At 69.1% G+C, this 57332-nt stretch carries 51 protein-coding genes and 1 pseudogene (1 of these 52 only partly in view); 19 read left to right on the top strand and 33 right to left on the bottom strand.

Annotated features, from left to right (window positions below):
- Positions 1-88 precede the first annotated feature (88 nt).
- From AB0M47_RS05145 to AB0M47_RS05095, 11 genes are all read right to left on the bottom strand, one after another.
- A complete protein-coding gene (locus tag AB0M47_RS05145; RefSeq protein ID WP_363408622.1) occupies positions 89-1393 on the bottom strand; it encodes a hypothetical protein in 1305 nt (434 codons plus the stop codon).
- Positions 1390-2328, bottom strand: coding sequence for a hypothetical protein (locus tag AB0M47_RS05140; protein ID WP_363408619.1), 939 nt, complete (start codon positions 2326-2328; stop codon positions 1390-1392). The genes AB0M47_RS05145 and AB0M47_RS05140 overlap by 4 nt, the downstream gene beginning before the upstream one ends.
- A 283-nt stretch (positions 2329-2611) precedes the next feature.
- On the bottom strand, positions 2612-4219 hold the full coding sequence (locus AB0M47_RS05135) for a hypothetical protein (RefSeq protein WP_363408616.1): 1608 nt from the start codon (positions 4217-4219) through the stop codon (positions 2612-2614).
- Positions 4220-4375: 156 nt separating this feature from the next.
- Positions 4376-4870 (bottom strand): hypothetical protein, encoded by a 495-nt coding sequence (locus AB0M47_RS05130; RefSeq protein WP_363408614.1) that lies wholly within the window; start codon positions 4868-4870, stop codon positions 4376-4378.
- Complete coding sequence (locus AB0M47_RS05125; protein ID WP_363408611.1) at positions 4867-6081, bottom strand: FAD-dependent monooxygenase; 1215 nt, start codon at positions 6079-6081, stop codon at positions 4867-4869. Before AB0M47_RS05125 ends, AB0M47_RS05130 begins: the two co-directional genes overlap by 4 nt.
- 117 nt (positions 6082-6198) lie before the next feature.
- On the bottom strand, positions 6199-6909 hold the full coding sequence (locus tag AB0M47_RS05120; RefSeq protein WP_363408608.1) for a hypothetical protein: 711 nt from the start codon (positions 6907-6909) through the stop codon (positions 6199-6201).
- 142 nt (positions 6910-7051) lie between these two features.
- Complete coding sequence (locus AB0M47_RS05115; protein WP_363408606.1) at positions 7052-7717, bottom strand: GGDEF domain-containing protein; 666 nt, start codon at positions 7715-7717, stop codon at positions 7052-7054.
- Positions 7714-8169, bottom strand: a complete 456-nt coding sequence (locus AB0M47_RS05110; RefSeq protein WP_363408603.1) for a hypothetical protein — start codon at positions 8167-8169, stop codon at positions 7714-7716. Before AB0M47_RS05110 ends, AB0M47_RS05115 begins: the two co-directional genes overlap by 4 nt.
- 5 nt (positions 8170-8174) lie before the next feature.
- Positions 8175-9386 (bottom strand): DUF932 domain-containing protein, encoded by a 1212-nt coding sequence (locus AB0M47_RS05105; RefSeq protein ID WP_363408600.1) that lies wholly within the window; start codon positions 9384-9386, stop codon positions 8175-8177.
- 201 nt (positions 9387-9587) lie between these two features.
- Positions 9588-10085: a hypothetical protein gene (locus AB0M47_RS05100; RefSeq protein ID WP_363408597.1), complete on the bottom strand. Its 498-nt coding sequence runs from the start codon at positions 10083-10085 to the stop codon at positions 9588-9590.
- 357 nt (positions 10086-10442) lie between these two features.
- Positions 10443-10994, bottom strand: coding sequence for a hypothetical protein (locus AB0M47_RS05095; protein WP_363408594.1), 552 nt, complete (start codon positions 10992-10994; stop codon positions 10443-10445).
- Between the two features lie 406 nt (positions 10995-11400).
- Here AB0M47_RS05095 and AB0M47_RS05090 point away from each other — a divergent pair, with 406 nt between their 5' ends.
- The gene (locus AB0M47_RS05090) at positions 11401-12258 is read left to right on the top strand and encodes a DinB family protein (RefSeq protein WP_363408591.1); all 858 of its coding nucleotides are present in this window, start codon (positions 11401-11403) and stop codon (positions 12256-12258) included.
- Positions 12259-12399: 141 nt separating this feature from the next.
- Here the strand turns inward: AB0M47_RS05090 and AB0M47_RS05085 are convergent, their stop codons facing one another.
- The 6 genes from AB0M47_RS05085 to AB0M47_RS05060 all read right to left on the bottom strand — a co-directional run bounded on the left by AB0M47_RS05085 (position 12400) and on the right by AB0M47_RS05060 (position 18881).
- Positions 12400-13059, bottom strand: a complete 660-nt coding sequence (locus AB0M47_RS05085; RefSeq protein WP_363408588.1) for a M23 family metallopeptidase — start codon at positions 13057-13059, stop codon at positions 12400-12402.
- Complete coding sequence (locus AB0M47_RS05080) at positions 13056-13829, bottom strand: replication-relaxation family protein (protein ID WP_363408585.1); 774 nt, start codon at positions 13827-13829, stop codon at positions 13056-13058. The genes AB0M47_RS05085 and AB0M47_RS05080 overlap by 4 nt, the downstream gene beginning before the upstream one ends.
- Positions 13830-14083: 254 nt before the next feature.
- Positions 14084-16480 carry a TraM recognition domain-containing protein gene (locus tag AB0M47_RS05075; RefSeq protein ID WP_363408582.1) on the bottom strand — a complete coding sequence of 799 codons (2397 nt, stop codon included), beginning with the start codon at positions 16478-16480 and terminating at the stop codon, positions 14084-14086.
- Positions 16480-17157, bottom strand: a complete 678-nt coding sequence (locus AB0M47_RS05070; RefSeq protein WP_363408579.1) for a hypothetical protein — start codon at positions 17155-17157, stop codon at positions 16480-16482. Before AB0M47_RS05070 ends, AB0M47_RS05075 begins: the two co-directional genes overlap by 1 nt.
- Before the next feature lie 267 nt (positions 17158-17424).
- Positions 17425-18147, bottom strand: coding sequence for a hypothetical protein (locus tag AB0M47_RS05065; RefSeq protein ID WP_363408576.1), 723 nt, complete (start codon positions 18145-18147; stop codon positions 17425-17427).
- Between the two features lie 2 nt (positions 18148-18149).
- Positions 18150-18881, bottom strand: a complete 732-nt coding sequence (locus AB0M47_RS05060; RefSeq protein ID WP_363408573.1) for an ATP-binding cassette domain-containing protein — start codon at positions 18879-18881, stop codon at positions 18150-18152.
- Positions 18882-19082: 201 nt separating this feature from the next.
- Here AB0M47_RS05060 and AB0M47_RS05055 point away from each other — a divergent pair, with 201 nt between their 5' ends.
- Positions 19083-20210, top strand: coding sequence for a histidine kinase (locus AB0M47_RS05055; RefSeq protein ID WP_363408570.1), 1128 nt, complete (start codon positions 19083-19085; stop codon positions 20208-20210).
- Positions 20211-20218: 8 nt separating this feature from the next.
- Positions 20219-20851 (top strand): response regulator transcription factor, encoded by a 633-nt coding sequence (locus AB0M47_RS05050; protein ID WP_363408567.1) that lies wholly within the window; start codon positions 20219-20221, stop codon positions 20849-20851.
- 666 nt (positions 20852-21517) lie between these two features.
- On the opposite strand, the gene AB0M47_RS05045 is transcribed toward AB0M47_RS05050, so the two are convergent.
- From AB0M47_RS05045 to AB0M47_RS05030, 4 genes are read right to left on the bottom strand one after another with little or no spacing between them, the layout of a single operon-like run.
- Positions 21518-22315 (bottom strand): ABC transporter permease, encoded by a 798-nt coding sequence (locus AB0M47_RS05045; protein ID WP_363408565.1) that lies wholly within the window; start codon positions 22313-22315, stop codon positions 21518-21520.
- Complete coding sequence (locus tag AB0M47_RS05040; RefSeq protein ID WP_363408562.1) at positions 22312-23271, bottom strand: ATP-binding cassette domain-containing protein; 960 nt, start codon at positions 23269-23271, stop codon at positions 22312-22314. The genes AB0M47_RS05045 and AB0M47_RS05040 overlap by 4 nt, the downstream gene beginning before the upstream one ends.
- Positions 23268-23639 carry a hypothetical protein gene (locus tag AB0M47_RS05035; RefSeq protein ID WP_363408559.1) on the bottom strand — a complete coding sequence of 124 codons (372 nt, stop codon included), beginning with the start codon at positions 23637-23639 and terminating at the stop codon, positions 23268-23270. The genes AB0M47_RS05040 and AB0M47_RS05035 overlap by 4 nt, the downstream gene beginning before the upstream one ends.
- Complete coding sequence (locus tag AB0M47_RS05030; RefSeq protein WP_363408556.1) at positions 23640-24233, bottom strand: helix-turn-helix domain-containing protein; 594 nt, start codon at positions 24231-24233, stop codon at positions 23640-23642.
- Positions 24234-24725: 492 nt separating this feature from the next.
- On the opposite strand from AB0M47_RS05030, the gene AB0M47_RS05025 reads away from it, so the two are divergent.
- On the top strand, positions 24726-25874 hold the full coding sequence (locus AB0M47_RS05025) for an HEXXH motif-containing putative peptide modification protein (RefSeq protein WP_363408553.1): 1149 nt from the start codon (positions 24726-24728) through the stop codon (positions 25872-25874).
- A 62-nt stretch (positions 25875-25936) separates the two neighbouring features.
- Here the strand turns inward: AB0M47_RS05025 and fxsT are convergent, their stop codons facing one another.
- Together fxsT and AB0M47_RS05015 are read right to left on the bottom strand one after the other, a co-directional pair.
- Positions 25937-29116: an FxSxx-COOH system tetratricopeptide repeat protein gene (gene fxsT, locus AB0M47_RS05020; protein ID WP_363408550.1), complete on the bottom strand. Its 3180-nt coding sequence runs from the start codon at positions 29114-29116 to the stop codon at positions 25937-25939.
- On the bottom strand, positions 29113-29244 hold the full coding sequence (locus tag AB0M47_RS05015) for a hypothetical protein (protein ID WP_363408547.1): 132 nt from the start codon (positions 29242-29244) through the stop codon (positions 29113-29115). Before AB0M47_RS05015 ends, fxsT begins: the two co-directional genes overlap by 4 nt.
- Positions 29245-29682: 438 nt before the next feature.
- On the opposite strand from AB0M47_RS05015, the gene AB0M47_RS05010 reads away from it, so the two are divergent.
- Positions 29683-30939: an ATP-grasp domain-containing protein gene (locus AB0M47_RS05010; RefSeq protein WP_363408544.1), complete on the top strand. Its 1257-nt coding sequence runs from the start codon at positions 29683-29685 to the stop codon at positions 30937-30939.
- A 27-nt stretch (positions 30940-30966) separates the two neighbouring features.
- On the opposite strand, the gene AB0M47_RS05005 is transcribed toward AB0M47_RS05010, so the two are convergent.
- Positions 30967-32460 carry a hypothetical protein gene (locus AB0M47_RS05005; RefSeq protein ID WP_363408541.1) on the bottom strand — a complete coding sequence of 498 codons (1494 nt, stop codon included), beginning with the start codon at positions 32458-32460 and terminating at the stop codon, positions 30967-30969.
- A 516-nt stretch (positions 32461-32976) separates the two neighbouring features.
- Here AB0M47_RS05005 and AB0M47_RS05000 point away from each other — a divergent pair.
- The gene (locus AB0M47_RS05000) at positions 32977-33963 is read left to right on the top strand and encodes a carbon-nitrogen hydrolase family protein (protein WP_363408538.1); all 987 of its coding nucleotides are present in this window, start codon (positions 32977-32979) and stop codon (positions 33961-33963) included.
- Between the two features lie 106 nt (positions 33964-34069).
- On the opposite strand, the gene AB0M47_RS04995 is transcribed toward AB0M47_RS05000, so the two are convergent.
- On the bottom strand, positions 34070-35176 hold the full coding sequence (locus AB0M47_RS04995; protein ID WP_363408535.1) for a hypothetical protein: 1107 nt from the start codon (positions 35174-35176) through the stop codon (positions 34070-34072).
- Positions 35173-36336 carry a hypothetical protein gene (locus tag AB0M47_RS04990; protein ID WP_363408532.1) on the bottom strand — a complete coding sequence of 388 codons (1164 nt, stop codon included), beginning with the start codon at positions 36334-36336 and terminating at the stop codon, positions 35173-35175. The genes AB0M47_RS04995 and AB0M47_RS04990 overlap by 4 nt, the downstream gene beginning before the upstream one ends.
- 563 nt (positions 36337-36899) lie before the next feature.
- Here AB0M47_RS04990 and AB0M47_RS04985 point away from each other — a divergent pair.
- Complete coding sequence (locus AB0M47_RS04985) at positions 36900-37682, top strand: hypothetical protein (protein ID WP_363408530.1); 783 nt, start codon at positions 36900-36902, stop codon at positions 37680-37682.
- Between the two features lie 135 nt (positions 37683-37817).
- On the opposite strand, the gene AB0M47_RS04980 is transcribed toward AB0M47_RS04985, so the two are convergent.
- The 3 genes from AB0M47_RS04980 to AB0M47_RS04970 all read right to left on the bottom strand — a co-directional run bounded on the left by AB0M47_RS04980 (position 37818) and on the right by AB0M47_RS04970 (position 39800).
- On the bottom strand, positions 37818-38420 hold the full coding sequence (locus AB0M47_RS04980) for a tetratricopeptide repeat protein (protein ID WP_363408527.1): 603 nt from the start codon (positions 38418-38420) through the stop codon (positions 37818-37820).
- Positions 38421-38471: 51 nt separating this feature from the next.
- Entirely contained in the window at positions 38472-38822 is a 351-nt protein-coding gene (locus tag AB0M47_RS04975) for a transposase (protein ID WP_363408657.1), read from the bottom strand.
- A 297-nt stretch (positions 38823-39119) separates the two neighbouring features.
- Positions 39120-39800: a hypothetical protein gene (locus tag AB0M47_RS04970; protein ID WP_363408524.1), complete on the bottom strand. Its 681-nt coding sequence runs from the start codon at positions 39798-39800 to the stop codon at positions 39120-39122.
- Between the two features lie 354 nt (positions 39801-40154).
- On the opposite strand from AB0M47_RS04970, the gene AB0M47_RS04965 reads away from it, so the two are divergent.
- Positions 40155-41381 (top strand): histidine kinase, encoded by a 1227-nt coding sequence (locus tag AB0M47_RS04965; RefSeq protein ID WP_363408521.1) that lies wholly within the window; start codon positions 40155-40157, stop codon positions 41379-41381.
- Positions 41338-42096 carry a response regulator transcription factor gene (locus tag AB0M47_RS04960; RefSeq protein WP_363408518.1) on the top strand — a complete coding sequence of 253 codons (759 nt, stop codon included), beginning with the start codon at positions 41338-41340 and terminating at the stop codon, positions 42094-42096. Before AB0M47_RS04965 ends, AB0M47_RS04960 begins: the two co-directional genes overlap by 44 nt.
- 354 nt (positions 42097-42450) lie before the next feature.
- On the opposite strand, the pseudogene AB0M47_RS04955 reads toward AB0M47_RS04960, so the two are convergent.
- Positions 42451-42762 (bottom strand): annotated as a pseudogene (locus tag AB0M47_RS04955) (transposase); the annotation flags it as partial.
- Positions 42763-43099: 337 nt separating this feature from the next.
- Between AB0M47_RS04955 and AB0M47_RS04950 the strand changes: the two are divergent.
- The 4 genes from AB0M47_RS04950 (at position 43100) to AB0M47_RS04935 (ending at position 48630) form a co-directional block, all read left to right on the top strand.
- The gene (locus tag AB0M47_RS04950; protein ID WP_363408515.1) at positions 43100-44065 is read left to right on the top strand and encodes an IS110 family transposase; all 966 of its coding nucleotides are present in this window, start codon (positions 43100-43102) and stop codon (positions 44063-44065) included.
- A 132-nt stretch (positions 44066-44197) separates the two neighbouring features.
- Entirely contained in the window at positions 44198-46009 is a 1812-nt protein-coding gene (locus tag AB0M47_RS04945) for an IS481 family transposase (protein ID WP_363408512.1), read from the top strand.
- 278 nt (positions 46010-46287) lie between these two features.
- A complete protein-coding gene (locus AB0M47_RS04940; RefSeq protein WP_363408509.1) occupies positions 46288-46620 on the top strand; it encodes a hypothetical protein in 333 nt (110 codons plus the stop codon).
- Positions 46621-47463: 843 nt separating this feature from the next.
- Entirely contained in the window at positions 47464-48630 is a 1167-nt protein-coding gene (locus AB0M47_RS04935) for a hypothetical protein (protein ID WP_363408506.1), read from the top strand.
- 163 nt (positions 48631-48793) lie between these two features.
- Here AB0M47_RS04935 and AB0M47_RS04930 read toward each other — a convergent pair whose 3' ends face one another.
- From AB0M47_RS04930 to AB0M47_RS04920, 3 genes are all read right to left on the bottom strand, one after another.
- Entirely contained in the window at positions 48794-49693 is a 900-nt protein-coding gene (locus AB0M47_RS04930) for an inositol monophosphatase family protein (protein ID WP_363408503.1), read from the bottom strand.
- Between the two features lie 267 nt (positions 49694-49960).
- Positions 49961-50551, bottom strand: a complete 591-nt coding sequence (locus AB0M47_RS04925) for an HD domain-containing protein (RefSeq protein ID WP_363408500.1) — start codon at positions 50549-50551, stop codon at positions 49961-49963.
- Positions 50552-50567: 16 nt separating this feature from the next.
- Entirely contained in the window at positions 50568-51821 is a 1254-nt protein-coding gene (locus AB0M47_RS04920; protein WP_363408497.1) for a hypothetical protein, read from the bottom strand.
- A 215-nt stretch (positions 51822-52036) separates the two neighbouring features.
- Here AB0M47_RS04920 and AB0M47_RS04915 point away from each other — a divergent pair, with 215 nt between their 5' ends.
- From AB0M47_RS04915 to fxlM, 6 genes are all read left to right on the top strand, one after another.
- Positions 52037-52705, top strand: a complete 669-nt coding sequence (locus AB0M47_RS04915; RefSeq protein WP_363408494.1) for a GPP34 family phosphoprotein — start codon at positions 52037-52039, stop codon at positions 52703-52705.
- A 93-nt stretch (positions 52706-52798) separates the two neighbouring features.
- The gene (locus tag AB0M47_RS04910) at positions 52799-54229 is read left to right on the top strand and encodes an APC family permease (protein ID WP_363408491.1); all 1431 of its coding nucleotides are present in this window, start codon (positions 52799-52801) and stop codon (positions 54227-54229) included.
- Positions 54226-54855, top strand: coding sequence for a GNAT family N-acetyltransferase (locus AB0M47_RS04905; RefSeq protein WP_363408488.1), 630 nt, complete (start codon positions 54226-54228; stop codon positions 54853-54855). The genes AB0M47_RS04910 and AB0M47_RS04905 overlap by 4 nt, the downstream gene beginning before the upstream one ends.
- A gap of 68 nt (positions 54856-54923) precedes the next feature.
- The gene (locus AB0M47_RS04900; RefSeq protein WP_363408485.1) at positions 54924-55403 is read left to right on the top strand and encodes a hypothetical protein; all 480 of its coding nucleotides are present in this window, start codon (positions 54924-54926) and stop codon (positions 55401-55403) included.
- On the top strand, positions 55403-56428 hold the full coding sequence (locus AB0M47_RS04895) for a hypothetical protein (RefSeq protein ID WP_363408482.1): 1026 nt from the start codon (positions 55403-55405) through the stop codon (positions 56426-56428). The genes AB0M47_RS04900 and AB0M47_RS04895 overlap by 1 nt, the downstream gene beginning before the upstream one ends.
- Before the next feature lie 129 nt (positions 56429-56557).
- A protein-coding gene (fxlM, locus tag AB0M47_RS04890; protein WP_363408479.1) for a methyltransferase, FxLD system crosses the window boundary here: on the top strand, positions 56558-57332 show its 5' portion. Its footprint extends 455 nt past the window's final position; only the first 775 of its 1230 coding nucleotides appear in the window; it begins with the start codon at positions 56558-56560; its stop codon lies off the right edge, out of view.

The raw sequence follows: 57332 nt of genomic DNA, 5'->3' as shown, positions 1-57332 counted from the left end.
GAGCTGCTCACAGGTCAACTGACTTATGAAGCAGGCTGCGGTTCGAGATCTCGGTGCTGTGTGTAGGTCATGCGTATCCCAGTGGTCGTCACGACTCGGGGTAGCGGTGCGGCAGATCTGGGTCGTCGTTTCGCAGAATCCGTACAGTGCTGGTTAGTTTGATCGGGGTGTCTGCGGGGCCGCGTAGGAACGGATGAATATAGACCAGTCGTCGCTGTGTGCGGCCGGGTCCGTAGGCCTGGTTGCGCCAGTGGCCGGTGACCCAGACCCGGCTCGTGTAGGCGCGGCGGCCGGTGTCGGCCGATGGCGCGTTCGGGTTACCGTTTTGGCGGGTGGCTGCGCGGACGCGCACGATGAGGACGTCGGGCAAGCGTCGCCCGGTGCGGGCGTACCGGTGGCGCACCGCGGTGTCCAGGTCAACCGGGGCGGTCTCGGCGGCCTTCTGCGCGATGAGCAGCCACGTCGCCAGCAGCATCCGACCGCCGGGATGAGGTGGGCGGTTGAGCTCGCTGATCGGCTGCTGGCTCGTTCGTAGGGGGACGAGCCAGCCGATCTCTTCCCGTAGGCGCTGCAGCGGCTGGTCGTCGAGTCCGCCGCCGATGGCTCGGTACAGGACGATGTCGAGGTGCCCACCATGGGTGGACCACGATGCGGCCACCACTGCTGACGATGCGGTCGGCCGTGCCCATAGGATCAGCCCGCCGTCCGCGGGTGGCAGTCCCGGCTGCGCAGCGACGGCGGGCAGGTGAGCGGCGGCGTGCTCGGCCAGGTCGGTGAACGACTCGTCGACGAAGTAAAGCCGAGCGCGGTCCAGGCTGTCGGCCGTCTGACGTCGTTGCGGGCGGGCAAGTATGCCGGTGGGGAGTTCGTCAGGTCCGCGGTAGAGGGCCGCGAGCCTGTCGCGGACACGTGGAAGATCTCGCGCGGTCACTGCGAGCGCGGGCCAGGCGGTCGTGGTGATCAGCGTGCGGCCGGGCCGGCGATGCTGGAGGAAGATGCGGTGCAGCGCGCCGACGCTGTAGCGCACGGACGCGATGTCCGCCGCGCCGATGCGCAGCACCGCACGGTCGACGATGTTCTCCGGTCGGCCGGTGTCGATGTCGGCCATGCATGGCACGCATGCCGCCCAGGTCTGCCCGAAGTTCTGCAGCAGTTGGGAGCGGTTGCCGGCGGCCAGCGCGGATATGTTCTTGCCCTGCAGCGCCCACATCGGATGCGGGTCGCTGCAGAAGTCGCACGCCCGGTCGACGGTGTCGAGGGAGCTTGTAGCGACGGGCAGGGGTCGGTGATCGACGACGTCGCGGCCCAGCGGGTGCACGTATTGGCTGTCAAGGAGGTTGAGCGGGGACAGGCAGAGCGCGCAGGCCATCTCTTCCCGTGGGCTGATCGTCACGCCACTGCCCTCCGGTGTCCGTCGGCGTTACCGGATGAGGCGGCCACGCGCGCCGGCCGGTGGGCGGATGCAGATCCGCCTACGCGCGCGGTACCTGTGCTCGGAGGCGAGGCGTCTCCGGCCGGTGCCGCTGTTCCGGTGGGTTCTGCGGTTCCTGCGTGCGGCATTGCGGGTGTGGCGAAGGCTGGCCGACCGGTTCCGGTGGCTGCCAGGTCGACATCGGGTGCCTGCATCGCAACGGAGGAGCGTCCCGGATGCGACATGTCACCGCGTGCGCATGCGTTCGTGGCCGCCGATGCGGCGGCAACCGGTCGCACGCGCAGGACCAGCTCTGCTGGCACGATCACGGCGAGGGTTTGCGTCCGCGGTTGGGTGAAGACGTAGTAGCCGGTGGTCCACAGCAGATGCCAGGGTTCGGCGGGCGTGCCTGCACGTGCCCCGGCGGGGTCGCCGTGGACGGTGATGCCCAGGTCGGCGAGAGCCGCGGCCAGGGACGGGAGTGCCCCGTAGTGGTGCATCCGCCCGGCGACCATCGGGCAGGCTGCCGCGGTGTACGCGGCGCACACCGGGTGCATGCCGGGTTCGTGGCTGGTCAGCGTCTGCAGATCACTGTGCCGCAGAGCGAAGACGGTCCGGTCGCCGAGCGGTCGGCCGCAGATCTGGCACAGCCGGTCGGTCAGCGCTTGACGGTGCCGATTGAAGTCGATGGAGCCGAACCGGTATCGGCCGTCCGGGGTTCGGGCGGTGGTCCACGGGACGGCGAGCCCGCCGAGCGTCGGCCGTACGGCGAGTTGCACGGGGATGGCGGGAACCCTCGACAGGGATGCCTGGTCTGGGTCGGGCGGTCCGGTGAGGCCTGGGTCGTGCGCGGGATGTGCGCCGGCTGTCTGCGGGTGCGATGGCTGCTCGGCGGGTAGGGTGCCGTGCTCGGGCATGGGATTCCTCCATGAGCGATGGTGGTCGTCCGGGCACGGCCAACGGCCGTGCCCGGGTGCGCGGGAAAGCGCGTCGGCCGGGCAGCGGCCGGTGTGCAGGATGGTGGCGGCGAGGGAGTGCCGGCGGGTCAGGTCGCGGCGGTCAGCGCGCCGGCGCGGGCCGGTGTGCCGCGGTGGTCGTGCCGATCAGCCCCGGATCGTCGGCAGTCGCAGGGCGCAGGCATCGTTGTGGTGTTCACGCCGTGCGGCCCCCTTGCCGGGAGGTTCGGCAACGATCGGCGGGTCATACGTGAGGACCGGGCGTCCAGACTGGCGGGCCGGCGACGTCGGCCGCGCTGGTGAACGCGGTCAGTGTCTGGTCGGCGTGCTCCTGGGCGGCGTCGGACAGGCCTCGCTGCTGGCGTCGGTTCCAGTCGGCCCGGGCGAGTGCGGTGTCGCTGACCTGGCGGCGCAGGTCAGCGTCGAGATGGAACATCGCGGTGCTCACGGTGATCCGGTCGTCGGCGGTGCGTGGATGCCCGTTGACGAACACCACCGCCTGGCTCTGCCGGTGTGCTGGCCGGGAGTAGACAAGCACCTCGACATGCCGGTCGAGGACGAGCCCAGCCCATTCGATCATCGACCGTTGCGCCTGCGCCCAGGTCAGGTCGAGGCGTTGTCCGAGCATGGACGTGCGGTGCGGGCGCAACCGCAGGTGGACGGTGGCGTATCGGGCCGGTGCGTGCTCGTCGCCCCGGTCGGCGACGACGATGTAGTCGTCGCTTGTGGCGGGGCCGACGCGAGCGGCCGAGCAGACCGGCCACTGCTGCTTGGTGACGGCGGCTGGCAGCGCCGGGCGCGTCGGCTGCGATGCGGTCGCAGGGACGGCGCCCAGGTACTGCCAGGTGTGACCGGTCCAGTACTGCCAGCGCAACGTCGTCAGCTCCGGGTATCGCGCAGTTTCCTGTTCGGATAGCTGCCGTGCCAGGTCGATCTGCGCCTCGCGGTCGGGCGGCAGCGGCATGTCGGCGTAGACGGCCAGCGGACGGTGCTGATCGTCCAGCAGTCGGTACATCGTCGGCCGGCGTCCGAGCAGCCCCTGCCGCCACAGTGCGTCGGCCTGGGCGATGACATGGTCGGTGTCGGACTCGGTGAGCAGCGCGTCGACGACGTCGCTTTCCCCGACCGGCTGACCGCGGTAGCGGCAGCCGGCGACGAAGTCGAGCCAGTCGGCGTCGAACCGGGCGGTGAGCGGCAGCAGGCGCAAGTCGCCCTCGTCGTGCTCGGCCGTGGCCACCAGTTCGCCGTCGACGGTCAGCTCCGCGACGATCTGCGGATCGCGCCGCTGATGCGGTAGCCGTGTGACCCGGATCCGGTCGTGCGGCACGCGCAAACCGGTGTGCGGCAGGACCTCGTAGGCCTGCTGGGTTCCGTACGTCGGGATCGGGCCGACGATCGTGTCGCACACGGCCGGGTCGACCACCTGCCACATCCACGCCCAGCCGTTGATGATGTACTGCCCGTCCCGGTCGGGGCAGATCCGGCTGCGCTCGTGGTGTCCCCGCTCGTCGACGACGATGTCGTCGCCGTCGAAGTACAGGTAGGCGAGCAGTTCGTCGACCTGCCGCCGCGACGTGTGGCGGCTGTGCCCGGCGCGCCGGGCCGCGAGGCGTTCCTGCCGCTGCATGCGCTGCTGGTCGGCGACGACCGCTTCGGCCACCTCGCGCGAGCAGGACCAGACGGCTGCGCCGTTCCACCAGTCGACCAGGATGCCGATGAAGGCTTGCGGGACGCGGCCGCCGGTGAACGCCCAGTCGCCGGCGAACAGGCCGATGCTGCCGGGCCGCAGGTGTTGCCGCCGCAGATAGCCGAGGTCGCCGTGAGCGTTCTGCGTCGATGGGTTGTCTTGCATGATGCTCCTTCATAAGAACGGATACCGCCCCAGCTGGGACGGCGTGACATGGTGGGAAGGTGGACGGGTCCACGGACCGGCTGCGCGCGGCGGACGCCGGTGAGGGACTGAGGCGCACGCAGGCGTAGCCCGGTCCACTGGCCGCCCGGGGTGTGGTCAGCGGCCGTCGGGGTCGCCGTTGTGTTCGGGTGCGAGCAGCGTGCGGATGCGCTCGGCGATCTGCGCGCAGCGTTGCGCCGACTGTTGGTGTGCTGCGGCCAGCTGGGTGGCGCGGGCTGCGGTGGTGAGCCCGTCGGGTTGTCGGCTGAGGATGTGGGCGGCCTGGTCGTGGTAGCGGCGGGCGGCCACGTCCAGATCGGCTGCCAGCAGATCCGCGTCGGGCCCGAGCAGCTGCCGCAGCTGCCCACCCGGCCCGGCGACCGTCGTAGTCGGCTGCGCGTCAGGGTGGCCGTCGGTGGTGTCGCGCGTCTCGAGCAGGCCGCGCGCCTCGTGGATGAGCCCGTAGAGGGTCTGCCAGGCGTGGTCGTTCTCCATCTCGTACTCGGTGAGCCGCCCCGGGTGGTCGTCGTCGGCGACGAGATCGCCGTCGGCGGTCAGCGCCGCCACGTCGGCGACGAACCGGTACGCCCAGCCAGGCTCGCCGCCGTTCACCTGCGGCTCCCGGCGCCGACGGCCGCGTGCGCCCGCGTGGCGGGAGCGCCAGGCGCCGGGTCGGTGACCGGCTGGGCGAGGCCGAGTTTGTCGGCGATCTGCGTCCCGAGCCGCAGGTGCTGGGCGACTGTGGGCAGGTGGCGGCGTTGCCAGCCGTTCAGCGCCCCGGCCAGGTCGGCGCCGCGATACGCGTGCTGGGTCAGGGCGGTCGCCAGGCCGGCGGCCTGCTCGATGCCGTTGTTGGCGCCCCGGGCGGTGTGCGGGCGCACCGGCGCGAGGGCGTCGCCGAGCAGGATCGCGTGCCCGCCACCGACCGGCCACACCATGCGGGTGGGCGGGTCGATGTCCATCATCGGCACGGCGGTGCGGTGCGCGGTGACGTCCACCAGCCCAGCCTGAGCCGCTGGCAGCAGCCGGGTGGCGTGCTCGTCGACGTGCACCCGGGCGGCCGCGCTGACCTGGTGGGGCAGCACGAACGCCCGCCGGTCAGGCCGGTCGCCGAACAGGGTCGCGAAGGCGTCGGCGGTGGCGGGCAGGTAGAACGTCCAGTCCGCGCCGCCGGGCACCGGGGCGATGTTGAACTGCGCGCCGGGACCGGGTTCGAATCGCTGAAAGTCGCCCGGCGGCAGGATCCTGGGCGTTGTGCCGCGATGCGCGACGTAGCCGGCGTAGCGCAGCCGCCGGCCGGGATCGAGCAGTTGCCGGCCGGTGGAGGTGCGCCCGTCGGCGAACAGGATCAGGTCGGCCGGCGGGGTCGGCCCGCCTGCGGTGGCCAGGACCGGCTGGTCGCCGTGCCGGGCCAGGCCGGTGATCCGCACACCACGATGGACGATCGGGTCAGGCAGCCGCCGCGACAACGCGGCGTGCAGCAGCGTCCAGGTGGTGAACCGGCCCGGGTAGGCGCGCCGGACGGTGGCCGTCGGCCGGCGGTCGATGACGGTGATCTGCTCGATGTGCTGCGCCGGTCCGGTGAGGTACTCGCTTTGGTCGACGCCGAGCCGGTCGAGCAGCTCCAGGGCGGGATGTTCCAGGGAGAGGAGCCCACCGGCGGGGGATGCGGCGGCGGGTGCGGCTTCGTACACGGTCACCGGGAATCCGGCGGACGTCAGCATCAGCGCAGCGACGGTTCCGGTCAGCGATCCGCCGACGATCGCGACGCTCGGCAGGCGGTCGTCGGGTGTGGATCCGGGGCGGGGGTCAAGGTCAGGCATGTGCGGCGTTCCCTTTCGCAGGTTGCGGGCACGGCCTGGTGGCCGTGCCCGGGTGGTGTGTCGGCCGGGCACGGCCGTGAACGTGAGGTCGAGCAGGCTGTCCGACGCCGGAGGGCGTCAGGCGGCGATGACGGTGCGGATCAGCCGGTCGGAGATCCGGGCGAGCAGCAGCGCCGACCAGACCCGGCCGAGCACGGTCGTCTCGGATGCGGCCGGGGCGCCGGGTGTGGCGTCGGCCAGCTCCGTTGCCGCTGCCGCGAGCGTGCCGGCGAGGTCGGCCGGGTCGGCCAGGTCCGCGTCGGCCAGCACTGCGGCGGCCAGCTCGGCCAGCGCGCCGGTGGCGTCCAGCAGGACGGCCGACATCTGGTCGGCGGTGACGGGCTGGTCGGACGGGCCGGTGCGCAAGCCGTGCAGGCGGGCCATGACCCGGCACAGGCGGGCCAGCGGCGGTGGGAAGGTGTCGGGTTCGAAGCCGAGCCAGCCGGGTAGCCGCCACCAGCCGTCGCGCCGTAGCAGGTCCTCCGGGCCGGTCTCGGTGGACACGATCTGCCACCGGTGGCCGGGGCGCAGCCGGCCGGAGTCCGGGTCGATGAGCTGCCATCGGCGGGTCAGCGTCCAGCCGGCCGAAGCTAGCTGCTGTTCCCGGTCGCCGAGGCTGTGCAGGCTGCGGCGGATCGCCCGCAGGGTGCGGGTGTCGACGTCGACTCGCCACGGCTCGTCGAAGGTGCTGGCGGGGCCGAGCCAGATCCGGCCGGGGAATCGGCCGGGCAGGGTGGTGGTGGTCAGGTCTGCGGTCAGCCACAGCGGCGACCGGTGGGGACATGGCATGAGGGTTTCCTTTCGTGTGGGATGCCGGTCCCGGGCAGGGCCTGCTGGCCATGCCCGGGACAGACGGTGGTGAGGCCGGGCATGGCCAGGGGAGTGCGCCCGCCGTCTCAGCCCGAGTCGGGCGTCGCGGCGGGCCTGGGGGTCAGGTGCGGTCGCGCAGCCGCCGGATCGGGCGGGCGGTGTGACCGTCGCCGGTGGACAGTCCGGGATGCCACAGCACCCGCTGGTTGCGGCCGGCCTGTTTGCCGTAGGCGACGGCCTGGTCGGCGTGCGCGAGCAGCGTCGACGGGCTGCTGTGGCCGTGGCTGGTCACGGTGGCCACGCCGATGCAGGCCCGGATCGGCATGGTGCGCCGGCCCAGGTCGATCGGCTCGCCGGTGAGGTGCTCGAACAGGGTCATGCTGTGCGCGTCGACCTGTGTCGGGTCGAGGTCGGGCCAGGCGAGCACGAACTCGTCCCCGCCGAGCCGTACCGCGATCGCGCCGGTGTGCTCGGCGACCTGCTGCATCCTGCGGGCGGCGAACCACAGCAGCAGATCACCGGCGGCGTGGGTGAGCCGACGGTTGATCCCGTGCAGGTCGTCCAGGTCGATCATGGCGACGGTGACCCGCTGGTGGCCGGCAAGCCATCGGGTCAGGGCGCGGTCCAGCACGTACCGGTTGGCCAGCCGGGTCAGCTGGTCGTGGTCGGCCCGCCAGGTCGCCTCGGCTAGCTGCCGGGTCAACCGGATTCGGAGCTGGTGGCCGCGGACTGCCACCGCCGCCGTCGTTGCCGCCGCAACTGCTAGCAGCCATGCGACGGCGTTCACGGCGCACCTGCCAGGTCGGCCGCCAGCGATGCCAGCTCGCCGTCGTTGAGGTACGCCCACGCGGCGACCTGCTCGGTGAAACACCAGCCGTCGTCTGGTGTGCCGCCGCCCATGGTGCGCCGGTAGGCGTCGGCGTCGGCGAGCAGGAACGCGCACGCCGACGCGAGGACCTCGCGGGCCTGCCGGCCCCAGCCGGTCCGTTCCACCGGCCGGCGGATGGCCTGCGGCTGGTCGTAGAGGACGACGACGCCATGGTCGCTGTAGCCGGTAACGACGATGCGCCAGGTGCTGTGCGTCGGGCCCGGCCAGGTCAGCCCGCAGCACAGCCAGCCGCCGGACTCGGCGGGCGAGATCTGCACGGCGGGCAGGTTCCACGGCGCATACCGCAGCGGTGCGGTGAGCCGGTAGCGGCGGATGCCCGGCGCCGGTCCGGCCGTCATCGGTTCGGTCATGATCGTCACCTCCGGACCAGGGTGAGCAGCCGCTGATGGGCGCGGGTCTTCGTCGCGTCATGGGTGCCTTCCAGGGCCGCGGTGGCGCGGGCGGCCAGGCTCCGGCCGCGCAGGCTGCCGGTGGGCCGGATGCCGGTGCGCCAGTCGCAGTACTCGGTGACCGCCCGTTCGGCGGCGTAGGCGGTGGAACCGAGCCGTTCGGCGTTGCCGTGCCACAGCGCGCGCAGCACGCCCTGCCGGTCGGCGTGCCGGTTGCGGACCCGGGCCGGGGCGTCGGAGTCCGGCGACGGCCACAGCTGCTCGACCAGCGCGTCGAAGTCGGCCACGGCGATGTCGGTCTGTGCCAGGATCTGCTCCTCGCGGGCGAACCGGGCGAAGTAGTCCACCGACAGACCCAAGGTGCGGCGGGCCTCGTCGACCCGCTCGCGGGCGTTGCGGGTGTGCCGCACCCCCCACCGGGTGTGCGCGTCGCGCAGCGCCATACGTTCGGTGTTGCCGCACGCGGGCCGCCACGGGGTGACGACGACCTGGGTGAGGCTGGATCCGTCGTGGCTGTTGACGCCGACGATGAACGGCACGATCGCGTCGTCGATCCCGGCCCGGTCGATGCGGACGGTGTCGGGTAGCCGCATGCTGACGAACACCCGCCGCCCGTCGCGCAGCGCCCCGGCGGACTCCCAGACCACGTCGAACCGGTCGACGAGGTCCTGCAGGAACTCGAACACCTCGACGTTCTGCAACACCTCGTAGCGGCTGCCGACGACGCCGAGCGCCGCCCCGGTGTCGTCGCGGAACGTGACGTAGTGGTCGGCGGCCAGCCGGTCGGCCGCGTCGGCCTGCGTCCGGTACAGCACCGGCGCTTTGTGGACGGTGAAGTCGATGCCGCCCAGCCGCAGCACCTCGTCGATGCTGCTGATCCCACCCGGCACGACGTTGCCCAGCTGATGCCAGGCCGGCGTGGTGGTGTACAGGGCGACCGTCCCGCGGCTGACGTCCAGGCCGTGCTCGGGCAGCACCAGGCCGCCGCGCTGCACCCAGATCTCGCCGTGGTCGAAGCTGCCCGGGTCGTTGATCCGGTACCGGCCGTCGCCGAGCGGCACTAGCGTCCCGGCGTCGATCCGCGCCTGCAGGTCGTCCTGGGCGGTGCGGACCCCCGCCAGCTGCCGGGCGCGTTCGGCAGCGAACTGCGCGTTGACGTCGTTTACAGTGTTGTTCATCGGGTCGGACTCCTTTCGATGGGTGACCCGTCGAAGCCCTGGGCGCGCGTACGCCTGGGGCTTCACTCATGGGAAAGCGCCGCGAAGGTGCGGCAGAACTGGCGACCGGTGCCCGGGCGCGCTCGTGCGCGCCACGTGACTCGGGTCGCCCGGGGCGGCGTGGCCGCGATCGGCCCGGCCGCAGGTACATGCGCGGTGTGATCAGTCGGGGATGCGCAGGATCCGCAGCCCGGACCCCGCGGTGACCAGGCTGGTGATGTCGCCGTGAAAAGCGAGCATCGGTGTGACACCCAACACGCCGGCGTCGGTCAGCAGTGCGTCGACGGTGTGGTACGGGTTCTTCCCACCGGGCACGGTCAGCACGACCAGCAGCTCCGGCGGGTCCCCGTCGACGTCGCACACGACAGTGATCGGGTCACCGGTCACCGGCGGCACCGTCTGACCGGCGCGATGAGCGCCCTCGACCACCTCGCAGAACAGGTTGTCGGCGACCTCGAGCATGCCGCGCAGCAGGAACGTGGCGTCCTGCGTTTCGCGCGGCCCGGCCGCGCCGATGTCGGCCAGCATCACGTCCAGGGTGCCGATCAGTTCACGGGCGGCCCTGCTGACCGCGCGTACGGTCGCCCAGTCCGCCGGCGGGTGCGACGAGTCCTGCGACCAGGCGCGCCACGGATCGATGCCAGATGCCAGGCGTTCCATCACCGCACCGCCATCCGCGCGGTCCGACACGCCGGGACCGTGGCGACCCGCAGCCGCACCGGCAGCGACGCTACCGGCGCGATCCGCGCCGCGAACCGGTCCCTGCCGTGCCAGGGCGCGGCATCGGGTCGGGTCGCAGTGCCGCGGGCGAGCCCTCGCACCGGCGAGCAGACGGCCGGCAGCCGCGTTGCGTCAGACCAGACGATCGTGGGCAGCTGCCGCGCAGATGCGGTGTCAGTGGCGACAGCCAGGCGACGACCAGGTGTGACACCGGTCAGAACGACACTCATGTGAGACCTCCAAACAGGACAAAGCCCGCAGCCAGGGTGGCTACGGGCACGAAACGGGGGAGTGTGGTCAGCGGGTGCGCGGCACGATGACCGACAGTTCGTCGGCCTGCATCGCCAGACGAGGCTCGGCCCGGCGCACATGCCTCCAGATCTGGGCGAGCATGCCGGTCACCCGCACCTGCGCCGGCACAGGCCGATACTGCCGCGGCGTGGATTCGACCAGCATCGGCTCGGCGGTGATCGACTGGACGTGCTCCAGCCACGGATACGGCGCCAGCGGCCCTGACGGCAGCTTGCGCACCCGGGGATGCCGGCAAGCCGGCTGCGGGCATTCCACCGGAATCTCAGGTGCTGCGGCGGGCAGCAGACGGGTGAACCACTGCACGACCAGTGGCTCGCTGCGCCGCAACGGCAGCATCGCCAGGCCGGCTTCGATCCGGCCGTCGTCGGTGAACAGGCCCGGCGCCACCTGGCACCAGCGGCATCGGTGCGACCACACGAACCGCACACCGGTGATCACACCGATCGGGCTGTCCAGGTGCAGCACCGGGACGGGCAGAAGTTCGCCGTCATCGGGACGGTCAGGCGCGGACAGGTCGCCGCGCGGATGGTTGGCCATGGTCGCCTCCTGGGCAGGACGGCATGACGCACGGCATGACCGCATCGCGCGGACAGACGGCCGCGCGGCACGCGTGAGGAAGACCCGAGCGGGTCGAGTGAAAATCAGCCTTGGCGGCGAATACCTGAAGGACTGACCGCTGCAGGTCCTGCCGACCGTGGTGGGTCAGGAAGCAGTCGGTGTCCGGCATCGGCCGGGCTGGGCAGGGCTAAAGAATGGATGAATGTTTCTTCGACGATACGCATGGCCCGCTGGCGAAGTCCACTGTGCGATGATCGATGATCATGCTGTTGAGCTGGGCTGTGAGTACGTGTGAGCGTCGCTGTCCCTGTGACTGGTTCGCTGCAGGGTTGAAGGACTGCCGAGGCCGAGCCCGACCGCATCTGGTGCGGTCGAAGTGGGCGGGTTGAAGCAGCGTCTGTCCGGTGCGGCCAGCGCCTGGACGGTCCAGGCGGCCGAGGGGAGCCTCGTCGTGTCAGCGGGTCTTGTCATAGAGGGCTCCTACGATGTGCCGGTGACGCGATTCGTGCAGCAGCCCGACTACGAGGGTGCGGAGTTCATCGACCTGTCAATGGCCAGCGCGACCTTCCGCGAGGTGGATCTCAGCGGCGCCCGGATGCGTGGCGTGCTGCTGTTGGACGCCGACATCGATGGGGCGATCGACGGGCTGCGCGTTAACGGCGTGGAGGTCATGCCGTTGATCGAGGCCGAGCTGGATCGCCTTCATCCCGAACGGCTGCGACTGCGGCCGACCACACCCGAGGCAATGCGCGTCGCGGTGGATGTCATCGAGGAGCTGTGGCAAGCGGCGCTGCGACGCGCAAGCGCGCTGCCGGAGGAGGCCGCCTACAGGTCAGTGAACGACGAATGGTCGCTGGCCGAAACCCTGCGGCACACGATCTTCGTCGTGGACGCGTGGTATGGCCACGCGGCGGCCCTTCGCCCGAACCCGTTCCATCCGATCGGCGTGCCCGCATCGTTCACGACCAACGGAGCGGAGTTCGGCATCGATGAATCGGCCGCGCCCACCCTCGGCGAAATCCTCGCCGTGCGCGCCGAGCGGATTGCCGATCTGCGCGCGTATCTGGCGCAGGTCACGCAGGAGGAGTTGGATCGGGTGCGGGGGCCGAACACCGCAATCGGCTGCCCGCCGCCTGCCGAACGTACGGCAGCCAAGTGCCTGCAAGTCATCTTCAGCGACCAGTGGGCGCACATGCAGTTCGCCAACCGCGACCTGGCCATCCTGGAACAGGAGTATGCGTGACGCTCCGCAAGGTCAACTGCTACGCCGTCCGTGCAGGTAGCAATTGCTACTCGGTTGATAGGCCGAATGTCGGAACCGACATCTACACCGACCTAATCTTGAGAGACCGAAAGGGTCTATTGAGAACCTACAAGGACCGCGCTATTCCAGCGGCGCCTCCACGGCCTGCATGAATGCGACGGGGTTGATCGCGCCAGAGCTGGATCGGTCCCTGTTCAGGTGGACTTCGTAGTGCAGGTGCGGCCCGGAGGAGTGGCCGCTGCTGCCGACGATGCCGATGATCTGCCCCGTGGTGACGACATCGCCGACGCCGATGGCGGGTCGGCTGGCCATGTGGCAATAGCGGGTGATGACGCCACCGGAGTGCTGGATGTCGACGAACCATCCGCAGCCGGGAACAGTGGGGGAGCCGTCGTGGTCGCAGTCGCCGGTGGACGCGTCGCAGCGGGCGACGATGACGACGCCAGCAGAAGCGGCGCGGATGGGAGTAAAGCGGGTCGCGCCGAGGTCAACACCGTTGTGAGTGGGCCGTGATCGGGTACGGAAGCCGGACACGACACTCGCGTGCACCGGCTGTGTCCACGCCCCGACCGGGCAGGCCGGGCTGCTCGCCGGCGGCGCAGGCGCGGACGAGGTGGTCGGCGGCCCGGCGCTCGCCGTCGCCGGGCTGCTTGCAGCGCTGGGCGACACGTCGCACAGGCCGGGCAGTGTTACCGAGCCGCCGAGGACGGTGCTTGCCAGCCCGCACACCAGAAGCAGCCCGGTCGACACGGTCGTGACGAGTGCAAGAGAGATCTTCACAGCTGCCCGCCGTAGAGGTTGTTGGTCGCGGGTTGGCACGGCAACTGGGTGAGATATAGCCCGGTGTCGTGCCCGGCCAGCCGCCACACCGGGCCGGTCGGCGGGTCGCCGTGCACGGCGGTGGCCACCGGCACGGTGAACCGGACCTTGTCCAGGGCCCGGTGCAGGTTGTCCTCCCGGCTGCGGCTGGGCAGGTGGAACAGGATCGGCCAGCCGGGGCCGCCGTCGGCGCGCAACGCCTCGTAGGCGCGCAGTTTCAGGGCCACATCGCGCAGGGATTCGCTGCCGGTGTCGTGCTCGAGGAAGAACCGGACCGCGCCGTAGCGGCCGGTGCCGTCGGGGTGCACTCGGCGCAGGAACGTCTCGGCGCTCTCGTTGGCCGACAGCCACCAGGCCAGGAGCCCGGTCGGGGCGGGGATCGCGGTGGTCGCGTCGAGCGGCGCGTGCAGGTCGAGGAAGAACTGGTGGCTGCCCAGCCGGTGGTTGAGGACGGGGCTGGCGGCCAGTTGCGCCCACCGTCGGCGCAGCGCGGCGGGGGTGGGCGGGTGCTGGCCGACGGCGGCGGCGTGCCAGTGGGCGCCGAGCGTGCCGATGACCCAGTGCCAGGCGGTGAATCCGCCGCCGGGTTTGGGCCGGTGAAACCGGTTGATCCAGTGCAGTTGCTGCAGTTCGCCGAGCCGGTGTGCGGCGGTGGACGGGCTGCGGAAGAAGGCCTGTGCGAGCTGCGCGGTGGTGAGCACGTCGTGCCGCGCGAGCCAGGAGGCGATCATCAGGTCCCGGTCGGTGAGGTGGGGTGCGATCGCCAGGAGGTCGGCGGGTGCGTGGATACGTCGCTGGTGGTGTCTTGGGGGTTCCCCAGTAGGGGAAGTCTGGGCGGTGACCGGTTCTGTGAGGTCGCCGCTGAGCTGCCAGAACGGCGGCCATGGGCCGGCAGCAGGGGGAGCAGCGCGCCAGAGCCCCCTGCTGCTGCCCCTGCTGCGGGCCCGGTTGCCGAACCATCGGTCGAGGAGTCCTTCGAAGCTGGTCACTGGTCACCGCCGTTGGTGGCGCCGGCTGGGTGTTCGTGGTGGTCGTCGCCTGTTGGATCGGTGCGGGCTGCGCCGTTGTCGGCAAGTAGCGCGGGCAGGGGTTGATCGTCGGGCAGGTCGGCGAGGCGGGCGATGGCCGGCGCCGGGCCGGTGCGAGCCGCTGCGGCTGCGGCGGCTGCCGTGCGGCGCAGGGAATCGGCGGCGCCGACCGGGTCGGGCAGCGGCAGGGTGGTGAGGGTGAAAGCGGGTGTGGCCTGCCGGTCGACGAGCAGCCGGGCGGCGGCGTGGTAGGCGTCGAGGTGTGTGAGGTCGTGTTCGTCGAGTTCGGGCCGTACGTGCTTGACAAGGACGCGGGCGTCTTCCGGCGACACCGCGAAGTAGATCTTGTTGCGGCAGTTGGCGGAGATCGCTTCGGCGGTCTCGCGGGGGAATTGGGTCAGGTTCTGGTGGGCCAGGGTGAGGGAGAGGCGGTAGCCGCGGGCTTCGGCGCAGATCTCGTCGATGCCGTGTGGCAGGTGCAGGAAGTTCTGGGCTTCGTCGAGGATCAGCGTGGCGTCGCGCCGTAGATGTTCGGGCTGGTCGGCGCGGGCGGTGGCGGCCTGCCACACGCTGGCGACGATGAAGCTGCCCAGCAGGTTGCGGGTTTCGGTGCCCAGGGTTCCCTTGGGTAGCCGGCACAGCAGGATCCCGCCGTCGAGGACGGCGCGCATGTCGAAGCTCGACCGGGGCTGGCCGACGACGGTGCGTACGAACGAGCGCATCAGCAGCGCCCGTAGCCGGGAGATGACCGGGGCGATGGCCTGGACTCGCAGCGGTGCCGGCAGCTGCTCGTAGGCGGTCCAGAACCCGCCGAGCCCGGCCGGGTCGTGCAGACCGGCGGTGAGCTTGGCGCGGACCTGCTGGTTGAGCAGCAGCGGTGGGACCAGGGTCAGCATCGGGTTGGCGTGCTGGAACAGGGTGAGCAGCGCTGCGCGCAGGATGTCGTCCATGCGTGGGCCCCAATGTCGGGCGTAGATCCGGGAGAAGATCGACACGAGGTTGTCGACGGCCAGGTCCGGGTCGTCGGCGTCGAGCGGGTTGAACACCGGCGGCGGGTCCTGGCGCGGGTCGAGCAGGACGAGCCGGTCGGCGGCGGTGGCCGGGATCCGGTCGAGGATGTCGTCGACGAGATCGCCGCGTGGGTCGACGACGACCAGGCCTCGTCCGGCGTGCACGTCGGCCAGGGCCAGGTTGGCCAGGAGGGTGGATTTGCCGACGCCGGTCGGGCCGACGATGTGCGTGTGGTGACGGCCGTCGGGCACCGACAGGGCGACCTTGTGCCCGCCGACCTGCGCGACCCCGAGCACCCGGGTGTTGCGGCCGCCGCTGGGCACGGTGACCGGCGGCGCGACGGCTTTCGCGCCGGCGCGTGCCAGGCCCGGCACGGCGACGTCGGTGGGCAGCCCGGCCAGGACAGCTAGTTCCGGTGTGGACAGGACGAACCCGCGTCCCAGCTGCCGCCGGTGGGGATCGGGGTGGGGCAGCCGGACGGGCCGTAGCCGGTTCGCGCCGGTGTAGACGCCGAACGCGGACCCGAACCCGGCCGCCAATGCGGCCGCCCGGTGCCCGGCCGCGGCCGGGTCCTGCCCGGTCGGGCAGATCACCGTGTAGGTGACCGACGTCTGCCAGTGCGGGCCGGCGGCCAGCTTGCCGGCCACCAGCCGGGCCCGGCCGTCATCCGGCCGGGCGGCCACGGTCCGGGGGCGGGGCGTGGCCCAGAGCAGATCGGCCAGCCACCGCCAGCCCGCCATCCGGCCGGGCTGGCCGTGGCCGGCCGTGGCCAGGCGGCCGACCCGCCACCCGGCCGCCGGCCGTGCCAGGATCTGCACGACCGCGGTGTCCCCACCGGACAGCCGAGTACCGGCCGCGACCAGCTGCCGAAGCGGGTCCGTCTCGTGCTTGGTTTGCAGCGGCAGACCGTGCGCCAGCGCCAGCACCAGGCCGCCACCGGCGGCCACACCTTGCTGGTGAGCAGGTGCCGCAGGTTCGACGGTGACCGTCGACGACGGCCACGCCCCGCCGGCGACCGTGGCCACCGCGTGTGCGTCGGCCGCCCGCGGCACCCACACGGCCACCGTCAGCTGCCGCCGCGACCACCGCAACTCGAAACTCACATACGGCCGGCCGAGCCACCGCCGCCAGCCGTGGCCGCGCACCACCGCGGCCATCGTGGTCCAGAACTGGACCGCCCCGGCCACGTCGACCGTCGGCGGCGGCACGATGCGCACCTGCACCGCGTCCACGGCCAACCGGCGCGACGACCGCCACGCCCACAGCCGGCCACCGGTCATCACACCGGCCAGCACCAGCGCGGCGACCGCCATGACGATGTCGCTGATCGCGATGCCGGCCATCACAGCACCCCCGATGTCAGCGCTGTGACGAGCTTGCGCGCGGCTCGATGCCGGCGTACGCGCATCGTGTCCAACCGCAAGCCCATCGCTGCGGCCACGGCATCGTCCGAAGCCTGCTCCAGCCGCGTCGCGGCGAGCAGCCGGGCGTCCCTGTCGCTGATCACGCCCAACGCGACCGCGTCGACCAGGACGAAGTCCGGATGGCCGCACCGCCGGTGGTCGACGTGCCGATCGAAGTCGGGCAGCAGGAGCTCGGCCAGACGGGGCTGGGAGCGGGCTGCGTAGCGCCGCGCGGCCCACACCAGCCGGGCAGCGATCGCCGGGCGGTCCAGGTCGAGCCGGGCCACCGCGTCCAGGAAACCGGCGACCAAGCCGGCCTCGATCTCGTCGCGGTCGCTGCCGCGCACCCGCTGCAGCATCCGGGCATGCCGTGCCAGCCCCGGCAAGGCCATGCCCGCCGTCGCGACGACCCATGCCGGTTCACCGTCACGCGCCAGGCCCACCAGGCGCTGCCATGCCCAATCCTTGTCTGCCAGCGGCGTGTGGGCGTGCAGAAGCTGATCGCGCAGCCGCGCCAGCGGCACACCGTTCAACGCCAGCGGGTCCGGTTCCGCCGTCAACGCCACGAACGACGCCTCCACGATCCGCAACGCCGACATCCCATGGCTGAGAGCCATCGCTAACCTCCTCGAGCTCGGGAACACCACGAACCCGTCCAGAAGGCCAGCTCACACGCTCACACAACCCCCTCAGGCGACTCACACGCGCTCACACCGCCCGGCTCGCAGCGCCTGTGTGAGCGCCTGCTTACCGGCGACTCATTCACACGCGCTCACACGTGCGCGATGCGCGACATCCGTCGATGCGCACGTGAACGGCCTACGGCTGTTGGCGCGCCTCAGCCCGGGTGGGCGGTGGCCCCACCCGGGCGGCCGGTGCCCAGGTCAGCGCACGTCGGCTTGGATCACCCGTCGAAAGCCGATCAACGAGGGGAGCGCTATCCAGACGACGAAGGAGGCCAGGGCGCGGGGAACGTCTTCGCCCACCACTGCCATGTCGAGCCACCGGAGCACCTCGCCGGCAGTGGGGCTGGCCGTTCGAAGCAGGCCCACCAGCATCGGCCACGTCAGCACGACGACGATCGCCGTCGGCGCGTTGCCGATCGCCAGGGCGAGGGCGTAGCCCGTCAAGGCCAGCGCGATGTTGACCAGCGTGAATCTGAAGAGGTCGCTGGCGTCGACGGTCCAGACCAGTGCCGAGCGGGTGGCGAGCGCGCCGACGGGGCCGATGACGACGGCAGCCGCCAGCGCCAGGGGAGTGATGGCGGCAGAGACGGCGACGGCCGCGCTGGCCTTGGCGAGCAGGACTCGATGCCGGCGGGGCGTCAAGGCGTACGTGGTCAACGCGGTGCGGTGCGTCCGCTCGGCCGTCACCAGCAAAATCGCGATGACCGGGCCGAGTGTCCCCGCTGGTACTCCGGCCAGCAGCGCGATGTCGCCTACGGTGGCAGGCTGCCGATAGAGCACCGCGCCGGCGCCGAAGACCCCGCTCAGGACCACGGCGACCGCTGCGAGGACCATGCCGGACCGGGTGTCGACGAGTTTGCGCAGTTCCACGAGGACCAGGACGCCGAACGGGCGTGGTCGGTCGATGGGCGGCGTGTGCATGGTCACCACCTGCTTTCAGCGTCGGCGGGGCGATCGTTGCCGCCGGTCAGCGTGAAGTAGACGTCGGCGATGCTGCCGTGCTGAGCACGCAGCCGGTCCGGGGTGTCGTCCGCCAGGACCTTGCCTGCCCCGATGATGACCAGCCGGTCGGCCAGCCGCTCGACGTCGGCCAGCTGGTGACTGGAGAGCAGCACGGCGCATCCCTGGTCGGCGCGGCTTCGCAAGAGGCCGGCGAGCCACCGTTGGCCCTGCGGGTCCAGCCCGTTGGACGGCTCGTCGAGGATCAGCGCGCTGGGTCGGCCCAGCAGCGCCGACGCCAGCCCGAGCCGCTGCCGCATACCGAGCGAGAAGGCCCGGACCGCTTTGCCGGCTGCCGTGCCAGGCAGTCCGACCTCGTCGAGGACCTCGTCGACCCGGCCGGGTGGCAGCCCGATGGTGCGTGCGGCCAGCCGAAGCGACTCACGTGCGGTACGCCCCGGATGAAAGCAGTCGGCGTCCAGCAGCGACCCGGCCACCAGCGTCGGGTTCGGCCAGTCGGCGTAGGGCCGGCCGGCGATGGTGGCCTGGCCCGTGTCCGCTCGAGCCAGGCCGAGCAGGATCCGCAGGGCGGTCGATTTGCCGGCGCCGTTGGGACCCAGCAGGCCGACGATGGTGCCCGCGTGCACCTCGAAGGAGACCCCGTCCAGCGCCGCGGTGTCCCGATAGCGCTTGCTCAGATCGGTAAGGGTGATCATGCGTTCAGCAAACTGCGGGAGGCGGCGCCGCCGCTGCGGGCGAAGGGCTCAACCGGGCGGGCATGACGCTCGCGGTCGGGCATCGGAACAGGCCAGTCGGCTACGGGATGAAGCCGATGGTCTCCACGACCCGCCAGCGGAGCTCGCTAGTCTGGCCGAGTGACACCTTCCGCCCGTGTACATCAGCCCAGCCCAGGGCGCGTGTTCGTGGCTCTCGGCGGGGCGGTCGCGGCGCTGTTCTGGCTCTATCACCTCGCGGCCTTCCTCTCGCCGGCCGAACGGCCCTGGCACATGATCTTGGTGCAGAGCGTCGCCGGGCTCACGGCGATCGTCGCGTTGACCCTGTGGCGTCGATCCGCGGCGTGGTGTCTCCTCATCGTCGCTGGTTGCCTGTTCCTCAGCCCGGCGAGCGTCGGCGCGGCGTTCGCCGTGCAGGCGGCCTATGCGCTGCGGCGCGGCCGGTCGCTGGTCGTGCTCGTCACCGGAGTCGGGCTCGTGGCGACGAAGATCGCCCAGTTGCTCATCGGCCCGTATCACCGTGGCTGGATGGTCGCATCGACGGTGGAGCTGACCGTGGCTGTGGCGGGGCTGGCCGGGGCCACGCTGACGGGCTGGTTGCTGCGCAGCGTCTCCGCTGAGCGGACGCTGCGCGAGGACGCGCGGGTCGCCCGCCGCGACGCCGAGCACGCCCGGATGGAGCAAGTACGTCTGCAGGAGCGGGAGCGGATTTCTCGCGAGATGCACGACGTGCTCGCCCATCGGATCTCCCTGGTCGCCATGCACGCCGGTGCCCTGGTCTATCGGGACGATCTGGACCCGGAGACCACCCGGGAGACGGCCCGAGTCATCCACGGCAACGCCAAGCAGGCCCTCGACGAGCTGCGGGCAATCCTGTCCGGCCTCAGGGACGGCACCGGCGACCGTCCGGAACCACCTCAGCCGACGCTGCGGGAGCTGCCGGTCCTGGTCGCGGAGGCCCGCTCGACCGATACGCCGGTGGGACTCGCCTTGACCGCGACCGGGCTGGACGACCTGCCCACACAGGTGAGCCGCTCGGCGTACCGGATCCTCCAGGAAGGGCTGACGAACGCCCGCAAGCACGCGCCCCAGGCGCCAGTGGAGGTACGCGTCGACGACGGCCCGGACAACTCGATCGTCCTGAAGGTCGGTAATCCGTTGAGCCGCGAGGAGGACCAAAGGCCGGCGGGTGCTGGTCTGGGCCTGGTGGGAGTCGCCGAGCGGGCGCAATTGCTGGGCGGCACTGTCACCGTCGGGCCGGTCGACGGCCGCTTCGAGCTGACCGTGACCCTCCCGCGGCCGAGCGCATGATCAGGATAGTGATCGTCGACGACGATGCTCTGGTACGCCGCGGACTGCACCTGATCCTGCGGGCCGACGCCGAGTTGGAGATCGTCGGGGAGGCCGACGACGGCGACCGGGCGCTCCAGGTCATCCACGAGACGGCACCCGATGTCGTGTTGCTCGACATCCGGATGCCGCGGCTGGACGGGCTCGCCGTCATGGAGCGCCTCGCCCGGCTGGCGTCGCCGCCCCACGTCATCATGCTCACGACGTTCCAGGCCGACGACTATGTCCTGCGGGCACTGCGTATCGGCGCACGGGGCTTCCTGCTGAAGGACACCGACCCGCCGGACATGATCAACGCCATCAGGGCGGCGCACCGTGGAGAGCCGGTGCTGTCGCCGTCGGTGACCGCGACCGTCATCGCCGCTGCCACCGGACATCCAGCGGCGGACCCCCGGATCGCGGCGGCTGCCGCATCGCTTTCGCCACGTGAGCGCGAGGTCGCGGTGGCCCTCGCCCAGGGGATGTCCAACGTAGAGATCGGCCGGACGCTCTACCTCAGCCTCGCCACGGCCAAGACGACGGTGACGCGTATCTTCACGAAGCTGGGCGTGGACAACCGCGTCTCGGCGGCGATGATGATCCGGGATGCCGGGCTGCTCTGATACCTGTCGTCACGCCGGCTGTGGGCCAGCGCGCCGGACGGTGCAGCTGCCGGCAGCGGCGAGCGCTGGCATTGCTCCCGACGGCCTGTTGAACCCGGCGATCACCGCGGTGGACTCGCTCGCCGAGGTGCCCGATCAGTTGCTTGCCGGAGCAACGGTGACGGCACGTTCGTTGGCCGCGTGGAACGCCACCCGGGACCCAGGAAGACGCCAGTCGCGAAGCCACCGGTCGAGAAGTCACCGGTGGGGCAAACCCGTGAGCTGCGCAAGGACCTGGCCGCCGGGTTCCGGTGGACGCTGTCCCACGCCGCTGTGCGTACCCTTGACTTGACGATTTTGATCTTCAACGTGACTCGGTGCGGCCTGGAGCGTGCTGGTCCTCTACGTCCAGGATCGTCTCGGCCTGGGTCGGTCGGTTTCGCCCTGATGACCACGGTGGGTGCGCTCGGCGGTCGTAGGCTCGCGAGGTTGAGATCCGGGCGAACCTGGGTTAATGATCCCAATAGTCGCAAGACGCGTCACGGTCGCTCTTGGGGCCAGGGATGGCCTCGTTCGGCGCGGGCATGAGGGCCGACGGATGCCAGGCCAAGGTCCGCAGTTCGCGATCGTGTCATGACGTCGCCTTCATGGCGCTCTTCCTCACGGCCGTCGACGTTGGGCCGGTGGTCAGGTGACGTCGCGGCGCATCGGAACCATGACAGCGGCGACGGCCGCGCTCATCGCGTAGGCCAGGAGCAGGAGCGCGCCGGCGACCGGCGGCAGCAAACCCACCGACGTCGTGGATGTCTGCTGTGAGATTGCTTCGGCGAGGTAGGTGAAGTCGGTCAGGGCGGCGGTGGCTCCGCCGGGCAGGAACGGGTAGAGCTGGTTCACCCCAGGGATCAGCATCAGCAGGGTCTCGCCCAGATACAGGTAGCCGATCACGATGGACAGCGCCATGACTTGATGGCGCACGAGGGCACCGACGCCGACGCCGATCAGCAGGTACGCCGCCATCGCCACGCCGATCCGGGCGAGCAGGCCGATCACGGTCAGGCCGGGCAAGCCCAGCGGGATGCCCCGAGCCGCGGCGACACCGAACAGCGCGATCGCTGCGGTGCCGGACAGGATCAGCCCGAAGGCCAGCCCGGCCATTCCGTACGTGATGAGCTTCGCCCACAGGACCAGGGAACGACGTGGGGCGAACAGGAATGTGACGGCCGCCGTACGGTGCCGATATTCGGAGGTGACCGCGATCGTCCCGACGGCGGCGGGGATGAACGCGGTGTAGCCGACGATGCCGAGAATCGACCGGACACCGGATTCGGTGTCCAGGCCCGGCATGCGTGGCTGGAAGTTCTCCGACCCGACCAGAGCCATCGCGCCGACCATGCCGCCGCCCAGGAGCGCCGCCGCGAACAGAAGTCCCCACCACATCCGGGTTGCCAGCAGACGACGGATCTCCGCTGTGATCAACGATGTCACCTTGCACCTGCCTGTGTCAGAGGGGTCGGCCCAGCCAAGACCGGCTTGTCGGCGGCCAGCTTGTCGGCAGTCAACTGGAGGAACAGCTCCTCCAGATTGGAGCCTTGGGTAGTGAGTTCGTGCACTCGCAACCCCTGCGCGGCGGCAGCATCGGCGACGCCCGCAGCGTCCAGCCCGAACACCCGCAGGCGGCCAGGGCCGATCGGTTCGACGCGCGACGTCGACGGCTGCGCCGCAAGGACGTCGGCCAGAATGTCGGCGTCGGGGCTGCCGACCAGGATCGAGGGCGGCCCGGCCAGCTGGGACCAGGGTCCGGCGGCGATCAGCTCGCCGTGCCGGAGCACCACCACATCGTCGGCGAACTGCTCGATCTCGCTGAGCACGTGGCTGGAGATGAGGACCGTGCGACCTTCGGCGGCCAGCCCGCGCAGGAAGCCACGCAGCCAGGAGATGCCCTCAGGGTCGAGGCCGTTGCTGGGCTCGTCCAGCAGCAGCACCCGCGGATCGCCGAGTAATGCTGTCGCCAGGTTGAGGCGCTGCCGCATTCCGGTGGAGAACGTGCCGGTGCGCCGGTTCGCAGCGGAGGCGAGGCCGAAGCGGTCCAGTAGTTCGGCCACCCGGCTGTCGGGATGTCCGCCCATCGCGGCGTACACCCTCAGGTGGTCGCGGGCTGTGTGTCCGGGGTGGAAGGCGTTGGCGTCGAACACCGCGCCGACGACGCTGGAGGGGCGGCTGAGCTGGGCGTATCGCTGTCCGCCGATGGTCGCCGTGCCGGAGGTCGGCGTCACCAGGCCGGTCAGCATGCGCATGGTGGTCGTCTTGCCGGCGCCGTTCGGGCCGAGGAAACCGGTGACGACACCGGGCTGGACGGTGAAACTGACATCGTTGACTGCGGTGAGCGTGCCGAATCGTTTGGTCAGGTGTGAGACTTCGATAGCCAGGCGCGTGTCGGTCATCGGCGCGCCCCTGCCTTGTGCTGGATCGCCTGGACGAGGCTCGCGGCCGCCGGATCAGAGACGATCACCTCATCGAATTCGCCTCCGGATACCGGACGGTCCAGGACCAGATGAACCCCGGGCGCGCCGTGGCGGGCCGCTACCAGCTGCCGTGGACCGGCGAACATCCCCCACACACCCACCTTGGTGTAGCCCGACACGACCAGGCCTCGGCGAGCGCCACGGGCCAGGCTCAACGGACGCTCCACATAGGCGGCACCACGGATCGCAGCGAGCGGAATGACCTGACGCTCACGGCCGACCCACAGCCGCTCCCACCCACTGAACCGGATGGTGACCGCTTCCTCGGCGAACGTTATCGATGCCATTTATGGGTTTCCTTTCGCTTCATCGTCACCGCTGGGCGCCTCGACGCTGGTGTCCACCTGTGGCCTTGCCGGCATCAAGATGGTCGCCAGCAGGCGGGGTTGGCGTCCGTCGCCCGGCTGGTTGTTCAGGAGCGGGCCGAGGATCGCGCTGAAATCGGCCGCGAACTTGGCGAGCTCCGCATCGGACAGCTGCATGACGATCTGGTGATAGCCGACGCCGTCGGCGACGAAGTCGATCTGCTCCCGCTGGAGATAGCGGCTGAACTCCGCCAGCAGGCTCGTCATGAACGCTGTGAAGTAGCGGTCGTGGTCCTGCGGCGTGGCCGTAGCCAGAGCTGCCGTGTCGGGCGTTGCGCTCGCGGCGAGTGCGTACACGCGCTCCACTGCCCCACGGATCTTGTGTTCCTCCACCACCTCCAGCAGGCCGCTGTTCACCAGCACCGTCAGCTGCCGATAGAGCGTGGCCTGCGGGACATCGGGGAGTAATCCGACGAGCTCGCGTGTGGTCACCCGGGCACCGGCAACCGATCGCAGGATCCGGATCCGGACCGGGTGCAACGCCAGCTCGGCCCAGCTCTCCTTGGGGTTCCGCATGACGGCAACATTATCATTCTCGATAACGAGAACAATGGGCGAGCGACATGATCCACGTCACCGTCGGTTCGACAGCGACAGCGACAGCGACAGCGACAGCGACAGCGACAGCGGCCATGGTCCAGCCGGCCCCGGGCGGGGTTCGACGCCGTCGCGCGGGTTCCGGCACGACCCGCCGCCCGGTCGAGCCCGGCGAGGCAGGGAAGTAGCAACCTGAGGCTGAACGCCGACATAACTGTGTATTCGCATGCATGGTGCTGTCAGTATCATGGCAGCAGTCGGCAGCGGGGAGAACCTGATGGATCTTGGTGGTTCGTCTTTAAGACCGCCTCAGCAGTCACCCTCAACGCGTGCCGATGACCTGCCACGCGTCTCGCCAGATGTCTCATCGATGCGGTTGCAGGAGCTCCTCGCAGGTTCCAACCCTGAGCTGGACGAGGCGATAGATCAGCTGGTGACGCAGCTGAGCGGGTCGCTGGAGGTGACTTTGGCGTGGCAGAACTTCATGCCCGCACCCATATCCTCGGACGATCTGAGTTCGACCAGCTAGCTTCTGGGCTGGCAGCACCCCGCGTGGTGGAGGCCCTGTGCCGGTCGCGGGTCAGCCGGTCGCTGTTGCTGCTGCGGCGCGTCGCTGCTGGAGCCGGCCGGCCCGACGCGCTGCACCTGCTGTCACAGGCGCACGATCGGGACCGCGAATCGGTCAACGACCTCATGGTGCAACCATCGGTGGCCGGCTGGCTGGCTGCGTGCGTGCGCGGACCGTCGTTGGCCGGCCAGCACAGACTTGCGCCGTTGGCCCTGGCTGCCGCGGTGCGGGCCGGACTCGCGCAGGCGCGGGTCGAGGTTTCACCCGTTCACAGCGCTGTCATGGTGCCTACCTTCGGGTTGTTGGCAGCCGATGAGCCGCGGACGATCGCGCCGCAGGATCTCGCCGGGCCGTCCTGGTACCCGATACGCGTCGTGCGGGCCGGCAGCGGCTCTCGGCGCATCGCCGTGCCGGTGGACGATCTGGATCCGTTCCGCGGCTACCCCGGCGCCGCGCTGTCCCCGCGGCTGTCCGACGACGAGTACGAGCGGCTGCAGAGCCACTTCGTTCAGGCCTGGTCGATGCTGTGCCGGCACAGCCCTGGCCGCGCCGACGAGCTCGCGTGCGGATTGCTGACACTGGTGCCGCTCACCACCGAGGGCATGCTGCAGAGCGCGACCTACGCCGACGCGTTCGGTGCGGTGATGACGACCTTGCCGCGCAGCGGCCTCGAGCTGGTCGAGGTGCTGGTCCACGAGGTCGCCCACAGCAAGCTGGCCGCGGCTCACGCCTTGACGCCGCTGGTGGTGGCAGGGTACGACGGCGCCTATACAGCGCCGTGGATTGCCGGCCCGCGGCCCCTCGATCGGTTGTTGCAGGGCATCTTTGCCTTCGCCTCGGTCAGTCTGGCGTGGCGTGATCTGCGCGCCGACGCGGCGGTCCGCCGGCACGCCACCGAGCAGATGACGATGCGGGCCGAGCAGGTGTCGCAGGCGTTGCGGCAGGTGATCGACGATCCGTCCGGGCTGACCGTGCACGGCTGGCGTTTGGTCCAGCGGCTCGAGTCGACGATGGCGGGCGTGCTCGGGTCTCGGCAGTCCAATGCTGCCTAGCCCGTACGCAACGAGTGGTTCGCCGACCCGCCCGTCTTCCGTAGACGGGCTGCGCCTGGCGGTCAAATCAGCGGCGGTTCCAGCTCGCATTCCAGTCGCCGGTACCGGCGCGCGGCGGACGGCTCGGGATGCCCGACCCCGTAGACCTGCTCCAGCTGTGCGACCGTGCTGCGGTGCAACTGCTCGCCTTCGCTGCGCTGCCCGCAGGCGATCATGTCCAGGGCCAGGTTGTTGGCCGCGTGCAACGTGTACGGGTGATGCTCGCCGCGCAGCCGGGCCGAATGCTGCCAGACGGCCTCGGTGGTGTCCCGGGCCTCGTCGAGCCGGTGGGCGCGCGACAGGTCGCTGCCGTAGTTGACGAAGGCGGACAGCGCGAACGGGTGCTGGGGACCGAGCACCCGGCTCATGTCGGCGATGATCGCCTCGTCGAGGGCCAGCGCGTCCCGGTCGTTGCCCAGGGCGCGGTGGATGACGGCCTCGTTGACGGCGGTGCACAGGGTCAGCCCGTGGTCGGCGCCGTAGATGCTGGTGTAGCCGTCGCGGGCATCGGTGATGAGGGTGAGGGCTTGGGCGGCGTCGCCGGCCGCGCGCAGCGTGTTGGCGAGGGTGACGGTCGCGGCGAGCGTGTGCCCGTGCATCGGGCCGAACCGGGTCGATGCGCTGCGGTAGGTGTCCCGGGCCGCGGTGACGGCGTCGGCGACCCGGCCGGTTTTGCGCAGCATGCTGGCAACCAGGATCTTGGCGCGCAGGACGGCGACGTGCCGGTCGCCGAGCAGGGCGGTCTCTTCCGGCAACGACGACTGTTGTAGTTCGAGGGCGTCCTGGTAGCGGCCGAGCAGCAGCAGATCGCGGGCTTGACCTTCGATCGCGAAGAAGGTCCAGGCGGCGAGTTCACTCAGCGCGGTCCGCGATTGGCGTTCGGCTTCGACGTCCATCTCGTAGGCGGCCTGGAACTCCCCGGCCCAGCGCAGGTTGATGGCGACCGAGTTCATCGCACGCAGCGTCGCCGGGTCGCCGGGCAGGAACGTGTCCAGATGCAGTTGCAGGGTGCGGTCGTCGAGCTCGCGGGCTTCGGCGAACTTGTTGGCGATGCGCAGGTCCGCTGCCACGCCCATGACGGCGCCCATCGTGTATTCGTGGGTTTCGCCGAGGGCGGCCATGCTGCCGTCGAGCGCGCGCCGCGCCCAGAGCGCCGCGTCGCGGTCGCCGAGCGAGCGCAGCGCGTCGGCGTATCGGCGCATCGCCAGCAGGGTCAGCGGGTCCTGCGGGCCGAATCCGCCATCGTCGACGGGCTTGTTCCAGGCGTCGAGGATCTCCGTCGCCAGTTCCGCGCAGCCTTCGAAGTCGCCGGTGTTGAACACGTATCGCAGCTGGTCCATGATGGCCTGGCGGGCGCGCAGGTCACCGTGGATGAGGTCGGCGGCGCGGGCATGGGGCCGCATCTCGGCGTGCCGAGGCCAGGTCGCCCGGTCGTCGGGGTAGCCGGGGTTGGCAGCGGCCAGCAGCCGGCGGGCGTTGTCGAGCGCGTCGTCGTTGCCGGCCGCGCTGAGTTCTTCGCGCAGGACGTATTGGACCAGCCGGTGCACGGTGATCTGGCGGGCGGAGTTGGTCTTGGCCACCCCGAAGCGGACCAGGTCGCGCATGGCGCGGGCGATGTCGTTGCGTTCCTGCAGTGCCGCCCGCAGCGGTTCGGTCGTCTCCGCGCCGCGGCCTTCCCACAGCAGTGCGCTGGAGACCGGGTCGGGGGCCAGGAAGGCGATCATCTCCAGCAGTTGCGCGGCGGCGGGGGATTCCTGCCGCATCCGCGCCACGGCGAGGGTGACGAAGGTGGCCACGGTGTGCGGGTAGTTGCGGGGCCGGCCTTCGGACAGCAGGGTGCGCTTGTGCCGGGCAAACTCGTCGAGGTAGTCGTCGACGGAGCTGAGTGTGGTGACCAGCAGCGCCGCCGCCTGCTCGAGGGCCAGTGGCAGATCGCCGAGCTGTTCGGCGAGCCGTTCTGCTTCGCTGTCGGTCATCTTCGGCCGGTGCCGTTGCAGCAGCTGGGTGCTTTCCAGGCGGGAGAACACGTCGACTTCGACGGTCGGCCCGGACGCGGACCACAGCGGGTTGCGGCTGGTGAACAGCACATGGCCGTGGGCGGTGGGAGTCAGGCCGTCGAGGCTGGCCGGGTCGTCGGCGTTGTCGTAGACCAGCAGCCAGCTCATCGGCGTCGTGCTGGACAGGGCGTCGAGGACTGCGCGGACGGTCTGGTCCATCGCCCCGGAGGTCGGCAAGCCGAGACGCTCGGCCAGCTCGGCCAGGCTCGCCCGGACTGCTGCCGGGTCCTCGGCCTGAATCCACCAAATCAGCTGATATCGATCGACATTGCGATAGGCGTATTCGACGGCGATCTGCGTCTTGCCCACGCCGCCGGCGCCTTGCAGCGCTGCCTCGGGCAGCACCGCGGCGGTGGATCGGTCGGCCAGCGTCTGCTGCAGCTCGCGCAGGATCTCGTCGCGCCCGGTGAAGTAGGTGTTGCGCGGGGGGATGCCGCCGCGGATGGGGGTGAGGGCCGCCGGTGTCTCTTCGATGACAATTCGCTTCACGTTCGACTCCGGTGGATCACGGGGCACATCGCCTTCTTTAACGGGATGGCGGGTATGGGGTGACTGCAGGTGCTCGGTCGTTCTGCGGCGCAGCCCGGTCAGGTTCGTCCCGGCGAATGCCGCCGCGTCGCGCAGCCATTCGTCCAGGCCCGGCTGTTCGTGTGTGGTCGCCGCGAGGATATCGACAATGGCGAGCAAAGGTGGCCCGCTCCATCGCCCGGACGGTTGCCATCCGACACTTTGTACTGCCAGCCCTATCGGCGCAACTTTGGGCGGGTTTCCGAGCACCTGGGTGATGGCCCATTGCAGATCCGCCGACAGTTCGGCCGGCAGCAATTCGATGAGCCGGCGTTCGAACGACCATTCGGTGGCGATCCGTCGCACGTCGCGGGCGGCCTTGGTGCCGTCGTTGAGCGCTTCGATGACGGTGGCCAGCGCCAGAAGGCCGTCGGCCTCGCGTTCGCAGGCGCGCACCAGATCGTGCAGGTCGGTACGCGGGTGGGCGGTCTCGCCGCGGATGCCCAGGGTGCGGCCGAGGATCGATTCGATTTCCTGCCGGTACAGGCTGCGGGCGTTGGAGTCGCCGAGTTGCGGGATCGTCAGCAGAACGTCGACGATGCCCTTCACCCGTGTGGGCGACATGTTGGGCGAGGTCATGCCGTCACCCGGTCGGTGTCGCGGCCGGCGGTCGCGCAGGGCCGGCCGGTGTCGTAGGTCGGTGGCGTGGCGGCAGGTGCCCGCGTCGAGATGGTGCTGCGTGCCTGCCCGTCGTTCACAACGTCCACCCGTGTTCATCCCGGCCCGCGTGCGCGGGGTCGATACCGGCCTACCGGGCTGGGTGCTTCCACGCCATCGGCATACGCCACCTCCATGCGGTGATCGTCGATGGTCTGGATGCCGACGGGCGGGCGCACGCCCGTCTCAGAAGATTAGCATCGTCGATGCGTTACGGCGGCTGTCCGATCGACGGATGTGATCACCGAAAGGGCTATGTCGACTGTCGCCTGTCCTCGCGTGTCGATGGTCGAAATGGTCGCGAGCACCTCGGTTGATCGTATGTGGATGCCGGGAATGCGATCTATCCTCAGGTTCATCTCGCGGTAGGCGTACACATTGTGTGTCAATCCCCGGGTGACTGTCTGGTGCCTGATCCGGCACCGGCTTTATCGTGGTGGTAAGGCCGGTCCGCCGCGGCCGCGGTCGTCCGAACGAAAGGAACGATCATGCTGATCGGGTCGACATTCGTTCAGGTCGGCGCCACGCGTGACGGGCTGGACGCCTACCTCGATGCCGCGCACCGGCGCGGCATGACCGCCGTCCTGGTCGAGACGCCCGACTATCTGCGATGGCGTTCCGCGCTGGGCCGCCGACCTTATGACATAGGCATTGCCGTCGACCAGCCGGCCAACACCGACGCATTGGTCGCCGCATTACGCGACCTACCCGCGCCCGCACTTATCCTCGCCGGATTCGAACGCTATGTCGCGTCGGCCTACGGCGCCGCCGACATCCTCGGCAGCCGGCCCTCGGGGCAGTCGCCGCAGTTTCAGGCACCCTACAAACTGGGACAGCGCAGCGCCGTTAGCCAGACGTGCGCGCAGATCCGCCAGCCGCGCCACGCCACCGTCACCGCATTGGGCGACCTGCAAGCCGCGACGGCGGGCCTGGCCTTCCCGGTCGTGGTCAAGCCCGACAACGGCGGCGGAGGCCTCGGCGTCTACGTGGCATACGAGGCCGCCAATCTGGCCGCCATCCGCACCGTGCTCGAAAGCGTCCGCAACTATGACGGCGGGCCGTTCTCCGGCTGGATCGCCGAGGAATACGTCCCCGGCGTCGAGCTGAGCGTCCAGGCGGTCGCCCGTGACGGCAAAGCCATCATCCTGACGACCTGCGAGAAGCTGACCGCCGTCGAAGCCGAACCCAACGGTGTGGGCAGCTTCCGCGAATCCGGCCACGTCGCCCGGCCCGGCGCGGAAGCCGACCCGTCGCTGTTGTCCTTCGTCGAGGCGTGCCTGGGCGCTGTCGGCTACCGCACCGGCCCGTTCCACATCGACCTCATCCAGACGCCCGACGGCGAGCTGGTCCTGCTCGAGATGGGTTTCCGGCTGTCCGGCATGCGCGTCAGCGAACTCGTCACCGCGGTGTCCGGCCTCGACTGGGCCGAGGAGGCGTTCGCCGCCCACCTGGGAACCGCGCACAACGGAGCCACCGCCCGCTCGGCGGCGAGCTACGCCGGGCAGCTGACCCTGCGGCAACCCTCGGAGGTGCAGGCGGCACAGGCCCTGCCGTCCGCCGGCGGAACCCGGGTCGACTTGCAGCTGTTCACCGCGCCGTCGCTGCCGGACGAGTGGGACGACGTCCTGCCCGTCACGTTGCGCTCCGACATCGGCCGGCACTCCGGTGCGATGGGCCGGGTGGTCGTGTCCGGTGACAACCCGCGGACGGTGACCGAGGTCCTGCACCGCTGCCGGATGCCCTGACCGGCGGCGGCACGCCGGTGTGGCCAGTCACCGGCCGGAGATCGGGCCCGGCGCCGGGCGTGCCGTGGGGGAGTAGCGCGTCAGGACCGTCCCCTTGTGCGGATCGTCGGCCAGGACCAGCCCGATGGGGGTCCGCGGGTGGATCGCCGCCGCCGGTGAGGCGGCCGCCAGCCGTGCCGCATACAGGGTCTGCAGGCTGGCCAGTGGCAGGCCGCTGATCTCGGTCAGCCGGGTGGCGACCTGCGGGCGCACGCCGTCCTGCGCACCCGACAGCAACCGGTGAATGACCTGCGCGTCGGCCGTGAGGTCCGGCGCCTCGGCGGCAAGGAACGTCTCCAGATGCCGGCCACCGCCGGCGAACGGGGAATACGCCATGCACACCAGCTGCGCCTCGGTCAGCCCGAACGCGGCCAGCGCATACCCGTCCATCCGCCGGCGCATGGCCCGCACCCCGTCCGCGGTGGCGTACCGGGCGTGCATGACCTCGACCAGGTGCGGCGGGAATTTCTTGACCCGCATCAGACCGGTCGCGAACTCGACGTACTCGCCGATGCCCGCCGGGTAGCCGGTGCCGAAGATGCGTTCGGCACGCAAACCCCGCAGATGGGCCATCAGCGCCGGGTTGGCGCAGTCGGACTCGGTGAAGCTGAACGCCAGATCGTCGAAGACGAACCCCAGGAACTGTGTCAGCAGATCCCAATGATCGCCGGACTCGTAGGCGGTGTCGGTGTAGATCGAGAAGAACGACGGCGTGCGCAGCTGCCGCAGCGGCGCCCCGCCATCGATGACGCCGCCGTGAATGTCGGCGTAGTACCGCTCGGCGATCGCGTCGGTGGTCTGGACGAACGAGGCGAAGTCGCGCAGGCTCTTCGCGTCGACGCCCAGCTGGCGGGCAAGCCGCCGCACCCACGCCATGTAGGCGCCCTGCTCGCGGGGCGAGTCGCCGGTGATCACCACGTCGACGCCGTCGTCGTGCTCGGCGCCGACCGCGAACGACGACACCATGCTCAGATTGCACGCGTTGCAGAACGTGGGCCGCCCTTCGCCGTAACAGCGATGCCCGGTCATCAGCAGGTCGGTGCGGTTGCGTTCCTGCACCGACCGGGGCAGCGGCAGGTCCTTGTCGAAGACGCTGACGGTGCCGTCGTCGACCAGCAGCAGTTCGGCGTCGGGATCGTCGTACAGGCCCAGCGCCTGGTAGGTGCGGTCGATGTTGGCCATGACCGCGGCCGGCATACCGGCGTGCCGGTTGGTGACCATCCGCAGCTGCAGCCTGCGCCCTAGTTGCTCCCACATGGTCAGCTGCACCAGTCGCACGAAGGCGACCATGTAGGAACTGTCCTTGCCGCCGCCGTAGGCGAGCATGGCCCGCGCCGGACCGGATCGTCCGGTGACGACCTGGCTGAGGACGTGGTCGAGGCGGGCCGCGGCGTGCACTGCCGCGTCGAGGTTGCCCGGCGGCAGGTACCGGCGCAGACCGTCGAGGGTCGACTGCCGCTGCCGGCTCACGGCCTCGTCCATGCCCGCTCCCGTCCCGTGCGCCTCGCCGGCGCGCCCGGACTCGGCGGAAGGCTCCCTACCGGGTACCGATGAACGTCGGGAAAGGCTGGCCACTCGCGCTAATAGCTCATCGTAGGTGAATGGATTCGCTCCGAACATTCCGCTTGAACGATGTCTCAGTGCGCGGACGATATTGGCACGAGTGCTGCCATGAAGCGGCACCCGAAACGCGACTAAATACCACGTGTCGACCGCTGCGGCGTTACGATGAAGATCATGTTTCCATCGAGGCTGGAAACGATCATCTGAGTTCATTCACGCGTGCCCGGAACGCGACTTTCGCTCACGCGGCTCATAAGCCAAGATAGGTGGCTGTTGTGCCGCCGCCGGCATCCGGCGCGGCGATCAAGTGTGCAGGTGCCGACGCAGGGACGACGTCTGAGCGGGTGACGGACCGACGCTCGGCCAACAGTGATGGAATGAGGATACAAGGTCATGCTCCCGCAAGGCCAAGACCAGCAACCAACGACATCGCGAATGATCACCGCTGCCGTGATCCAGATTGGATCATACCTATTCGACACACACCGCACGCTCGACAAGCTCGTCGAGAAGGTGCGCCAAGCCGCCGCCGAGGGCGCCGAGCTGATCGTGCTGCCCGAAGCCATTCTCGGCGGATACCCCAAGGGCCTCAGCTTCGGAGTCCACGTCGGATCCCGATCAGAGGACGGCCGCGAAATGTTCCGCCGCTACCACGAGTCGGCGATCGAGATCCCCGGGCCCGAGACCCAGACGCTGTGCGACCTGTCCACCCAACTCAACGTGCACCTGGTCACCGGCGCAGTCGAACGCCGCGGCGCCACCCTCTACTGCGTCGCGGTGTTCATCAGCCCCGGCGCCGGGGTCACCGGAGTGCATCGCAAACTGATGCCCACCGCCGCCGAGCGGTTCCTCTGGGGCAGCGGCGACGGATCCACCCTGCACGCCCGGAGCATGGGCAACGCCACCGTCGGCGCAGCGATCTGCTGGGAAAACTACATGCCGCTGTTCCGGACGGCGATGTACGCCAAAGGCGTCAACGTCTGGTGCGCCCCCACCGTCGACGACCGCGAGTCGTGGCAGTCCACCATGCGGCACATCGCCGTCGAAGGCCGCTGCTTCGTGCTCAGCGCCTGCCAATACGTCACCCGCGCAGACTTCCCCGACGACGTGACACCCGTGCAGGGCGACGAGCCGGACCGGGTCCTCATCGGCGGCGGCAGCGTCATCATCTCCCCGATGGGCCACATCCTGGCCGAGGCATCGCGGGAGAAGGAACAGATCCTCATCGCCACCCTCGACCTCGACGACATCACCCGGGCACGCTTCGACCTCGACGTCGTCGGGCATTACGCCCGGCCCGACATCTTCGCCCTCACCGTCGACGAACGCGACCACACCCGGCCCAGCCCGCACCCGGCGACCACGGTTGCCGCGCCAGCCCCGCACCTCGTCGGAGCACTCAACGGCGCCGCAAGCCACTGAGCCCGCCGACGCACCCGACTGGGAACGCCGCAGACGACGTTCCCAGTCCCTCACCCGCCCGCCCGCCCGGCGGCGGCCCGGTGCGCTCCGCGCCGGCCACCCGCGCTCAGGCCGGCTGCGGCCAGAACCGATCCACCGCCTGCAACACCCGATCCCGATCACCGTCGCGCGACAGGCCGACGCTGAGCATCATCACCAGCGCATCACGGCCCTGCTCGAAACCCTCACAGGTGCGCACCAACTGGAACAGGCTCCACCGCGGAACGTCACTGTAGGCCACCGCGCCGCGGATCGCCGTCGGCAGCAACCCCATCAGGAACTGCTGCTGCGGCACCCCCGCCAACTCGTCAGCCTCCAACATCACATCCACCAGCGCCTTCACCGCGGCCAAACCCAACCGCCCGCCACCGGCGCCGGCTGGCGTCAAACCGAACACGGCGCCGTCCTCCGCCGGCGTGCGCCGCCACAGATATGGCGGGCTCTGCTGCGTGACGCCCGCGGCGCGCAACTGCGCGAACCGCTCATCAAGTCGCCGAGCCAGCTCACCAGCATCCGGCGGCCACGACGCATCCGGGCTCGACAGCAACCCCAGCAACTCCGCTGAGAACAGACCCGCCCGCCGCCGGGTGTCGTTCACCGCGACCTCACCAGCCGAGGCGGCCAGCAGAACATGCTGCCGGCGATCGGGCATCACCACCGGGCTGCTCGGCAGCACCTGGTGCGGCAACGTGTTCAGCAACGCCAGCTCCGACGTCAAGTTCTGGCACGCGTCCACGACCAGGAACTGCCGCGGATAGCCCGGAAAGTAGGCGGTCATCAGGCTGGCGCACACAGCGTCGAAATCCAGGTTGCGCTTGTCGGCAGCCGAAGCGTCCGCATAGAACAGCCGCCGCGTCCGGTCGGCGTCGACCGCACCGTGACCACCCCAGAACACCAGCAGCGCATCCGCCCGGCCCGCCGGCAGCACCCGGGAGAACACGTCGTACACCGCTGCCTGCGTCGCGGGCACCACCGGCAAACCCAGGCCGTCGATCAGCGCCTGGTTCCCCGGCAACGGCGAAGCCACCAGCGTGATCGCCTCATCCGGCACTCCCCGCGCGCGCAGCCACGCCACATACCGGGCGGCGTCGGAAGCCGGCCCGTCCAACGGGCGCAGCGCCGGGCTGGCCCGGTAGTCCTCCACCGCCACGACCACCGCCCGGGCATCGATCACCGGCTCACCGCCGCGCAGACGCTGGCCACCACCGCATACAGCTGCGGATTGGCGAAATAGGCGCTGTGGGAGCGGGGAAACGGCACCTGGTTGTCCACCCGCACATCCCGGACCCGGTCGCCGAAGATCGGCTCCGCCAGGAAGGCGAGGAAGTCCCGCGGATCGAACACATTGATCCACGGCACCGGAAAGGTGTCCGGCAGCGCCGCCCCCGGTGGCAGGCCCGGCAAAGCACCCAGCTCATGCAGGAAGCCGGCCTGCGACCCGACCGTGATCAGACCACGCAGGTTGGCCGGCACGTCAGCGATCAGCAGATCCACGCAGGCGATGCCGCCGAGACTGTGCGCCAGCAGCACCACGTCATCGTTGACCTGCCGCACCGTCGCGGCGATGTGCTCCCGAATCGCGCGACCACGAGCCAGATACAGCATCACATCACCCGACGCCGGACTGGCCGCCGACGTCATCAGCGCACGCCGGCGCTCCACCCAGCCGACCGCGCCGATCACCTCGGCCAGCCGCAGCCCCGACCGCGCCAGCAGCGCACCCACACCGCGACCGTCGACGGCCAGCGCCTCCAGAATCCGGGCGACCACCAGATCCCGCTGCTGCCCGGTCACCGGGAACAGCCCCTGCGACTGCTCGTCAGCCCGGCTCAACGCCTGCGCCGTCACCGCATTCGCCAGCGCGGCGCCGAGCACATCCGGCGGCGCTGCCGACGCCAACGCCGTCACCGCTTCCGGCGCACCGAGCACCGCCACCACGGCCCCGGCGAAGACATCGGCCAGGCCGGCGGCTCGCACCGCCGCATCGACCACCGGATCGGCAGGCAAGCCCAGCGCGGCGTCGCGCAGCCGCCGACCGGACGGCACCCGGTCCGCAGGCTGCTCCGGCACCCGAACGCCCGGCGATCCCGACAGCAGCCGCAGCTCATACAACGGATCCAGTTCCAGCAAGACCCACAGATCAGCCTCGCGATCCGGGCCCCGCGTCGCAGCGGTCTGCGGAATGCTCGCCCCCGCCGACGACAGCTGCGCACCATGCGGCTCGCCCCAGTAGCACGGCGCCGCCGCCACACCCGGGGCGTCGCGCGCCACGCCGTCTTGGACCAGCCGCAGGGTGGTGTCGAAGCTGGCACGGCGAACCCCTGTGCCATGCACAAAGATCAACGTTGTCATAGAGCCGCCAACCATCCGCTGATGTCGATCGACTCACGGTAGCCAATCGGATCGACGATGGCCTACGTCGGCAATGCGACAAACCCACCGCGTCGGCTGACTGCGCTGACGCACGCAATCGGCGCCTTCGCCGGCTCGCTTGACCGCTGTCAGCCGACAGCTCGACGTACGCAGGCGCGCACGCCGCATCCTGCACACGATCGACGGGTCGGGAAGGGCGGGCTGGCTGTGCGGAGGCAATCCGTCGCGGGCACCGCGGCGGTGTCTCGATTTGCCATGGAAACCACGGAGAGCATCCGTTACGCAAATGATCCCGGCTCCGGGGAACCCGACTTCGCCCGCTCAGCAGCACATCCGGACGATGGCATCGGGCGGTCGACAACCGTCGCCGATCCGGCGAAGATCACTCTGTGACGGTAACCGCGAGTCGCGAGCTGATCAGGCGGATCGTCCTCGACTACGGATTCTGGGACGGCTACCTTCACCGCCCCTAGGAATCCTTCGACCTTGACGATCCGCCCGAACGCGCGACGGAGCTGGCGCTCTTGACCGCTGGCGAGATGTCGTTGGAGGTTCGGGTACTGCAGAACCCGAACCTGATGACGCTCCTCCTTCGCCAAGGCGGTGAACTGCTGCCCGAGCTGGGCTATGACGACGACTGCGCGCAGTTTCTTCCCTGGACGCTCCGATGGGTCGAGCTGGAGTCCATCGCTCGGCTCGCGGCCCTGCGCGACGCGCGGCTACGCCATCCGGGTGCGTTGCTTGCGCTGTTGTCCTGCTTCACCCCGCTGACCACCGACGAGGAGATTCGCGCTGCCCGGCCGATGCTCGCCGCCGCGCTGAACCTGCTCAGCGAAGGACCGCCGGCGCCGGAGCCGCGGTTCGGCCCGAACTTGCCCGACCGGCTGGCGTATCAGCTGGATCACTGGGATCAGCGTGAGAACTATCGATGGATTATCGCCGCCGAGGGCTGGACTCTTGCCGACGCCAACGACGACGGGTGGTGGCCTTTGAGTATCCGCAGTCGTGACAGTCTCGAGTTCCCGTTCCAGCAGTGGGCAACGTTCATGAACGACGTCGTGGCTGCCTACCGCACGCACGTCGACCCGGCCTGGCGGTCGCTGCCCGTTCTCCGAACCGCCACCCTCACTGCAGACGACATAGATCTTGTCGACCTGGCCGATCAGCTGGCGACTGCCGGATGCGACCACCCAGTCATCCTGCGCGCCTTGCGTGATCCCCACGACCCGCTGGAGTCCGAGTGGGTTCTGGAACTCCTCCGCGGCCAGGAGCCGGGATCACGTCTCGACAACCATCTCGTCGAGTAGGAAGCGGCCAAGCACAGGTCTCGGTATGAGCGGATGTCGGCGCTCACGTAATCGCCCACGCAGCGCGGTTTGCGCTCAAGTGAGTCTGGCGCTCATGTAGTTCGGCGCCGCCGCAGATTTGGCGATCGGGCTCGGTCAGTGAGTGCTGGCGGGTGTCACTTCGGTTTCGCGAAGTTCCTGGACCATGGTGTCGATGTGATCTATGGGTAGGTCGAGGGCTTGGCGTGCCCGGTAGCGTCCTCGGGCGAGGATTTCGAGGTCGAAGTCGTGGCGGAGATCTTCGACGTTGAGGTCGGTGAGGTGTCCGAGCTGTTCGACGAGGCCGGCGGTGAACCAGCGAGCGGCTTGCTGCTGGTAGCCATGCTCGGCGAGGGCTTCGCCGATGACGCTGAACAGGTCGGGGTCTTCGGGGTGCAGCTTGCGGGCCTCGGCGATCATGGCGAAGGCTTCGGGGTGACGTTGCCGGTCGAGCAGGAAGGACGCGTAGTACGCCTGAACGCTGCCAGGTTCGGCGTCTTCGATGTCGAGCGCTTCGCGAAACGTGTGGTCGGCCAGGTCGTGGTCACCGACGATGGCGTAATACTCGGCCGCCTGGCATAGGGCGTCGGCGCGTTCGGCGCATTGGTGGCCTTCGTGGGCGCGGGTGAGCGCGTCGGCGTGCGCGCGCCGTTCGGCGTGGGTCATCGGGACGAAGCCGTCGTCTCCGGGTTGCGGCTCGTGGTGGTGTTTGCGCGCCATGCTGGTCAGCCTATCGATGCCACCGGGTGGCTCTGGTCACCCCGGGGTGTGTCAGTTCGCGAGCAGCACTCGCTTGCGTGGCAGGTCGAAGCTGGCGCGACCGTACATCTGTCTCTTGATCATTTTGATTCGGTTGACGTGTCCTTCGACCCGGCCGGCGCTCCACGGCAGCGTCAAGCCCGCGGTGACCGCGGCCAGATCGCGCTGCAGCCCGCCGGCGAACGAGTGCAGCGGCGGTAGGTCGTCGGCGAGCACACTGGTGATCCACTGCGGCAGGTGCTGGCCGGTCAGGTTCTTCATCATCTTGGCGAACTCGCGCACGTGCCCGGCGACCGCGGCCAAAGCCGGACTGCGGTCGAGGATCGGTCGGAGCCGGTCGCGGTGATCGGCGACCGGGGTGATCCGGGTCGGTAACGCTGCAGCTGGCCGCCTGCCAAGGCTTGATCACGCCGGACATCGAGCTGGGCGTGGGCCAGCCGGACCGCGGCCGACGTGACGTCCCCGCCCGCCATCAGCTATCCCGCCGCGGACCGTGCGGCGGCCTCAAGGCGGGCGCGCGCCCGCCGCTACTACCGAGACCGCCCACTGCCGCTCGCCTCGAACTCGGAGCGCGGCATCCGCAATCGCACCCCCGGCGCCGCGGGCAGCGAACGCCCCAAGCGTTGCGGCGACCACAGCTGCCCTCGGTGCCGGTTCCCATCATCCCTCCTCATCGGAGGTCGATGCGTCGTCAGGACGGTCAGCTGTTCGAGCGCGCACCAGCCGTACGCCGGTCGCAAGCAGCCACACGAGCCAGGCGGCGTAGCCGGGCATCCCCACGAAAAGGAGCCCTGAACCGTCCGCGATCGCGAGGTTGGCCGCCCCGGCGGCGAGCAGCAGGCCTCCCCCGGCCACTGCGAGCAGACGCTGCCACGGCGGCGTCAGCTCGCTCGCATGCGCCGCCAGCGCAGCGCCGATGAATGTCGTGCCGAGCGCCGGCAGCGCCAACGCGAAGGCTGCTGCATGCAATCGCCAGGCGAGCTCGAACTCCGGGCTCGGCTCGGCGAGCTCGCCGGCGGACAGCACGACACCGTTCCACAGGACGGCGTAGAGCGCAAAGACTGCCGAGACGGTCGCGCCTGCGGCTACCGCGAGGCGCGACCAGTCTGCGCCCGCACGCCCGCGGCGCTCGACGAGCGTATGGAGACCGGTCAGGAACCCGAGCAGCAGCGGCAGGTTCAGCGCCTCCAGGCCGACCGCGATCGCGACCGCGACCCGGTGCTCCGCGTGGAAGGTGAGCACCTCCTTGATCGGGTCTCCGTAGTCTGGCGCTCCGGCCCAGACCACCACCGCGTTCTGGATCGCCACCGACGCTGCCAACGCGATCGCCGTCGCGCCCACGACCCGCTCTCGGAGCGCTCGGGTCGGGGTAGGGCCCATCGTTGCCGCTGCTGCGCTCACGGGCACGTGCAGGGATTCCAGCGCGGTGGCGGGGTTATGCGGTGATCTCATCTCTCACTCCTTCGTTGCGGTCGGATGATCGGTGCAACACCACGTCATTCGTTGGCGCAGGAATGGTCGGAATTGGTTTCGGAGTCTTCTTTGGCTGTCCGTTCCGTTGACGTGGAACAGATTGCTGGAGCGGCCGGATACACCGCTACGAGCCAAGGTCGATGGTGGTGGGCCGAAGGTCTACACCGCGGGATCGACTTTGGTCGGATGCCGTGGGGCCCGACCCGGCCGTACCCTTTGATCATGGTGGTCCCGGCGCCCCCGCAGGATCGGAGCCCGCTACCGGCGGGCGTGAGCAGCGATGCTGACCACGATCCGGTACGCCCAGCCGGGCGCACGATCCGCGGCCGGGTGGTCGACGCCGCGTGTTTCCTGCTGGCCGTCGGCCTCACGGTGCTCGTCCTGGGCGACGGCCTCACGCAGCACATCGCGCCGGTCCCGCTCACTGTCGACCTCGTCCTCGGCGGTCTGTGCAGTCTGGGGGTGTGGCTGCGCCGGCGCTGGCCAGTCGGCCTCGCCGTGGTCGCCGGTGTGGTCGGCGTCTACGCGACCTCAGCGGCGGGCGCGGCGATCATCGCGCTGTTCACCGTCGCGGTGCACCGGCGCTTCGCGGTGGTCGCCCCGATCGTGGCTGGGTACGCGCTCGTCCCGTTCCTGACGCTGCTGGTTCGGCCCGACGTCCCAGTCGGGTCCCCGTCGGAGATCGTGCTGGGCGTCGTCTTCGCGGCCGCGGTACTCGCCTGGGGGATGTTTATACGGGCCAGACGCCAATCGCTGCGGGAGCGGGCTGGGCGCATCGAGGCCGAACAGGAACTGCGCGTCGCCGAAGCCCGCCAGGGCGAACGCAACCGTATCGCCCGGGAGATGCACGACGTGCTCGCCCACCGCCTGTCCCTGCTGAGCCTGCACGCCGGGGCGCTGGAGCTACGCCCCGACGCCGCGCCCGAGGAGGTCGCCCGTGCCGCCGGGGTGGTCCGCGACAGCGCCTACCAGGCGCTGGAGGACCTTCGGGAGGTGATCGGCGTCCTCCGCACCAATGTCGACCGGTCCGACCAGACGCCGGAACGGCCGCAGCCCACCCTGGCCGACCTCCCTGACCTCGTCGACCAATCGCGGCGCGCCGGGATGCGGGTACGGCTCGACTGGCAGACCGACGCGCTCTCCACCGTACCGGCTGGTGTGGGACGCAGCGCGTACCGGATCGTGCAGGAAGGGCTGACCAACGCCCGCAAGCACGCCCCCGACCGCGAGGTGGCCGTCACCGTCCGGGCAACCCCGGGCGACGGCGTAACCGTCGAGATCCGCAACCCGTACCCGGCCGCGAACAGCCCTGCCGGCATCCCCGGCGCCGGCATCGGCCTCATCGGGCTCACCGAGCGGGCCGCCCTCGCTGGCGGACGCCTCGAACACGGCCTCACCCCCGCCGGTGACTTCCGGCTCAGGGCCTGGCTACCGTGGCCTACCCTCTGATCGCGGTCGGAACCGGCCTCCGGCCCAGGTGAGCACGGACAAGGAGCCCAACGTGAACGCACCGGTGCGGGTCCTCATCGTCGACGACGACCCGCTCGTGCGGGCCGGCCTCACCATGGTCATCGGCGGCTCGCCGGACATCGCCGTGGTGGGCGAGGCCGGCGACGGAAGCGAAGTAGCCGCCGCCGTCGACGCATACGCCCCGGACGTGGTGCTGATGGACATCCGCATGGCCACCCTCGACGGCCTCGCCGCCACCGAACGACTCCGCGCCCGACCCGACCCACCCGAGGTCATCGTCCTGACCACCTTCGACGCTGACGAGTACGTCCTGCGCGCCCTGCGCGCCGGGGCCAGCGGCTTCCTGCTCAAACACACGCCACCCGCCGAGATCCTGCGCGCCATCGCGCGGGTTGCAGCCGGCGAACCCATCCTGTCGCCGACCGTCACCCGACGGCTCATCGCCCACCTCAGCAACACCGGCGCCGCCGCCCGACAACAGCACGCCACCACCGCGCTGCATCAGCTCAGCGAACGCGAACGCGAGGTGGCCATCGCCGTCGGGCGGGGCAAGTCCAACGCCGAGATCGCGGGCGAGCTGTTCATGAGCGTGGCCACCGTGAAAGCCCACATTTCCCGCATACTTACCAAACTCGATCTCAACAACCGTACCCAGGTCGCCCTACTCGCCCACGACGCCGGCCTCACCGGATGACACCGGAAACCTTCTGCCCCCCGCCCGCACCCAGCGTGGGCAGGCGAGCCGGCCAACCCCTCACCGCCAGACAGCTCAGACGGGGGCCATCGATCACTTGCTATTGCCCAACTCCGCACAACGACATGAGCGGACGTCGCGCCCAGAATCGCCGTCGGCAGCGTCCGGAGTCGTCGGTGACGCGCAGGGGAGCAGGGGGAGGTAGGTGCCCGACCCACCGGTCGCCATCTTGCGACCCATATTTGATCATGATGGTCCGGGGTGAATTAGCAGGTCAACGGCGACGGCCAGGCGTCCCGATGGGGAGTCCCAATGACAGCAAGCTAAGGCCCTGCTGACGGATGGTGGGTAGTGGAAGTCGCGGCCGTCGCGCTGCGAGGCCCAGATGACGTCAACCAGCCGTCGGGCCAGGGCGATCAACGCCTGGGTGTGGATCTTTCCCTCGGCTCGTTTGCGCTGGTAGTAGCTGCGCGACGGTCCGTCGGGGCGGATGGCCGACAATGCCGCCGTGTAGAAGACACGGCGCAGGCCGCGGTGGTAGCGCCTGGGTCGGTGCAGGTTGCCACGCACGCGTCCGCAGTCGTGGGGTACCGGCGCCAGCCCGGCGTAGGCCGCGAGGCGGCTGGAGGTACAGAACACCTCGCGCAGGTCGCCGCCGGTGGCGGCAAAGAGTGGGACTATCTCGTTAACGGCTCCTCTCTTGTCAACCGGCAGCGAGCAGAGAGGTCTCCAACTTGTTGAATGGGTGGACGGAGATCGGGTCTGCAGCCATGATCTGCGAGGTTGTGGCCGGGGTCGCTCGGGAAACACCTGCCGCCTGCGGGCTGGCTTTCTAACGGCTTGCGTCCCGGCCACAACCGCCGGCGGGAGTGGCTCGAGAGAGGTCTGCCGAGCTGTAAGTTGGTCTGCCCTCCCACCAGATATCCGCAATGGCCGTCTGGAAGGGATCCGGCTCATGTCATCTATCGCCCCAACTGTCACAGCAGCATCCGACGATGAAGTGATGATCGGGGTCGATCCCCACAAGGCATCCTGGACCGCCGTGGCGGTCGATGGACGCCACCAGCCGCTCGCGGCGATTCGAGTGGACGTCAGCCGGGATGGTTATCGGCGGCTGCGTCGCTTCGCCCATCGCTTTCCGCAAGCACGTTGGGCGATCGAGGGAGCCCGCGGACTGGGCGCCCCACTGACTGAGCGGCTGCGCGCCGACGGGGTCGAGGTTCTCGACGTGCCAGCGAAGCTCGCGCGCAAGGTGCGGATGCTGTCCACCGGCCACGGCCGCAAGTCCGACGAGGCCGACGCGTTGTCTGTCGCCGTAGCGGCGTTGACCGCGCACCGGCTCACCACTGCTGAGATCGACGAGGCCATCGCCGCTCTGCGGGCGCTCATCGAACATCGCGACGACCTCGTACGCACGCGTACGCAGACGACCAACCGGCTGCACGCCGTGCTGACCCAGCTCATCCCGGCCGGACACCGTCGCGGGCTGACAGCTGACGGCGCTACCCGCGCCTTGCGCAGCATTCGACCACGCGCGACGCTCGGTCGGACACTGCGGCGGTTGGCCGTCGAGCTTGTGGCCGACCTGCGCCGCCTCGATCGGCGGATCGAGGCCGTGACTGAGGAACTCGGCACAGCCGTAGAAGCATCAGGCTCGACACTGACCAATGTGTATCGTGTCGGACCGGTCGTGGCCGCGAAGCTACTTGCCCGGGCCGGATCGATGAGCCGATTTCGGTCCGCCGACGCGTTCGCCTCTTACGCGGGGGTCGCCCCCATCGAAGTCTCCCCGGGCGATGTTGTTCGACACCGCCTATCGCGGGCCGGCGACCGGCAACTCAACTACGCCCTGCACCTCATCGCGATCACCCAGATTCGGCGAGAAACTGCCGGCAAGACGTACTACGAAGGCAAGCGAGCTGCCGGGAAGAGCCACAAGGAAGCCCTTAGATTGTCAGCGCTCACGTAATTCCCCACGCAGCGCGGTTCGCGTTCAGGTAATTGGCCTGTGTGAGGTCTCAGGAGTTATTTGGCCGTCTGTACACATGACATCGTTGACGGTCTCTGGACTTGTTAGACAGTGATCGATAGCCTGCCATGTATGGACGGCGGTGCCGGTGTAGCCAATGATGGTGGCCGCGCGTGGCTGGTCGAGCAGCGGTACCGAGCCGTGTTGGAGGTGTTGGACGGCTCGCCGGTCAGCGAGGTCGCGATCCGATACGGCGTAACGCGGCAGTCGGTGTACCTGTGGAAGGCGAAGTACGAGGCCGGAGGGATCGAGGCGCTCAAGGAGCGGTCGCGGCGTCCTCGTACTTCCCCGACTCGCCTGGATGCCGAGGTCGAGGCGGCGGTGTGTCAGTTGCGTCGGGAGCATCCGCGTTGGGGTGCCCGTCGGATCGCCTACGAGCTCGCCATGGCAGGGGTACGGGGCGCTCCGTCGCGGGTCACCGTGCATCGGGTCCTAGTGCGCAACGGCCTGGTCCAGGCGCAGGAGCAGCGCCACAAGCGCAAGTACCGGCGGTGGCAGCGTGAGGCGCCGATGCAGCTGTGGCAGATGGACCTGGTCGGTGGGGTGTTTCTGGCTGACGGCCGCGAGTGCAAGCTGCTGACCGGCATCGACGATCACTCCCGGTTCGTGGTGCTGGCCCGGGTGCTGTCCATACCGTCGGGTCGGGCGGTCACCGACGCGTTCACTGCGGCGATGCGCAGCTACGGGGTGCCGTTGGAGGTGCTTACAGACAATGGCAAGCAGTTCACCGGTCGGTTCACCAAGCCACGCCCGGCCGAGGTGCTGTTCGAGCGGGTCTGTCGCGGACATGGCATCACCGCCCGGCTGACCAAACCGCGGTCACCGACCACCACCGGCAAGATCGAAAGGTTTCATCAGACCCTGCGCAGGGAGCTGCTGGACGTGGCTGGCCCCTTCGCGGACCTGCCCGCCGCGCAGGCCGCGATCACCGCATGGGTGCACGCCTACAACCACAACCGGCCGCACCAGGGCATCGATATGGCCGTGCCCGCCAGCCTGTTCCGGCCGAACCTTCCCTCCCCGCCGACCGCAACCGGCGAGGGCGAGCCCGCTCCCGTCGCCACGGCGAGGATGGACGATCCGCCGACGACGATCCAGTACGCCTCCGCGCCGGCGGTAGAGTTCGACACGGTCATCGCCCCCAGCGGACAGCTCGCCGTGATCCCCGCCGTTCAACGGGTACGTATGGGCGCCCAGCTCGCCGGACTGGCCGCGCACGTGTGGGCCGACGAGTTCTCCATCCACATCAGTATCGACGGGCGTCTGGTCAAGACGGTCGCATCCAACCTGACCAGCGCCGACCTGGACACTCTGCGCATGCGCGGAGCCCGGCTGGCCGGGCCGTCGCCAGCACTGCCGTCGCCGGCCAAGAAGGCCCGCGCCGGGCAGCTGCCTGCAGGCACCACCATCGAGCTCGAGCGCAAAGCGAACTTCGACGGCGTCGTCATCCTGGCAGGGAAACGTCTCAAGCTGGGCGTCGACCTCGCCGAGCATCGGCTCACCCTGCGCCTGGACGGGCACCTCGCGCACGTCATCCACGACGGCATGCTGGTCAAGACCCTCGCCCTGCCGATCGCCATCGAGCGGCTCAGCCAGCTGCGCGGAGCGCGGACAGCGAGCGGACCGCTGCCGCCCGCTGCGCTGGGCACGCTCAGCGTCCAACGGCGGATACCACCCGACGGAGTGGTAATGGTTACCCGCCAACGCCTGCGAGTCGGCCGAACCTACGCAGGCCAGCTCGTCACCGTCTTCGTCGAGGACACCCACCTGCGCGTCGTGCACGACGGCGAGGAGATTGCCCTGTTCCCGCGCCAGGAACAACGCAAGGTGTTCCGCTTCAAGGCAACCGAGCCACGATCACCCCGACGGCCGCCCGTCAAGTAGGTCCAGAGACCGTCAACCATGTCCTGAGAACGATCCGTCAAACATGTCCTGGGCCCTTACACGACACTTAGATGCCTGAAACGACGCCTGGCCGACGTCGTCTACCGAACCATGATCCGCGACACGGAGACCTCTCTGCTCGCTGCCGGTTGACAAGAGAGGAGCCGTTAGATCCACAGTCCCCCACAGTCCCGCTTAGCAGACCCGGTGCGGTTCATGGTTGGATCCATGAGGCTGGTTCGGTGAATGGCAGCGGATCAGGCGGGGTAGAGGGTGGCATGACTTCTACCGATACGTCGATCACCCGCGACTATGTGGAATATCTGCGGGACAAACTCATCGTGGCCGAGAGAGGTCTACTCCAGATGAGTCAGAACTATGACGCCGCGAAAGCCCACTTCGACGACTTGTGTCTCCGCCAGGGCATCACCCCCGAAGTCGACATGGTGTCCTACCAGGACCGGAAGAAGCTGCACCCGGAACTCGTCTTCTGGAACAGCAAGGTTGAGCATCTCCAGCGTGAGGTGGCCGCGTACGGGGCGGCGCTCGCCGGGATCGAGGCGGCCGGGCGAATGTTGGCACGTCCAAGCAAGTCCAGCTCGGAGGACTAACCCGGAGTCTTCGTCGGCTGCATTGGACAGATGAATCCCACAGCGACCCATGGCGACGGTCGCGCCGACAGCGTCGCGGGAACGAAACGCCACGGCGGGCAAGCAGGCAACGCAGGGCTTCGCGGCCGATGAGGACGACCCGTCCGTGCGCTCTGCGCAGGGGGTGCGCTGCGTTTGTTAAGCGACTATCGGGTGAAGGGTAGGCCGACTTTGGCCGGCCTAGTGGTGGTCGTCTTGAGGAGGAGGTTCTCGCCGTCAGGGCTAAGCACGGGGGGACGGTCAGCTGCCTGCTGGACACAGATCATCCCGGCGCGTCCTGGGCCTCGACCATTTCGACCGCCGCTACACCAACCACCGAGTCGGCGCGACGACCCGGCTGGACTGCGTTCGCCCAATTCGGGCGCTGGCTGATCTTCCTGCTTGTAAGCGACGATCCCGAGCTCCGGCTTGAGCCGACGGACGCCGCGCACGTCGCTCAGAAACCGTCACGAATGATTCCACGTCGCGAGGGTAAACGCCTGCCACCTGGATCTCCAGCGAGACGATGACCGGATGGCAAAATGATCGCACGGGTGTTCCCAAGGGGCGCTCTGACTGGGCGCCAAGCGCGGTCGCGTCCCACAGTTCCACGCGGACGCGTGAGAGGCGATCTGGTCTGGGTGCTCGACCGCGACCCTCCATCCAGCCGCATGACGCCTGCCTGAAATGCCCCGAGGCAGCTGGCGGAGCCGCAGTATTGGGCGCGTCGGAGCACTCTCGACAAAGCTCCGGTCTGTCGGGCGGTCGCCGGTTGACGTTGAGTATCGGGTTGCCTTCGCGGGTAGCGCTTGATCCACTAGTGGGGTGAGCGATGGCTGGACCGAACGGCTGGGCTGGGCATGGGATCTGATCAGCTATGATCCGGCTCGTCGAGAAGCAGCCCACCGCATCCTCGACGAGGCTAGGGTTGCCTACTCGGACGCGCTGGCCAGGTACAACGGGGCGTGGGGCCGGCCCGAAGCTCGAGCACGCACCGACGAACTGCGGACTGCCATGTCCCACCTGCTGCCGGAGGCGCTGTGGGCGTCACCGCCTCCACCTGATCTGGGTGTCTGGCCGGGTACGCCCTACATGCTGCTATACCTGCAGTGGGAACAGCGATTTGTGGGCGAGTGGACTTGGCACGCCAAGTATTGGAGCGCGAAGACCAGCATCCTGCGAGATCTGGCCCACCAGGTTCAGCGGCTGGACCAACGCCACCTGGCCGAACTGTCCGATCTGGTGCTGCAGGTCGTGGCCCGACCGCAGCGAGTCGGAGATGAGTGGTATGCCCGTCTTGCTCAAGTGCTGTCCCGGCAACCATTGTACGAGCAGCTGCTCGCGCTCGCTGAGAGCGAAGACCCGGGCATCCGGGAGCGTGCCGGTTATCTGCTACTGGTGCTGGACGGTGCGTTCCCCGGCCGGCCGAGCCTGCGGCAGTGGCAGCGGTACCTGCGCGAGCATCATGGCCGTGATCGGCACGTGCGGGTGCGGGGCAGCACCGGGGTGCCTTGGTTCGAGCGTGACGACGAGGTTCTTGTCCGTTGCCCTCGCTGCGACGGGCTGGCCTCGGTGCGCCGCGATCCGAACGCGCCCCCAGCGGACGGCCGAACCTGGCGTGCCTGGTGCACAGAATGCGATTACGCCGACGTACGCGTGACCCGCCAAGCCCGATGTGCCGGACCGGCAACCGAGCTGATCTTCGGTTACCCGCTGTGGCTGCAAGCCGAATGCCACGGCGGGCACCTGTTCTGCGTCGACAATCTCGAAAAGCTGGAGCGCTTCGACCGGTACCTGCGCGCACGGGTGGATCTTCGGAGCGGGGCGCAATACGGCACGGTGCCCGCGCAGACCTATCTGTCGAGCTGGATGATGCAGACCTCCCGCCGGTCGGAGCTGCTGGCTGTGATCGGTAGCCTGCGCGACAGCGTCCGCGAACGCAGTGGACGCTTTAATACTCAATCCGGCATGCCGCACGAGGCTCCTGGCTGAACCGGCATCAGGGCCTGCGTTCTTGTGCGGTCGCGCTGTGGGTCAACCCGGTCCGAAGTCCTGCGGGCTGAGGGCCCAGGTGAGTCCACCTCCGGCGCGTGCGCCACCATGGTCGCTCGCAGAGCCGAGGGCCGCACTATCAGAGTCTTGTCCGGTCGTGGGCTCAGTCTTTCAGCGTGCGAACGAGCTCCTCAGCCAACTGAACACTTCCAGCGGCGACGAACTTCTGGCGTCGTTCCATTGCGGCGGCGATGTCTTTCTGTGAGTGGAGTCCGTAATCAAGCGGAATCTGTTCTCCATCGAGGTCGACGATAATCCCGCCGGCGGCGGTCAGAATGTAGTGACCCGGCGCCAGGTCCCAAATCGCGAAGCCCTTAGCAAACTCGATCGTCGCGTCGGTGAAGCCAGCGGCGACGTGGCAGAGGCTCACAGAGCCGAAGTCCAAGCCGATACGCGCACGGTGCTTGCCGTCGGGGGCAGGGGCACTCAGGGCCTTCATCAACTCGGACTTGCGGCTGAGAGACATGAAGCGTTCGGCGGGCCTCATCAGAAAGTTCGTGACGATCGACTCTGACAGCCTTTTGGGCCGATGAGTCACTAGCCGTCGTCGAACACCATCCGCAGTCACCGCGTAGGCTCGGTCCTGCCCGTCTTCATCCTGGGACGCTACGTAAAGCCGCACATGGTGGTAGATGTCGCCAACCACTGCCGCGATTGGACGCGCGCGCGTGCGTGAGTAGGCCATCACGTGCGTATATCCGTTCAGCGCTCGAACGGCGAGTTCGCTCGTATCGAGCGGATCCACCAGGATGCATAGGTCCGGCTCAACCTCGCCGCCGACTACCTGGGGCTCGGCTTCCTCAGAAGCGTATACGAACGACCGAATACGAGACGCGAGCAAATCTCGATACCGGTCGTGCATCCAGAGATCGTGTCGCGACAGAAAGTTGTCGCCGTGCCGCCGGTTCTCACTCTCGTGATGCACACCAGAAAAGGCACTATCGATGAGTCTGGGGCGAACCTCAGACATGACCACTTGCACGATCTCGGCAAGATCATCCACTAGGCCCTCGGGGGTACTAGCAGGCAGCACGAGATCCTCCAGATTGGATCACCTGAGCAACTGGCGATTTACCGCGCGGGCTCATCGTAGCCGCGACGATGTCGTACTGCCTTCCGAACCCAACACAGGCGGCTAACGAGACGTGGTCTCCTCACCGTGCGGGAGATGGACTCCAAACCCACTCGAAGCGCGACCGCCGGCAGCGGAGAATACGCCAGAGGTACGCCTACGCCAAGACTGGTCCAGTATCAGCAGAAAGGGATGCGCCTACCGGTCCCGCCAGCTGAGCGGCGAAATCTCCAACGCAGCATCGGCGATGCGTCTGGCGGTCTCCGTGACCAACGCGCGGCGCGAGGAGTCGATCCAGCCCTGAACGGCGCCGTTCCCAGCGGTCCTGTACTCGACGGCCTGCAGGAGACATTCGAGTTTGTCGGCATCGTGCGCGCAGACTGCTTCCGTCGTGCTACGCGACTCGTATTCCGCCACCGCCTCCCGCACCGTCTTCCCAGCGCGGTCCGGCAGCGTCGCTGTTTGGTCTGCTGTGATGACCTGTGGCTCAGGACCGGTCAGGTACGGCCGCGCTGTGTGAGGCAGGTCGCCTGTGCGGGTCTCCTGCGAGTCGTGCCAGATCGCTAGGAGCGCCGCGCGGGCTGGGTCGCCGCCTTCCTCCGCCGCGATAAGTGCAGCAAGCTGAGCGACTCGCAAGCTGTGCTCGGCCACGGACTCAGGATCGCGGATGCCTGCGTGCCACCAACCCGCACGCCGTACGCCCTTGAGTACACCCATCTCGAAGGCGAACTGGGCGATTCCCGAACCGTGTGGTGCTGCGGCGGATTGGGAGGAGAGGTGTTCGTTCACGTGCTGCTCCTTGCCGTCACGAGAGCCTGAGCCCGTAGGTTACGTCAGAAACCTTCTGTCTCGCCGAGGCTGTCAGCCCTGCGGTGTCCAACATCTGAATCTTGCGCTGCGCGGCCATACGTGCCGACGGGTCTCCGGCGGCGACGTTCGGGCGAGCTAGCAAGAGTTGCCACAGCGTGTGAATGTATAGCTCCGCCTGTTCAGATGCGTTGTCAAGTCGATCGACGAGATGACGAAATAGGCGTGTACCGGCGGCGTGGCGTGGGTCGTTGGCTGCCATGAACGAGTCATCAGTGTAGGTATCGCTGGCCTCGCCGACCCAGTAGGCCCAATAGTTAAGGTTGGCGATTGCCTGTTCATCATCGCTCAAGCCGGTTGCGACGAAGTCTATCAATGGCTCTTGAAAGCCGTACCTCGCTAAGGCCACGGAGGCAGAGCGGACGGCAACCCACGCAGGAACGTCGTTCCTGGACCGGGCACGGTTGAGGGCGGCGCGATGTTCGTCAACAAGCCAGCCTGCGGTGGTGGGTTCTGAGTCAAATGCGAGAAGGTAAATAGCTTGTCGTCGAAGCAAGGCGTCGTCCGCTCGCCTTCGTTCATCAGCGATTTTCAATAGGTGAGAGAAAAGGCGCTGACGCTCGTCGGCCCCCAGTTCCGGATGCCGACTGCTTGGCCCTCGTCGAGTGGCGTCGATGTCGACCAGCCCAGCGAGCTGCGAGGGAAGCGAGCCTGTCAGTGGCCAAGTGATTAAGTTGGTCAAATCGCGTCTGTGGACGACAGCGGCGAGTGGGTGCCCAGTGCCATCGACTTTGGCTGACCCTCTCTTGATCGCGTAATCAAGCACGAGGTCTGCATCGACGGCATCGCGGAGCACTTCAAAGAGCTTGGGATTCGCCCCCCGATGAATCAGCTTTGCCCGGAGGTATGCGAGATCGGCGACGCGCATCGAGGTGACAGGTCGGCGGCCAGTTTCCCACCCCTGGATCGTCGCAACATCGACGTCGAGCAGTTCAGAGAGTTGGAACTGCGTCATTCTGAGTGACTCGCGGATCAACTTCATGAGGTAACCGCTGGTCAGCCCGCGTCTGTGCGGAAAACTATTACTGGGTTGCAGGGTTCCTGTTGGCGATCGCATGATCGTGACCCGATTCTCTGCCGCTGAGCTGCGGTAACTCGTACTGGCCGTCAGTCTACATGCGTCCGCCAGATAGATACGGTCCAAGGTGTTGCGGCGCAAGCGCGTGACGTCGTCGTGATTGCGAACGTCCACCTACCCAACGGTCAAGGTTGGTGGAGGCGGGAGGTGAACAATGCGTCATTTATGTTGCTCGATTCCTTGGAGTCGGCATGACGCCAGCGGGACTGCTGTGTGTGCGGAGGTCGTGATTGCACGGCGGGTCGGTCCACGTGGGGAGGTTATATGACGGTCGAGGTCACTGTCGTGATCAACGTGGATGATGTTGCCCCTGCTCCGGGACGGGCGTCATGATCGGCGTAGATGAGCTCCGGCCTGCCGACGATCTGTTCGTGATCGCGCTCGATCACCGGGCAGGTCGGCACACGGTCGCCGATCACACGCTGCGGGTGGGCCTGGCCGGCGGGCTGCTGATCGAGCTGATCATCGAGGGCTGCATCCAGCTGGCTGGAGACCGGCTCCAGGTTACCGACATGACGCCGGGTGACTCGGTGACGCTGCGCATCCTGGAACACCTCACAGCGGAGCCCGAACACACGCTGCGCACCTGGCTGCTATTCATCGGCAAGACAGCCGTCGAGGACATCGGCGAACGGCTCGTCTTGCGGCGGCTGCTGCGCAGGAACATCATCCGTCGCCTCCTTGGCTCGGACATCGTGCGGTGGGCGGCACCTAGCGACCGGCTCAGCGTCTTCCTGGACTGGCGTGGTCCTCGCCTGACGATGAAGCTCGGCGCTGGTCCGATCCCAGAGTTCAGCATCGCCACGCTACCCGACGCGAGCCTCGTGGCCCTATGCCATGCCATGGACCTGACCACGAGGCTGCTGCGCGATGCCGGACCCGACTCGCACGCCTACGTCGATCAGATCCACCGGCAGCTCGCCGACCAACACCCCGCGATCCACACGGTCGCCCAACGGGTCGGCGAGCTCGTCGGCACCAGCACCTTCACCCACTGATCTGCGAGACAGAACCCTCACGATTGGACACCCATGCCACCAACCTCCGCCCATAGCGTGGTCAGCCAGGCCCTGGCTCAAGACCGTCTCGGCGTGACCGGCGTCGCGCAGTTCGTGCTCACCTCGGCCGCACCGCTGCTGGTCGTCGCGGGCATCGTCACCACCGGCTGGGCAGTCACCGGCGTCGTCGCCGTACCGTTGGCATTCCTGCTGCTGGCAGTCCTGCTCGGGCTGTTCTCGATCGGCTACATGGCGATGGCCCGCCGCGTCGTCAACGCGGGCGCTCTCTACACCTACGCGACCTGGGGTCTGGGCAAGCCCGCCGGAGTCGCAGCCGGCCTCCTGGCTGTCTTGAGTTACAACACGATGCAGGTCGGCGCCTACGGCATGGCCGGAGCGGTCGCCACCGGGCTCCTGGAACAGCACGCGGGCATCACGGTCGCTTGGTGGAAATGCGCGTTGGTCGCATGGCTGCTGGTCGCCGTGATGGGCAGCCTGCGCGTCGACCTCAACGGCAAAGTCCTCGCCGTCCTGCTGGCCGGAGAAGTCCTGTTCGTCGCCGCTGCCGCGATCGCCGGGCTCACCCACCCGGCAGCCGGTCACGTGAGCGTCGCCGCGTTGAACCCGGCGCATCTGGCCACCGCCGGCGCAGGGGCCGTCCTCGCGATCGCCTGGACCGGATACGTCGGTTTCGAACAGGCCCCCGTGTACTCAGAGGAGTCCCGTAACCCGCGGCGGACCGTGCCGTTGGCGACGTTCGGCGCGCTCACGCTGATGGCGGTCGTCTACGCGGTGGTGTCCTGGTCGGTGTCGGTCGCGGTCGGCCCGGAGCAGATCGTGCCCGCCGCCCAGCAGCAGTCCATCGAGCTGCTGTTCACCGTCGCCGCACCGCTCGGGGACACCGTAGTGCTGATCGGGCACCTGCTGTTCTTGACCAGCCTGTTGGCCGGGCTGATCGCCTTCCACAACACCACCGCGCGCTATGGGTACGCCCTGGGCCGCTCCGGCGTGCTGCCCCGTGTTCTGGCCCGGACGTCGCTGCGCTCGGGTTCCCCGATCGCCGCGTCTCTGGCCCAGTCGGCGTGCGGCCTGGCCGTGATCCTGCTCTACACAATCATGGGCTGGGACCCGCTGGTGCAGATGATGTTCTACCTGGCCACCATCGGCGGCGTCGGCATCCTGCTGCTCGTCACCATCACATCGCTGGCCGTACTGGTCTTCTTCCTGCGCCACCGCGGCGCGTCCCTGCTGGCCACCATCGTGGCACCCGCCTTGGCCACGGTCGGCCTGCTCGCGGTCAGCGGACTCTGCCTGGCCCACTACGACACGCTGCTCGGCGTCGACCCGCACAGCCCCCTGCGGTGGATCTTCCCCATCCTGTACGGCGTCGTGCTGCTCGGCGGACTGATCTGGGGTCTTATGATGCGGGCACTGGGCATGCCCGCGTACGCGCTGATCGGCAACGGCGCGACCGTCGCCCCAGCCACCATCGCCGTCCAGCCCGCCCTCGGCGGTGCCCGATGACCACCATCATCGACGCCCCACCGGGAACGGGCGAAGACCGGACACTGGCCGCGATCATCGGCGAGGCGTTCAGCCACCTGGCCGTGTCCCGCCACCTGATCCCCGACCACGGTGCGCGAGCCGCAGTCCTAGCCCGGCATCTGGGTCAGAACGTCGAACTGGCCCGCGGCATCGGACGGCTGCTGACCGACACCGAGCGCCGAAGCGCCGCCGTCTGGCTCGCCGTGCCCGACACCGGCCTGCCCGACGTCGTCGGATATGAGCAGCGACGGGCCGCAGCCTGCGGCCCGCACACCGGCCGGTTCACCGAGTTCGAAGACCGCATGCACAAAAACCACCCGCTCGGCAAGCATCACTGGTACCTGGCACTGATGGCCGTGCACCCGGACCAGCAGGGCCAGGGCCTGGGCAGCACACTGCTGCGCCACCAGCTGGTGATGCTCGACCGTTCCGGACAGCCGGCCTATCTCGAAGCCGCCGACCCGCGCAGTAGGCGGCTGTACCTGCGGCACGGCTTCAGCGACCACGGCCAGCCGTTCGCCTGCGGCCACGCCGGCCCATTCCTGTGGCCGATGTGGCGCGAGCCCCGCACTGGCCAGCCCGCAACCTCAGCCGTATCGGCCTAGCTGGCAGCAGAGATGCCTAGGCCGTGCCGGTGCTGCCTGAACCATGACGAGCGTCCGCGGAGGAGACGATGACCATCCACGTCACACCCATGACGCTGCCGTGGGCGGCACCGGCACGGTACCCACTGGCACTGCGGTCGGCGCTGCGCAGCGTCACCAGGAAGCTCATGCGCGAACACCGGGCGGAGGCACCATCTGACATGCCGCCGCTCCAGCATCCGTTCGACCGGGCACTCGCGACCATCGACACCATCGACCTTTATGCCAGTGGTGCCCCGGTCTGGGCGCACATCGGGGGCCGGTGGCTGCCCGCCACCGTCGCCGCCACCACCGGCAGCTCCGCGATGGTCACCTACACAGTCCCCGGATCGGCCTATCGGACCGTCGAAACGGTCCACATCCGCCGCCTTCAGCTGCTCGACCGCCCTTCACTGCGACGCGGCCAACACGGGGGGCCGACTGACCCCAACGGGGCATTCGCTGGCGCTGCGCGAGCCACACCCGTGGTGCTGGATGCCCGCCCAGCAGCGGAAGGCGGCGCGAGCTGATGCGCATCGGATACAGCATGTGGGGTTTCCTCGGCAACGGCGTAGCCGACGCAGACGCTCCCGACGGCGCGCAGGCATACCGTCGTTCGTTCCTCGACCAGCTCCAAGCCCAACGTCACGAGGTCGTGCTGCTACAACGCAACCGGGACCGGCTCGACGCCGGCGACGACCAGCCAGGCTTCCACTGGGACCCGACCGGGCTACCGCGGCTCGACGCGCTGATCCTGGAATGGCGCTGGTCCATCGAAGGCCGCAACACCACCCCATGCGGCAGTCTCGGCCACACCTGCGACCTGCACCGGCAGACTGAACTGCTCGACCGGTACACCCACGATCGCGGCACACCCACCCTGATCTGGGACCTCGATCGGCGGCTGGCTGCCGACGATCCGCTGCGCAAGGTCACGAACGTCGCGGTCGGCGAGGTGGCGTTCCTGGCCACCCCCGGCGCGTATCGCCTGCCGTGCCCAGTCCCAGATCGGCGGCTCGACAGCGTCGACCCGAAGATACTGGTCCGTCGGGTCCGCGAGCCGTTGGTGTATGTGGGGCACCAGAACGACCGCGACGATCATTTCGGTCGGTTCTTCGCCCCGGCCGCCCACGTCGTACAGCATCAGGTGGTCGGCCGGTGGACCGAGACCCGGGCCTGGCCGCACGTCACGTTCACCGGCCCCGCCCCGCATCACACCATCGACCAGACCTACGGCCAAGCTCTGGCCACGGTGCTGCTGTCGCCAGAGCGTTTCTGGCGTGTCGGTCACATGACGACCCGCTGGTGGCAGGCGCTGCTGGCCGGCTGCCTGCCGCTCATTCCTGCCGAGACGCGCGGCACCGACCTGTACCTGCCTAGCGAACTGCATGTGCGCGACGGCCAGCAGGTCATCGACCAGATCGCCTGGCTGTGGAACCTCGCCGGAACCAAAGACCACATCGCACTGCTCGAAGCATGCCTGGCCCGACTGCAGCCGTACCGCAGCTCGAAAGTCGCCCGGCACGCGCTGCGGATCCTGCGAGACCTCTCATGAAACGCGCCGGCGTCAACGGCGCGCTCGGGCATGGCCCCAGGCGGCGTGTCCAGCGGTCCACCACCGGAGTTTGACCACGGCAGACAGCAGCATGCGTGCCGTTTCGAATCGCGATGACAAGGAGTGCCCGTGACGCAGGTCGACGCCGATCGTCCCGCCGAGTTGCGCGCCGCGCTGGTGCGGCAGCTACGTGCCCAGGCGATGATCACGACCGATGCAGTGGCCGCAGCCGTATCCGCGGTGCCGCGAGAGAGGTTCATGCCCGACAGCACCGACCTTGCCGACGCGTACGCAGTCGACACGTCGGTGGTGACCCGGCGCGACGAGCACGGCCGGGCGATCTCGTCGGTGTCGGCCGCCTACATCCAGGCCCGCATGCTCGAACAGGCCGGCCTGCAACCGGGCATGAGTGTCCTGGAGATCGGGTCCGGTGGGTTGAACGCGGCCTACATCAGCGAGATCGTCGGCCCGACGGGCAGCGTGACCAGCGTGGACATCGACCCGGAGGTTACCGGCCGCGCCATGGCCCTGCTCGACGCGACCGGCTACGGCAACCGGGTACGGGTGCTGGTCGCCGACGCCGAACACGCCATCGCGGACGAAGGCCCGTTCGACGCGATCATCGTCACGGTCGGGGCATGGGACATCGCCACCGCGTGGCTTGAACAGCTCAGGCCCGACGGCACGATCGTCGTGCCGCTGATCATGAACGGTGTCACCCGGACCGTCGGGTTCCGTCGCGACGGCGATCACCTGGCCTCCACGTCGATGGAGGTCGCCGGGTTCGTGCCCATGCAAGGCGACGGGCGCCACGAGGACACGATGTACCTTCTGCCAGACCCGTACGGCTTTCACGTGCGCCTGTCCGTGGACTCCTCGGCACCCGGCGACCTCGCCGAACTCG

This window comes from Hamadaea sp. NPDC051192, from assembly GCF_040682475.1.
In the GTDB taxonomy this organism is placed as follows: Bacteria; Actinomycetota; Actinomycetes; order Mycobacteriales; family Micromonosporaceae; genus Hamadaea; species Hamadaea flava.
This window is presented reverse-complemented; position numbering and strand designations above follow the sequence as displayed.

What these genes read in the sequence shown, in the direction of transcription:
- AB0M47_RS05100 (WP_363408597.1), bottom strand. Translation starts at nt 10,085, where the DNA reads ATGGAACGCCTGGCATCTGGCATCGATCCGTGGCGCGCCTGGTCGCAG.
- AB0M47_RS04945 (WP_363408512.1), top strand. Translation starts at nt 44,198, where the DNA reads ATGGACGGCGGTGCCGGTGTAGCCAATGATGGTGGCCGCGCGTGGCTG.
- AB0M47_RS05005 (WP_363408541.1), bottom strand. Translation starts at nt 32,460, where the DNA reads ATGGACGAGGCCGTGAGCCGGCAGCGGCAGTCGACCCTCGACGGTCTG.
- AB0M47_RS05095 (WP_363408594.1), bottom strand. Translation starts at nt 10,994, where the DNA reads ATGGCCAACCATCCGCGCGGCGACCTGTCCGCGCCTGACCGTCCCGAT.
- AB0M47_RS05035 (WP_363408559.1), bottom strand. Translation starts at nt 23,639, where the DNA reads ATGGCATCGATAACGTTCGCCGAGGAAGCGGTCACCATCCGGTTCAGT.
- AB0M47_RS05080 (WP_363408585.1), bottom strand. Translation starts at nt 13,829, where the DNA reads ATGATCGCCTCCTGGCTCGCGCGGCACGACGTGCTCACCACCGCGCAG.
- AB0M47_RS05000 (WP_363408538.1), top strand. Translation starts at nt 32,977, where the DNA reads ATGATCACCGCTGCCGTGATCCAGATTGGATCATACCTATTCGACACA.
- AB0M47_RS04900 (WP_363408485.1), top strand. Translation starts at nt 54,924, where the DNA reads ATGACCATCCACGTCACACCCATGACGCTGCCGTGGGCGGCACCGGCA.
- AB0M47_RS05065 (WP_363408576.1), bottom strand. Translation starts at nt 18,147, where the DNA reads ATGCACACGCCGCCCATCGACCGACCACGCCCGTTCGGCGTCCTGGTC.
- AB0M47_RS05075 (WP_363408582.1), bottom strand. Translation starts at nt 16,480, where the DNA reads ATGGCCGGCATCGCGATCAGCGACATCGTCATGGCGGTCGCCGCGCTG.
- AB0M47_RS05060 (WP_363408573.1), bottom strand. Translation starts at nt 18,881, where the DNA reads ATGATCACCCTTACCGATCTGAGCAAGCGCTATCGGGACACCGCGGCG.
- AB0M47_RS05040 (WP_363408562.1), bottom strand. Translation starts at nt 23,271, where the DNA reads ATGACCGACACGCGCCTGGCTATCGAAGTCTCACACCTGACCAAACGA.
- AB0M47_RS05140 (WP_363408619.1), bottom strand. Translation starts at nt 2,328, where the DNA reads ATGCCCGAGCACGGCACCCTACCCGCCGAGCAGCCATCGCACCCGCAG.
- AB0M47_RS04940 (WP_363408509.1), top strand. Translation starts at nt 46,288, where the DNA reads ATGACTTCTACCGATACGTCGATCACCCGCGACTATGTGGAATATCTG.
- AB0M47_RS04965 (WP_363408521.1), top strand. Translation starts at nt 40,155, where the DNA reads ATGGTGGTCCCGGCGCCCCCGCAGGATCGGAGCCCGCTACCGGCGGGC.
- AB0M47_RS04895 (WP_363408482.1), top strand. Translation starts at nt 55,403, where the DNA reads ATGCGCATCGGATACAGCATGTGGGGTTTCCTCGGCAACGGCGTAGCC.
- AB0M47_RS05070 (WP_363408579.1), bottom strand. Translation starts at nt 17,157, where the DNA reads ATGGCTCTCAGCCATGGGATGTCGGCGTTGCGGATCGTGGAGGCGTCG.
- AB0M47_RS05135 (WP_363408616.1), bottom strand. Translation starts at nt 4,219, where the DNA reads ATGCAAGACAACCCATCGACGCAGAACGCTCACGGCGACCTCGGCTAT.
- AB0M47_RS04950 (WP_363408515.1), top strand. Translation starts at nt 43,100, where the DNA reads ATGATCGGGGTCGATCCCCACAAGGCATCCTGGACCGCCGTGGCGGTC.
- AB0M47_RS05125 (WP_363408611.1), bottom strand. Translation starts at nt 6,081, where the DNA reads ATGCCTGACCTTGACCCCCGCCCCGGATCCACACCCGACGACCGCCTG.
- AB0M47_RS05030 (WP_363408556.1), bottom strand. Translation starts at nt 24,233, where the DNA reads ATGCGGAACCCCAAGGAGAGCTGGGCCGAGCTGGCGTTGCACCCGGTC.
- AB0M47_RS05010 (WP_363408544.1), top strand. Translation starts at nt 29,683, where the DNA reads ATGCTGATCGGGTCGACATTCGTTCAGGTCGGCGCCACGCGTGACGGG.
- AB0M47_RS04980 (WP_363408527.1), bottom strand. Translation starts at nt 38,420, where the DNA reads ATGGCGCGCAAACACCACCACGAGCCGCAACCCGGAGACGACGGCTTC.
- AB0M47_RS05110 (WP_363408603.1), bottom strand. Translation starts at nt 8,169, where the DNA reads ATGACCGAACCGATGACGGCCGGACCGGCGCCGGGCATCCGCCGCTAC.
- fxsT (WP_363408550.1), bottom strand. Translation starts at nt 29,116, where the DNA reads ATGACCTCGCCCAACATGTCGCCCACACGGGTGAAGGGCATCGTCGAC.
- AB0M47_RS04915 (WP_363408494.1), top strand. Translation starts at nt 52,037, where the DNA reads ATGATCGGCGTAGATGAGCTCCGGCCTGCCGACGATCTGTTCGTGATC.
- AB0M47_RS05120 (WP_363408608.1), bottom strand. Translation starts at nt 6,909, where the DNA reads ATGCCATGTCCCCACCGGTCGCCGCTGTGGCTGACCGCAGACCTGACC.
- AB0M47_RS04905 (WP_363408488.1), top strand. Translation starts at nt 54,226, where the DNA reads ATGACCACCATCATCGACGCCCCACCGGGAACGGGCGAAGACCGGACA.
- AB0M47_RS05105 (WP_363408600.1), bottom strand. Translation starts at nt 9,386, where the DNA reads ATGAACAACACTGTAAACGACGTCAACGCGCAGTTCGCTGCCGAACGC.